The following is a 56,132-nucleotide window of genomic DNA, read 5'->3' as shown; positions in this document are numbered from 1 at the left end:
GGTGACAGCGGCGAAGTCGCCCTGGAAGCCGCCCATTGGGGTGCGGCATGCACTGACGATCACAATCGGATCGAGATTCATCGTTTCGAATTCCTTGTCGGGGTTAGCGCGCAGCCATGCGAACGGCGCCATCGAGGCGAATCACTTCGCCATTGAGCATCATGTTCTCTGCGATATGGCAGACCAATGCCGCGAACTCCTCCGGCTCACCGAAGCGAGGGGGGAACGGCACGTTCGATGCCAGGGATGCCTGGATTTCGGCGCTCATGCCGGACACCATCGGCGTGCGGAAAATACCGGGGGCAATCGTCATCACGCGAATGCCGAAGCGGGCCAGCTCACGCGCGATCGGCAGCGTCATGCCGGCGATGCCCGCCTTGGAGGCCGCGTAGGCCGCCTGTCCGATCTGTCCGTCGAAGGCCGCAATGGAAGCGGTGTTGATGATTACGCCGCGCTCGCCGCCCTCCAGCGGTTCCTGCTTCGACATCGCGTCGGCGGCCAGTCGGGTCATGTTGAACGAGCCGATCAGGTTGACGGCGATCGTGCGCGAGAACTTCTCGAGAGGGTGCGGGCCTTCGCGACCCACGACGCGGGCGCCCAGTTCGATGCCGGCGCAGTTAACGAGGGCATCGATGCGGCCGAACGCCGACGTGGCGGCCGCGATGGCGGCCTGGCATTGCGCGTCGTCCGTGACATCGGCCACGGCGAATGCGGCGTTGGCGCCCAGTTCGTCGGCAAATGCGGCGAGCGGCGCTTCACGGATGTCGAGCAGCATGACCTTGCCGCCCTTGGCGACGACCGTGCGCGCGAGCGCGGCACCCAGGCCCGAGGCGCCGCCGGAGATGACAAAAACGCGATTGGAAATTTGCATGATGCGTGTGTCGGGAAAACAGTGAGGGTGAAAAAAGGGGCGCACCGGACAGGCGTGCACCCCTCTGTAGCGCGATCAGTGCGGCGTGCCTTACTCAGGCTGGATGCCGGCGTCCTTCACGACCTTGCCCCACTTCGCGTACTCGGTACGGATGCCCTGTTCGAAGGCCTGCGGCGTCGGGCTCGGATTCGGTTCATAGCCCAGCGACTCGAGCTTCTTCGCGACTTCCGGTTGGGCCAGCACCTGTGCGAGTTGCTTGTTCAGGGTCGCCACGATGTTCGGGGGCGTGCCCTTCGGGGCGACCAGGCCGAGCCAGCCCACCGCTTCGTAGCCAGGCACGCCCGCCTCGGCCACGGTCGGCACATTCGGGAGCAGGTTGGAGCGCTTGCTGTCGAGTACGGCGACCGGCACCAGCTTGCCGCCCTGAATGCTGCCGAGCTGCGCGCCGATCGTGTCGACCATGAGCGTCACGCGGCCTGCCATCACGTCGATCGCCGCGGGCGCACCGCCGCGATATGACACGACGCCGATATCGGCGCCGGCCTTCGAGTTGAACAGGCGTTGTGCCAGTTCGAACGCCTTCGCCCCTTGTCCCGACTTGATCTGACCCGGGTGGGCCTTCGCTTGCGCGATGATGTTCTTGACGGTGGGGTCCTTGAACGACGGCGAGGCCAGCATGACCATCGGCGCCTTCGCAATCATGCCAATCGGGGCGAACGACTTGAGCGCGTCGTAGGGCACGTCCTTCAGCAGGTGCGGGCCGGTCACCATCGTGCCCGAGACCGAAATACCGATGACGTAGCCATCAGGGCTCGCATTGGCGACGTATGCCATTCCCAGCATGCCGCCAGCACCGGGCTTGTTTTCGACGATGAAGCTCTGCTTGTCGAGCCGGCTCAGGCCCGTGGCGATCAGGCGGCCGACGATGTCGGAGGCGCCGCCCGGCGTGTAGCCGACGATCACGCGCACCGGGCGCGTCGGATAATCATCTGCACGGGCGCTCGCGGAAAATGCGACGAGCGCGCCGAATGCCACGGCTGCTACTTTGGAAAAGGGCTTCATGTTTGTGCTCCTGGTTATTCTGGGTTTTGCCTGACCTGTCGTCGTCTTCGCCACGCCACGCCACGCCACGCAGCGAAGACAGGCTTCAACAGCGCGCACGCGACGCAGAGGCTTTTGGGATGGCGATTTTAAGGTGTCGTGCAGCGGGATTGCGGTGTCTTCATTCATTTCCTTACATGACGTTGCCTTTCACGCGTCGTGCGATGGCAGCCACCAGGACGCGATGTCGTTCGCGATCGCGGTGCCTTGTTCGTAGCCTGCCTGCGCGGCAGGCCCACGACGTGCGGGGTCGAGCACATTGCTGCCGAAGGCGGCAAGCGATGCGGCGTCGGGCACGATCAGTTGCGCACTGGCGCCGCGTGCCTCGATGGCGGCGGCTTCGGCGCGCAAATGGCCGCTGACGGGATTGCCGTCGGAGTAACCGAGCGGCGCGAGCACCAGCACTCGGCGCGCCGTGTCGGCCACCCAGGCGTTGGTCATCGAGACAATGCCGCCGTCCATGTAGTACACGCCGTCGATCGGCACCGGCGGCCACACCCCGGGCACGGCGCAGCTCGCGGCCACGGCGTCGACGAGCACACAGTCGCTGGCGGCGTCGAAGACGCGCGGCGCGCCGGTGTCGGTATCGACCGCGACCAGACGCAGCCGCCGGGCAGGCCATTCGGCGGTCGACAAGCGGGCGGCGATGATCGCGCGGCGGACTTCGAGGGCCGGCGTTTCGCTGCGTCTGGCGAATGCGCCGATGCGTTTGCGTGCGGCCACCAGGTCGCCGCCGACCTTTTCCACCAGTCGGCAATTGGCGGCATCGGCCGCTTCCTGCGAGTACGGCCGGAGCTGTTCGCTGGAGTCGTGTGCCGGATGCCGCTGTTCGGCAAACATGGCGGACACGTCGACGCCACATGCGAGTTGCGTGGCAATAACGGAACCCGCCGAGGTGCCGACCAGCTCGTCGGCATCCGCGATCCGGACGCCGGCGCAGGCGAGTCCATGGACGATGCCGGCCGACCATGCGATCCCCACGACGCCCCCGCCGCCGAAGACGGCCGCTCGTTCAACCGTGCCGATCATCAAATGATGCCCATCTGCTGGAGTTCCGCGCGCTGGCCATCGTTCATGCCGAGCAGCTCGCCGTACACATCGGCGTTGTGTTGGCCGATCGTGGGCGCCGGATCGATCGGCTTCTGCGGGGCTCCCGGAATCCGCGGCACGACGCCGGCCATGCGGACCGGGCCGATACGCGGATTCTCGACCGGCACGATGGTCTCTCGTGCCTGGTAGTGCGGGTCTTTCATGATGTCGTCGATGCTGAGGATGAACGCATACGCGCACTTCGCCGCATCGAGTTTCGCGGTGAGCTCGGGCACCGGCAGCGACTTGATCCAGTCGCCGACGAGGCCGTTCAGCGCGTCGATGTGCTGCCAACGCAGCGGGTGCGTCTTGAAGCGTGGATCCTCGAGCATGTCGGGGCGGCCCATCGCCGCACACAGCCGCTGGAATCCCGCCTCGGCGGAGCAGGTGAGAATCACGAAGCGGCCGTCGCTGGTCTCGAAGTGTTCGCCCGGCGCTGCAGCGAAGTGTTTGTTGCCGCGCGGTTTGCGCACCACGCCCAGGCGGTCGTACTCGGGCACCAGCACTTCAGTGAATCGAATCACCGATTCGTACATCGCGAGGTCGATTTCCTGGCCGGGGCCACCGAGAACGTCCCGGTTGTAGAGCGCCATCATCAGGCTGAACGCGCCCAGGATGGCGGTCTGATAGTCGGCTGTCGACGTACCGATGCGCACCGGCGGACGGTCCGGATAGCCGGTGATGCCCATCAGGCCGCCGAAGGCCAGCGCGATGCGGTCGTAGCCGGCTCGTTCCGAGTAGGGGCCGGTCTGGCCGAAGCCCGACACGCGCAGCATGATGAGCTTCGGGTTGTACTGCTTGAGCGTCTCGAAGTCGCAATTCCACTTCTCCAGCGTGCCGGGACGGAAGTTCTCGACCACTGCGTCGGCCTGCTCGACCAGGCGATAGAGGATTTCCTGGCCCGCTTTTTCACGCAGGTTGAGCGTGATCGAGCGCTTGTTGCGGTTCTCGACTTCCCAGTACAGGCATTCGCCGTCGACGAACGGACCGAGGTCGCGGACCGTGTCGCCACGCTCCGGCACCTCGACCTTGATGACGTCTGCGCCGAAGTCGCCGAACAGCGTGCAGGCCACCGGGCCCGCGACCATCGTGCCCAGGTCAAGGATACGCAGGCCGCTCAGCATGTAAGGCCCCGGCTGACGTTGTGCTGCTGCGGTCATTACGCGGCCTCCGTTTCGACGACCGCAGTCTTGAAGGTGTAGTCGGCGAAGTCGGCCCGGCGAGCCATGTGCCAGTAGTCGTCGTTGCGGAACGGCGTGGTGGCGATGATCGGGCCGTTCTTGCCGGTGCGATACCAGTTGGTCATGCCGGTGTGCGACCAGATCATGCGGCCATGGGCTTCCTGCACGCGCACGTTGAAGTCGTCGTGGGTTTGCTTGTCCACTTCGAATTCGAAGCGCTCGTCGGCGCCCGTGCGTTCCATGGCCTGTCGCAGGATGTTCATCACGTAGCTGACCTGTGTCTCGAGCAGGGCGACGACCGAACCGCCGTGGCCGAGTGCCGTGTTCGGGCCGGCCAGCATGAAGAAGTTCGGGAAGCCCGGTGCCGCGACGCCCAGGTAGGCCTGCGCGCCCTTGTCGGCCCACACTTCACGGATGCTGCGTCCGCCGCGGCCGACCAGGTTGAACGACGCGAGCATGTTCACGACGTCGAAGCCGGTGGCGATGACGAGGATGTCGATCTCGTGGGCGTCGCCGTTGCTGTCGATCACCTTGTTGCCCTGCACTTCGACCACGCCGCCCTGGACGAGCGAGACGTTCGGACGCGTCATGGTGCGGTACCAGCCGTTGTCCATCAGCATGCGCTTGCCGAACGGCGGATAGTCGGGCACACAGGCGTCGAGCAGGTCTTGACGGTCGCCGAGCTCGGCCTTGATGTAGTCGATGAAGTGAGTCCGGTGGCGTTCGTTCGTCTTGTTGATCGAACGTTCCGGGTGCGGCCATTGGGGATCGATCTGCAACGAGCTGTGGATGCGGTCGTTGAAGATGTAGGCCAGGCGCTGACGATACCACTCCTGGTAGAACGGCACATGCGCAAGCATGAAGCGCTTGTCGTGCGGGATATCCGTACGGAATTGCTCGAACGGTGCAGCCCACTGCTTGGAACGCTGGAATACGGTCAGGTGGCCGCAGCGCGGTGCGATCTCCGGCACGATCTGCATCGACGTCGCGCCGGTGCCGATCACGGCAACGCGCTTGCCTTCCAGGTCGAGGTTCTCCGGCCATTGCGTCGAGTGAAAGGCCAGGCCTTCGAAGGTGTCCAGACCAGGAATGTTCGGCGTCTTCGGCACATTCAACAGGCCGACGGCGCTGATGAGCACATCGGCATCGAGGCGGTAGGCGTTGCCCTTGCTCGAGACGTCGACGATCCAGCGCATCGTGGTTTCGTCGTAACGAGCGGCGTCGACGCGCGTTTCGAAGCGGATGTACTGGCGCAGGTTGAAGCGGTCGGCCACGCCCTCGAAGTACGTCTGGATCTCTTGTTGCAGTGCGAAGTATTTCGACCAGTCGCCCTTGGCGAACGAGTACGAGTAGATGTGATTCGGTGTGTCGACGCCGCAACCCGGGTAATGGTTCTCGTACCACGTGCCGCCGACTTCATCGTTCTTTTCAATCACGGTGAACGGAATGCCGGCACCCTGCAGGCGGATCGCGGCGCACAGGCCGGCGACGCCGGTGCCGATGATGACGACCTTGAAGTCCTCCGGTACCTTGAAGCGGCCCTTCTGGTCAATCACCATGTCGTCGTCGAGACCGAGCCACGCGCCGATCATCGGGCCGTAGGAGGCCGGAATCGCCTCGCCGACGCCGAGTTCCAGCATCTGGACCAAGGTATCCCAATCGGGGCCGGCAAGCTTGACCTGACCGTCGATCTTCCACTTGCACAGCGCATTCCATGCCGCTTCGCGAATTTCGGCCTGAACGACTTCGGGCAGGCCGCCCGAGTCGTTCTCGTCGAGGCCGCGAATACGCGAGCACTGATAGCGCTCGTCGAGCCACTTGCGGTCCCCCGTCAGATGGATGAGGACCATCAGGAGCGTCGGGATGTTGGCCGACGGCAGCGCTTGGCGAAGGCCTTCCGACCAGGCTTGATCCGAGAGTGCGGCCACTTGATTAGGATTGTGTGTCATGTGAAAGTCATACGGTGATCGAGTACGAAAACTATTCCACCGAAAACGAAAAACGTTCACAATGAGAAGCGTTAAAAACGTTCGTATTATGAACGCACATAGGGGAAACCATGGCAATTGAACCGATTGAAAAAGCAGCCCCGGTACAGGGAACGCAATCTGTTTCTCGTGCGCTGGATTTGCTTCGTCGCGTTGCAGGCCTGCATCCGGATGGCGCCACGGTCACGGATCTGGCCAAGGCCGCAGAGATCGACCGCATCACGGCAAATCGATTGTTGAAGACGCTGGAACTGGGGGGATTTGTCGAGCGGGGGGAGGGCAGCAAGCGGTATCGGCTCGGCATGCAGGCCATGCAGATCGGCCTGGCGTCGATGCGGCGGGCACCGCTGCTCGAAGCGTGCCGGCCGATGATGAAGCGCCTGGCACATGTCACCGGGGACACGGTGTTCCTTGTCGTGCGCAATGGCGACTACGCCCATTGCCTGCACTACGAGGAAGGGAGTTCACCGGTGCGCACGCTGGTGCTTCAGGTGGGCGGCATGCGTGTGCTGGGGGTGGGCTCCGCCGGCGTGACGCTGTTGGCGCGACAGGACGATGCCTCGATCGAGGCGATCTACCGACGCCATCAGGACGAATTCAAGCCCTCGGGCCTGACCTTGCCGCGACTGCGCGACCTGGTGGCGAAGACGCGCAAGCAGGGCTTCTCGGCCACGGACGGTCTCGTACACCAGGGCGTGTCGGGGGTGGGCGTGAGCTTCGAAGTGGGCGAGGACGGCTACGCGGCGATCTCGGTGGCCGCCGTGTCGAGCAAGATGAACCATGAGCACAAGATGTGGGTCACCCGGACCGTCGCCTCGGAACTGCAGGCCATTGGATTCACGCCGTCGGTCAAGTCGGTTGAAAATGCCTGAATTGGCCTTCCGCCGCCATGACCCGTCGCAACAATTGACCGAGATCGCGCGTCCATCGGAGTGATTTCGATGCAACACGCGATCCCTTCCGCGTCGGCGCGTCAGACGTTCTCTAACGCCAAACGCCTGACACGTAACGCCTACCGCTTGAACGCCAGCAACTGCGCGCCTTCCGGCACCTGATCGCCGACGGCGTAGAGCACTTCTTCGATCTCGCCGTCCGCCGGTGCGCTGATGGTGTGCTCCATCTTCATGGCTTCCATCACGAGCAGCGGCGTACCCTTCTCGACCTTCGTGCCGGGTTGCGCGAGCACGGCGATGACCTTGCCCGGCATCGGCGCCGTGAGACGCCCTTCGCCGCCCTCGTGGCCGCCAGCCTGCGCCAGCGGATCGTGCCAGCGCAGCGTCCACGAGTGGCCGTCGGCGAAGACGTGCGCCGTCTCCTGCTCGAAGTCGACATGTCCCTGCACGCGACGCTCGCCGAGCGTCACGCGGTACACGCCACCGTCGTGGGCATAGCGATACGGATACGCCTGCCCGTCCACGGTGAGCGTGCTCGCCTGCGCGTTGCTCGAGAGCACGACATCCAGGCGCGCTTCGCCATGATCGAACGACATCGTGCGCTGGTAATCGCCGTTCAGGCGCCAGCCGGTGGCGAGCTGCCACGGCGAGTGATGATCGATGCTGTCCTGGTACTTGCGACGGCCGACGACCGTCTCGCGCCCGAGCTGCGCGGCTACGGCCAGCGCCAGCGTGGTGGCGGGTACCGGCGCAGCGGCGGGGAACAGCGTGTCGCGATGGCGCTCGATCAGCCCGGTGTCGAGGTCGGCGCCGGCGAACGGTTCGCTCGCCACCAGACGACCGAGGAACGCGATGTTCGTCTGCACACCGACCACGCGATATTGGCCGAGCGCGCGACGCATGCGCGCGAGCGCCTCGTCGCGATCCTGCCCCCACACGATCAGCTTGGCGATCATCGGGTCGTAGAACGGCGAAATGGTGTCGCCCTCGCGCACCCCCGAATCGATACGCACGGCAGCCGGCGTGCCGGCGTTACCGATCTCGAACTGCACCGACGCGGGCGGACGCAGCGTAGACAGCGTGCCGGTCGACGGCAGGAAGTTGTTGTCCGGATTCTCTGCGTAGATACGCGCTTCGAGCGCATGACCATGAATGCGCAATTCTTCCTGCTTGCGCGGCAGGACTTCGCCGGCTGCGACACGCAGTTGCCACTCGACCAGATCGAGCCCGGTGATCATCTCGGTGACCGGGTGTTCGACCTGCAGGCGGGTGTTCATCTCCATGAAGTAGAACGAGCCGTCCTGATTGGCGATGAATTCGACGGTGCCCGCGCCCACGTAACCCACGGCACGTGCGGCGTTGCAGGCGGCGTCACCCATCGCGCGGCGGCGCTCGTCCGTCATGCCCGGCGCAGGCGCTTCTTCCAGCACCTTCTGGTGACGGCGCTGCACCGAGCAATCGCGCTCGAACAGATAGACGCAGTTGCCGTGCGTGTCGGCGAACACCTGGATTTCGATGTGACGCGGACGCGTCAGGTACTTCTCCACGAGCACGCGTTCGTCGCCGAAGCTGCTCGAGGCTTCGCGCTGGCACGAGGCGAGCGCGGCGCGGAACTCCTCGCTGCGCTCCACCACGCGCATGCCCTTGCCGCCACCGCCCGCGCTGGCCTTGAGCAGCACGGGGTAGCCGATGTCGTCGGCGCGCGCGTGCAGGAACGCGGCGTCCTGATTGTCGCCGTGATAGCCCGGTACCAGCGGCACGGCCGCACCTTCCATCAGCGTCTTGGCGGCGCTCTTGCTGCCCATCGCATGGATGGCGCCGACCGGCGGGCCGATGAAGACGATGCCCGCCTCGTGGCATGCCGCCGCGAAGGCTTCGTTCTCGGACAGGAAGCCGTAGCCCGGGTGGATCGCCTGCGCGCCCGTGGCCTTGGCGGCGTTGATGATGGCGTCGATGCGCAGATAGCTGTCGCGCGCGGCGGCACCGCCCACGTGGACGGCCTCGTCACACACGGCCACATGCTTGGCGTGTGCGTCGGCGTCGGAATAGACGGCGACCGTGCGGATACCCAGCCGTGCGGCCGTGGCCGCCACGCGGCAGGCGATCTCGCCACGGTTGGCGATGAGGATCTTGTCGAACATATTGCCTCCGGAAAATGATCGATTGGGGCGGCGCACCCGATGTCCTTTCGCTTGTGGCGCAAGGGCGACGCGGGTACGCCAATCTCTATTGCTATCCAGCTTCGCCGCGACGGCGGATCGTCTACTGCGATCTCATCGCCGTCGTGGCGCATGACCTGTCATCACATCCTCAACACACGGCGGTCTGCGCGATACGCAACGCGCAATCAGTGCGTGGCGCAAGCCGTCAGGCTGTCGCACTCGCCCGCGTGTTCAGGGCTCAACTTGTCTTCGGTCGACGTGCGCATGCCCAGGCGCGCGAGCAGCGCACGATCGTGCTCGGCTTGCGGGTTCTGCGTGACGAGCAGCTTCTCGCCGTAGAACATCGAGTTCGCACCGGCGAGGAAGCACAGCGATTGCATCGCGTCGTCCATCATCTCGCGCCCGGCCGACAGGCGCACCATCGCGCGCGGCATCGTAATGCGCGCCACCGCGATCATGCGCACGAAGTCGAACGGATCGACGCTCTCGTTGTGTTCGAGCGGCGTGCCTTCGATCTTCATCAGGTTGTTGATGGGCACCGACTCGGGGTACGGCGACATGTTGGCGAGCTGCGCGATCAGCCCGGCACGCTCGCGTTGCGTCTCGCCCAGACCGACGATGCCGCCGCAGCACACCTTGAGACCCGCGTCGCGCACGCGGGCGAGCGTGTCGAGACGATCCTGATACGTGCGCGTGGTGATGATCTGACCGTAGAACTCCGGCGACGTATCGAGGTTGTGGTTGTAGTAGTCGAGGCCCGCGTCGCGCAGCTGTTCGGCTTGCCCGTCACGCAGCATGCCGAGCGTTACGCACGTCTCCAGGCCGAGCGCCTTCACTTCGCGCACAAGCTCGCCCACGGCGTCGACCTGGTGCGGCTTCGGGCTGCGCCACGCGGCGCCCATGCAGAAGCGCGTCGCGCCGGCTTCCTTCGCGCGCTTGGCGGCGGCTACGACTTCGTCGACCGGCATGAGCTTCTCGGCTTCCACGCCCGTGTCGTATTTCGCCGATTGCGGGCAGTAGGAGCAATCCTCCGGGCAGCCGCCGGTCTTGATCGAGAGCAGCGTGGAGAGCTGCACGGCGTTGGCGTCGAAATGGTCGCGATGCACCTGCTGCGCACGGAAGATCAGGTCGTTGAACGGCAGCGCGAACAGCGCCTCGATATCGGCAACGGTCCAGGGTTTGTCGTTGCGACGCAGGGCTTCGTCGTGGCCGTGAGCGGCGGTGTGGGCGTGAACTTGCATGGTGAGATTCCTTGAATTCTGTATTGAGATGTCGTGGGACGTCGGTGACGTATCAGGGCGCGGTGTGCGGTCGCGCCGCAAGCGAGGCTTGCGCGGTGCGATGCAGCGCCGTGTCCACGAGCGGTGCGATGTCGAGATAGCCGGAGGCCGTGGCGGCATCGGGGTGCGGCAGGTGCGGCACACGCCCGAGCAGCGGGGCGCCGATGCGCGCGGCGATGGCGTCGATGTTGGCGTCGACATGGCGCATGTCGGGGTCGACATGGTTGGCGACCCAGCCCGCGAGCGTCAGGCCGCGCGAGGCGATCGCTTCGGCGGTGAGCAACGCATGGCTGATGCAGCCTAGGCGCAGTCCGACCACAAGCACGACCGGCAGGCCGAGCTGACGCGCGAGGTCCGCAGTATCCGGGGCGCTCGCGTCGGGGCCAAGCGGCACACGGAAGCCGCCCACGCCTTCGACGATCACCAGATCGGCACGCGCCGCAACGCGCGCGTAGCCGTCGCGGATCACGCCGCAATCGAGGGCGATGCCTTCGGCCGCCGCCGCGATGTGCGGCGCGGTGGCGTCCTTGAGCACATACGGGCAGTACCAGTCGTCGGGCAGCTTCAGGTTGCTCGCCTGATGCAGTTGCTCGACGTCTTCGTTGACGAAACGGCCGTTCTGCTCGGACGCACCGGCGGCCACCGACTTGAGTCCGGCACATACCAGCCCGCGACGACCGGCGGCTTGCAGCAGCGCCGACGACACGAGTGTCTTGCCGATCTCGGTGTCGGTGCCGGTGACGAAGAAGGCGTGGCGTGCGGGGGTCGCACGCGCAGGGGCGACAAGGGGTTGATCAGCCATGTGCGTGTGCCGTCCAGTCGTGGTCGAGTTGGTTGATGGCCGCCGACAGGCGGGCGATGTCGTCGTGCGTGTGCGCGGCGCTCAGCGTGACGCGCAGGCGCGCGGTGCCCGGCGCCACGGTCGGCGGACGAATCGCGGGCACCCACAGCCCCGCTTCGGCCAGCCCCGCCTGCGCGTGCAGCGCGGCAGCGTTCTCGCCGAGGATGATCGGCTGCACGCCTGTGGGCGAGGCCATGTGCTGCCAATGGCGCAACGTGAGCGAGTCGCGCAGTTGCGCAATACGCGCCTGCAATGCGGCGCGGCGCTCGCGTCCCTCGTCGCCGGCGATGATGGCGAGGCTCGTGAGCAACGCATGCGCCTGCGAGGGCGCGGCTGCCGTCGTGAAGATGTACGGACGCGCGCGGTTGGTGAGCCACTCGATCACGCGCCGGTTGGCGGCCACGTAGGCACCGCCCACGCCTGCGGCCTTGCCGAGCGTGCCGATGATCACGAGATTCGGCGAGCACATGTCGAAGTGCTCGAACACGCCACGTCCGTTCTCGCCCACGACGCCGAAGCCATGCGCGTCATCGACGATGAGCCAGGCGTTGTGGCGTTCGGCCAGCGCGAGCAGTTGCGGCAGCGGGGCGATGTCGCCGTCCATCGAGAACACGCCGTCGGTCACGATCAGCTTCGTCTCGGCGGTGCTGGCCGCGAGCATGGCGGCGAGCGCGTCGACGTCGCCGTGCGCATAGACCTGCGTGCGGGCGCGCGACAGGCGTGCCCCGTCGATCAGCGACGCGTGGTTGAGCGCTTCGGAGAAGATCTCGGCGTCCTTGCCTGCCAGCGCGGAAATCGTCGCCAGGTTGGCCATGTAGCCGGTACAGAAGTACAGCGCACGGGCGTCGATCAGGTGCGGCGACATGAACTGCGCGAGCGCGTCTTCAAGCTCGGCGTGTGCCTGAAAGTGGCCGCTGATCAGATGCGATGCGCCGCTGCCCGCACCGTAGCGCTGCGCGCCCTCGATGAGCGCGGCGACCACTTTCGGGTGTGCGGCCAGCCCGAGATAGTCGTTGCTGGTGAACGCGAGCACGTCGCGGCCGTCGGCTCGCACGTGCGGCTGGCAGGGTGTGGACACCACGCGATGACGGCGACGCAGGTGCGCGCGGTCGATCTCCGCGAGACCCGCATCGAGTCGGTCGAAGAGCGGCGGAAGCCGGGCGGGCGTCATGCGATCACCTCCCCGGCGTTTGCGTTGGAGCCAGTGCCACCGTGTCCGAAGTCGCGCATCGTGGCGTCGAACGCCGCGAGCGTGCGCGTGGCGAGCCAGTCGATGGTGCCGTCGTCGAGCACGTAGGGTGGCATCAGATAGACCGTATTGCCGATCGGGCGCAGCAGCACGCCGCGTGCGCGCGCTTCAGTATAGAAGCGCTTCGAGAATTCACGGGCGGCGCCCGGCGCGTCGGGCAGGGCGGCGTCGAATGCCCAGATCATGCCGCGATGGCGGAAGTGCTTCACGCGCGCATCGTCGGCGAGCGGTGCGAGGGCTTGCGTCAGACGCTGCGCGCGCCCGGCGTTGCGCGTGAGCACATCGTCGTCGGCAAAGATGTCGAGCGTGGCCAGCGCCGCGCGGCACGCGAGCGGATTGCCCGTGTACGAGTGCGAATGCAGGAAGCCGCGCGCGGTGTCGTCGTCGTAGAACGCATCGAAGATGGCGTCGCGCGAGAGCACCAGCGAGAGCGGCAGGTAGCCGCCGCTGATGCCCTTGGACAGCGTGAGCAGATCGGGCCAGATGCCGGCCTGCTCGCAGGCGAAGAACGTGCCTGTACGTCCGCAACCCACGGCGATTTCGTCGGCAATCAGATGCGCGCCGTACTGGTCGCACAGCGCGCGCACGCGTCGCAGATATTCGGGGTCGTGCATCGCCATACCGGCCGCACATTGCACGAGCGGCTCGACGATCACGGCGGCGATGCGTCCCTCGCGCTGCGCGAGCAACGTCTCGAGCTCGGCCGCGGCGCGGCAGGCGACGTCTGCGGGCGATTCGCCGTCGCGGGCTTCGCGTGCGTCGGGCGACGCCACCACGTGCGCATGGCGCAGCAGCGGATCGTAGGCGTCGCGAAACAGTGCGACGTCGGTCACGGCGAGCGCGCCGAGCGTTTCCCCGTGATAGCCGTGGCGCACGCAGACGAATTCGCGCTTGTCGCTGTGGCCCTGATTGCGCCACGCGTGAAAGCTCATCTTGAGGGCGATCTCGACGGCGGACGCGCCATCGGAGGCGAAGAAAGCATGACCGAGCACGCCGCCGGTCAGCGCCGACAGACGCTCGGCCAGCGCCACGACAGGCTCGTGCGTGAAGCCGGCCAGCATGGCGTGCTCGAGACGGCCGAGCTGGTCCACGAGCGCCGCGTTGATGCGCGGGTTCGCGTGACCGAAAAGGTTGACCCACCAGGAACTGATGGCGTCGAGGTAACGCTCGCCGTCGGTGTCGACGAGCCAGGGGCCTTCGCCGTGCGACAGCGCGACGAGTGGCAGCTTTGCCTGTTGCTTCATCTGCGTGCAGGGGTGCCAGACCTGTCGCAGACTTCGCGCGGCGAGATCGCCGGGGCCGGCGGGGGGGCGCGTGAAGGCGTCCATCATTGACTCCTTGGTTGGCCGTGACGGACGACGCTCGCGTGTCGGCGGCGGTCGTCTGTTCGGCTGGCCTGCAGCGGGCATCGCACAAGGCGTTGCTGCGTGGGGCCGGAGGTGGGGGATGGGCGCATGGTAGGCAAAGCGATTTGGCAGGGCAATAGGCGGAAATGGTGCGAAAACTCGCGGTTTTGCGATCCGTAGCCAGACGTTATCGATAAATTCTCAAAAACCGTCGATAACGTTGCGGCATCTCCGTCGTGCGTCCTCCCAAAAAAATTTTGTAACCGATGAAGCGGGATGTTTCCTGACCTGGCAAAGCGGCGGGCGTCACACGCCTCAACCCGCCTCGCGCCACGACGGTGAACGCTTCTCGAGGAACGAGCGCACGCCTTCACGGCCTTCGTCCGAGGCGCGAATCTTCGCAATGCGCTCGGCCGTATCGGCAATGGCGCTCTCGTCGATCGTACGGCTCGCGAAGTCCTGCACGAGGCGTTTGCATTCCTTCACGGCGTTGGGACTGTTGTCCGCCAGCGCCTTGGCGAGCGCCTGCACGGTGGTGTCGAGCGCGTCGGCGCCGACGACTTCGTGCACCAGCCCGTGGCGCTGCGCAGTCGCCGCCGTGAAGCGCTCGGCGGTGAGGAAGTACCGGCGCGACGCCTGCTCGCCCAGCGCACGAATGACATACGGCCCGATGGTGGCCGGAATCAGGCCGAGCTTCGCTTCCGACAGGCAGAAGTGCGCCGTGTCGACGGCCACGACGATGTCGGCAACCGCCGCAAGTCCCACGCCACCCGCGTAGGTGTCGCCCTGCACGCGGGCGATCACCGGCTTCGGGCAGCGATAGATCGTGTTGAGCATGACGGCGAGCGTCATGGCGTCGGCGCGGTTCTCGGCGTCCGAGTAGCCGGCCATCTTCTTCATCCAGTTCAAGTCGGCGCCGGCGCAGAACGCCACGCCTTCGGCGGCCAGCACGATCGCGCGCACGTCGTCATTCGTGGCGAGCGCGCGAAACGCGCCGGTCAGCTCTTCGATGACGGTTTCGTTGAAGGCATTGCGCACGTCGGGACGGTTGAGTGTGACCGTGGCAACGTGGGCGTCGACGCTGAGTTTGAGCGTGGCGAGATTCATGACGTGGAATTCCTTGAATGGCCAGTGGATCGATCCGTTTGGCTGCCGGGCGATATCGGCGCGGCAGCCGTACGGGGGGCGCGATCGCCTCGATTACATGCGGAACAGACCGAAGCGCGTTTCCGGGATCGGCGCGTTGAGCGCGGCCGACAGCCCGAGACCGAGCACGGTGCGCGTGTCCGCCGGATCGATCACGCCGTCGTCCCACAGGCGCGCGCTGGCGTAGTACGGATGCCCCTGGCGCTCGTACTGGTCGCGGATCGGTTGCTTGAAGGCGTCTTCTTCCTCGGCGGTCCATTGGCCGCCCTTGCCCTCGATACCGTCGCGCTTGACGGTGGCGAGCACCGACGCAGCCTGTTCGCCGCCCATCACCGAGATGCGGGCGTTCGGCCACATCCACAGGAAGCGGGGCGAGTAGGCGCGTCCGCACATACCGTAGTTACCGGCGCCGAACGAGCCACCGATGATCACGGTGAACTTCGGCACGTTGGCCGTGGCCACGGCCGTCACCATCTTCGCGCCATGTTTGGCGATGCCTTCGTTCTCGTACTTGCGCCCGACCATGAAGCCGGTGATGTTCTGCAGGAAGATCAGCGGAATCTTGCGCTGGCAGCACAGCTCGATGAAGTGCGCGCCCTTTTGCGCCGACTCGGAGAACAGAATGCCGTTGTTCGCCACGATGCCGACCGGGTAGCCCCACAGGTGCGCGAAGCCGCATACGAGCGTGGTGCCGTAGCGTGCCTTGAACTCGTCGAATTCGGAGCCGTCGACCAGGCGCGCGATCACTTCGCGCACATCGAACGGTTTCTTCGTATCGGCCGGAATCACGCCATACAGTTCGCGTGCGTCGTACTTCGGCTCGACCGGCGGCTTGACCGCCACCGTGGCGGGCTTGCGACGGTTGAGGTTCGCCGCGATGCTGCGCGCGATCGACAGCGCATGCGCGTCGTTCTGTGCGAAGTGATCGGCCACGCCCGAGAGGCGCGTGTGCACGTCGGCGCCGCCGAGATCTTCGGCGCTCACTTCCTCGCCCGTGGCCGCTTTCACCAGCGGCGGGCCGCCGAGGAAAATCGTGCCCTGTTCCTTGACGATGATCGACTCGTCGCTCATCGCGGGCACGTAGGCGCCACCGGCCGTACATGAGCCCATCACGACAGCGATTTGCGGAATACCCTGCGCCGACATCTGCGCCTGGTTGTAGAAGATGCGGCCGAAGTGGTCGCGGTCGGGAAACACGTCGTCCTGATTCGGCAGGTTCGCGCCGCCCGAGTCGACCAGATAGATGCACGGCAGATGGTTCTGCTCGGCGATTTCCTGTGCGCGCAGGTGCTTCTTGACCGTCATCGGGTAATAGGTGCCGCCCTTGACCGTGGCGTCGTTGCACACGATCACGCATTCCTGGCCCGACACGCGCCCGATACCGGTGATCACGCCGGCACCGGGGGCGTCGTCGTGATACATGCCGATGGCGGCGAGTTGCGAGAGTTCGAGAAACGGCGAGCCCGGATCGAGCAGTTGCTGCACGCGTTCGCGCGGCAGCAGCTTGCCGCGGGCGATGTGCTTCTTGCGAGCGGCCTCACCGCCGCCACCGGCCAGTTGCGCGATGCGCGCGCGCAGGTCGTCGACCAGGGTCTGCATCGTGGCCGCGTTGCGCGCAAAGTCTTCGCCGCGCGGGTTGAGTTTGCTGTCGAGAATCGGCATGTGACGAAATCCGGTGGAGAGTGAGTTGTCGTTGAAGTCTTGTCTTGCGCGCCGCGCATCGCGAGGGGCGCGTGCGATGGTCGTCAGTCGAAGAGGTCGCCGTCGATGTAACGCCAGCGACCGTCGTCGGTGCGCTCGAAGCGGCTGCGCTCGTGCAACCGGTGCGCCCGCCCGCCAACCTTGTAGCGGGCGATGAATTCGACTTCGGCGTGGGTCTCGTCGCGTTGCAGGTGCGCCTTGATCTGAAGGCCGAGCCACTGCGGCGCGTCGTCGAACTCGAGCGTGGCCGGACGCGTGCGCGCCGCCCATGTGTCGAGCAGATACGGCGCGTTGTGCCGCACGAATGCCGTGTAGCGCGAGCGCATCAGCGCCTCGGCCGTGGGCGGTATCTCGCCGTGATCCAGATAGCGCCCGCAGCAGTCCTCGAACGCGAGGCCGCCGCAGGGGCAGGCTTCGCGTTCGGTGTCCTGCGCGGTATGGCTGCGCGACGATGGGGGTCTTGCCATGATGTGTCTTGCCTTCTTGTCAGAACTTGCCGTGCTTCAGGCAGGCTTCGACCTGGGCGAAACGGTCGAAGCCCCAGAAGGGTTCGCCGTCCACGATGACGAACGGCGAACCGAATACGCCGCGCGCCATCGCCAGATCGATTTCCGCCTTGAGATGGTCCTTCGCCGCCGGGGAGTGCATGCCGGCGTCGAGTGCCGCGCCGTCGATACCGAGCGCCTCGCCGAGACGCACCAGTTCCTTCGGGTCGCCGATATTCACGTCGTCGACGTAAAGCGCGGTGAAGATCGCTTTCGCAAATTCCGCCGACAGGTCGCCGCCGCGATGGTCCTGCACCCACAGCACGGCGCGCTCGGCTGCCTGCGTGGGGATCGGAAAGTGCGTCGGGCGCTTGTACGGAATCTTGTGAAAGCGCGCGGTGCGTTCCACGTCATGCCGCAAGTACTCGGTTTTGATCGGATGCTGCACCGGGGCGCCCGAGCCGTTCACCTTGTAGACGATGTCGAGCAGAATCGGATGCCACGCGACACCACGCCCGCTTTTCGAAGCGATGTCGTCGATGCAGGTGCTCGCAAAATACCCATACGGGGATGCGAAGTCGAAATAAAAGTCGATGGCGGACGTCATGTTGGCTCCGTTTCCGAGTGACGTTTCTGGCCCGCGAATCAAAAGATACGGCGGTGTGGCAACAACTTGGTACAGCTTGTTATTCCGTCCTGCGCCGGGCGGGACTTGCCCGGGCGCTACCTATCGCTACCTATCGTTGTCTATCGCTTTCCATCGTTACCGATCGATGTCTGCCGGTGATCTCCTCCACAGACGTGTTGCCATGACCCTGCAATTACCAGGTGAGCGCGCTGCCGTCGTAGTTGAAGAAGCCGCCGTTGTGCGCTGCGCGTTCGCCCGGAGCGCGGGCCAGCACGCGGCGCATGCCGGCGACGCTCGTCTGCACGTCGATGTCGGCGTGCTCGCCACCCATGTCCGTGCGCACCCAACCCGGATGCATCGCCACGCACGTGGCGCGCTGTGCTTCGAGCGACGCCGCCTTGACGACCGAATTCACGGCCGCCTTGCTCGCGCGATACAGCCAGCTGCCGTTCGAGTCCATCAGCGACATGCTGCCCATGCGGCTCGACAGGAAACCGAATGCGCCGCCGGCGGCTTCGACGAACGGCAACACCAGCGGTGCGGCGTGCATGGCGCCGAGCACGTTCGTGTGGAACACGCGGTCGAATTCGGCCGGCGTGACCGGCGCGAGGCCGGTCGTGCGCTCCGAATTCACGCCCGCGTTGTAGACGGCCACGTCGAGTTCCACGCCGTCGAGTTGCCACGACAGGCCGGAGACCGATTCCACGCGCGTGACGTCGAGCTTGAGCGCCTCGGCGCCGACTTCACGCAGCGCCGACAGACCATCGTCGTTGCGCGCGGTGGCGATCACGCGCCAGCCGTCCGCACGATATTGCTTTACGAATTCCATGCCGATGCCGCGCGAGGCACCGATGATGAGCGCTGTTTTCATGTCTGGGTTGTCCGGAGTCTTGCGTTGCACCGGGGCAGCCGGTATCCGTGTCAGACGAGTTCGATGGCCATCGCCGTGGCTTCGCCGCCGCCGATACACAGGCTGGCAACGCCGCGCTTGCCGCCGGTCTTGCGCAGCGCGCCGATCAGCGTGACGAGAATGCGTGCGCCGGACGCGCCGATCGGGTGACCGAGTGCGCAGGCGCCGCCGTGAATGTTCACCTTCTCGTGCGGCAGGTTGAACTCGTGCATCGCGGCCATGCTGACGACGGCGAATGCTTCGTTGATTTCATAGAGGTCGACGTCGTTCGTCGACCAGCCGGTCTTCTCGAAGAGCTTGCGCATGGCGCCGACCGGTGCGGTGGTGAAGAGTCCCGGCTGCTGCGCGAACGTGCTGTGTCCGGCAATGCGGGCGAGCGGGGTGACGCCCAGCCGCTTGGCGGTCGATTCGCGCATCAGCACGAGCGCGGCGGCGCCGTCGGAAATCGACGACGAGTTCGCGGCGGTGACGGTGCCGTCCTTGCGGAACGCGGCCTTGAGCGTCGGAATCTTTTCGGGGTTCGCCTTGAACGGTTGCTCGTCCTGATCGACGACGGTGTCGCCCTTGCGGCCGGGCACGGTCACCGCCGCGATTTCCCACGAGAACGAGCCGTCCTTCGTGGCGTTCCGGGCGCGTTCGAGCGAGGCGATGGCGAAGGCGTCCTGCGCCTCGCGCGTGAATTGGTAACGGTCGGCACATTCCTCGGCGAACGTGCCCATCAGACGGCCCTTGTCGTAGGCGTCTTCCAGACCGTCGAAGAACATGTGGTCGATGACCTGGCCGTGGCCCATGCGCATGCCGGCACGGGCCTTGGGCAGTAGGTAGGGCGCGTTGCTCATGCTCTCCATGCCACCGGCGACGATCACGTCGGCACTGCCCGCAGCGAGCATGTCGTGCGCGAACATGGCGGCGCGCATGCCCGAGCCGCACATCTTGTTGACGGTGGTGGCGCCGGCGGCGAGCGGCAGACCGGCGCCGAGCGTGGCCTGACGCGCCGGGGCCTGGCCCTGGCCGGCGGGCAGCACGCAGCCCATCACGACTTCGTCGACCTGCTCCGGCTTGAGGCCGGCGCGCTCGACGGCAGCGCGAATGGCGGCGGCACCCAGTTGCGGGGCGGCGACGTCGCCGAACACGCCTTGCAGGCCACCCATCGGCGTGCGGGCGGCGGAAACGATAACGATCGGGTCTTGTTGCATGGCAGTCTCCTGTAATCGGTGGCGGGGCCGGCGATTCGCCCTGTCGGACGGTTCATCGGCACCGGAATATCCAATGCTTCAATCGTTCCGTCGTCCGCGCGCCCTCTCGAGGAGCTGCCGCAAGGGCGCCAGTCCGGCACTGCCGGACGGCGCGATCCCTGTCAGGCGCGCGGTTGACGCAATTCGGCCATCGCCGCCACGCAGCGGTCATAGATCCGCGGCAGGCTGTCGAGGCTGTTGACGGACATGCGCAAATCGCGCACCAGCCCGTCGCGCAGGCCATACACCCAGCCGTGCACCGTGACCGGCTGATTGCGGGTCCACGCGTCGCGCAGTACCGTCGTATGACAAATATTGACGACCTGTTCAATGGCATTGAGCTCGCACAGGCGGTCGTGACGGGCGTCGCGTGAGGGCAGCGCGTCGATCTGGTCGACGTGGCGCTCGTAGACATCGCGCACATGGCGCAGCCAGTTGTCGACGAGACCCATCTTTGCGCCGTCGAGCGCGGCGCCTACACCGCCGCAGCCGTAGTGGCCGACCACCATGATGTGGCGGACCTTGAGCACTTCGACGGCAAACTGCAATACCGACAGGCAGTTCAGATCGCTGTGCACCACCACGTTCGCGATATTGCGATGGACGAACACTTCGCCCGGTGCAAGGCCCGTGATCTGGTTCGCCGGCACGCGCGAGTCGGAGCAGCCGATCCAGAGATACTCGGGGGCCTGTTGCTTCGAAAGCCGCTCGAAAAAGGTGTCATCCTCCGCGTTCACGCTGGCAACCCAGGCGCGGTTGTTATCGAGCAGATGGATGAGAGGTTGGTCTTTGTCTTCAGTCATGATCGTGTCATCCGGCAGGCGTGGCTCGCTCGGGGATTCGCCTCACGCTCAGGCGGCCGCCGCGCGGGGCGGGGCACTGGTGGCACCGCTCGCGGTGCCGTAGCGATTGACGAAACGCAGCGAGACATCGTACGGATAGAAGTCGTGCATCTGTCCGGCTCGTACCCTGTCCTGAAAGCCCTGCCACAGGTCGGGGTCGAAGAAATCCGGATGATGCTGGCTCAGATAGCGCCGCACGCGTGTATCGCCCGTCAGAAACGTCTCGAACGTCTGCGGAAACACGTCGTGCGGGCCTACACGGTACCAGACTTCACCCGACATCGCCTCCTCTTCGTTACGCGGTTCCGGCACCCGACGGATGTGGCAATCCGTGAGGTATTCCAGTTCGTCGTAATCGTAGAAGACCACCCGGCCATGACGTGTCACACCGAAATTCTTGTACAGCATGTCGCCCGGGAAGATGTTCGCCGCCATCAGCTCCTTCACCGCGTTGCCGTACTCGCGCATGGCGAGATCGACCTCGCGATCGGACGCCTCGCGCAACCACAGATTGAGCGGCGTCATGCGCCGCTCGATATAACAGTGACGAATCACGAGCGCGTCGCCGTCGTATTCGAGCAGCGACGGCACTTCGGCCTGAAGCTCGGCGAGCAGGGCGTCGTCGAAGCGCGAGAGCGGAAAGGCCACGCTGGAGAATTCCAGCGTATCGGCCATGCGGCCCACGCGGTCATGCTGTTTGACCATCAGATATTTCGCCTTCACCTGCTCGCGGGTCGTCTCCTTGGGCGGCGCGAAGCGCTCGCGAATGAGTTTGAAGACGTACGGATACGAGGGCAGCGTGAAGACCAGCATCACCAGACCCGGAATGCCGGGCGCGCGCACGAACTTGTCGCTCGAGTGCTTCAGGTGATGCAGGAAATCGCGATAGAACAGGTTCTTGCCATGCTTTTGCAGGCCGACCGACGTGTAGATTTCCGCCTTCGGCTTGCCGGGCATGATCGTGCGCAGAAACTGCACGTAGGCCGACGGCACTTCCATGTCGACCATGAAGTACGCGTGCGTGAAGCTGAACACGACGCGCAGTGCGTCGCGACGTAGCAGGGCAGCATCGAGCGCGAGCCTGCCGTTCGCATCGTGCATGATCGAGACGGCGAACGGCGTGGTCGTGTCGCCGTTCACGATGCGCCCGACGATGTACGCGGCCTTGTTGCGAAAGAACAGCGACGAGAGCACGTGAATCTGGAAATTCGGCGCGGGCGTGAAGTCGGCGAGCGCTTCGTCGATGGCGCGCATCACGTAACCGATGTCGCGCGGCAGGTCCGCGAACGGGCGTGTGAGCTGGAAGTTCGTGACGATGCGCGTGAGCGTGGCGGCCATGCCGTCCTGCGCCGGATAGTAGACGCGGTACGTCGGCTTCGCGGCAGGCGCATCGTTCTCGATGTACTCCGTGGCCACTGCCGGGCGCACGAAGATGAATCGGTTGTTGAAGTACGAGCGATGCAGGATCTTGCAGCACACGGAGTTGAAGAACGTCTCGGCGAGTTCCGGCTGACGATGCTCGGTGAGCAGGCCGATGTAGTGCAGCTTGATCTGCTGCCAGACGTCATCGTCGAGCGACTGCGCGTCGAAGGCTTCCTCGAGCGTGACGATGCACTCGCGCACGCGTTCGTCGTAATAGGCGATCCGGTCGCGCTGCAACTTCTGGATGCCCATGAAGTCACCTGCCTCGAAACAGGCCTGCGCCGCGACACATACCTCGCGGAAAATGCGGTAATGCTTGTCGAAGCCGTCCAGCAGGGTGCGGGCGACGTCGAAAGCAAACTGCGACGACAGGAGTTTCGGGAAGTGATTCATACCGGTCGGGACAGGCGCAGGGGCGTTTTCCTTGCTGGCTCGGTGGATTGTAGCGCCGCTGCCTGCGCCTGAATGTCCGTGTTTTTCCGACGAATTACATCGTTTCCGCGAACAGTTCGCGGCCGATCAGCATGCGGCGAATCTCCGACGTGCCGGCGCCGATCTCATAGAGCTTGGCGTCGCGCCACAGGCGGCCGACCGGGTACTCGTTGATGTAGCCGTTGCCGCCCAGGATCTGGACTGCCTCGCCGGCCATCCAGGTCGCTTTCTCGGCCGTGTAGAGGATCACGCCGGCGCAGTCCTTGCGCACCTGACGCACGTGATCGCTGCCCAGCGAATCGAGCTGACGGCCCACGGCGTACAGATACGCACGGCTCGCCTGCAGGATCGTGTACATGTCGGCGACCTTGCCCTGAATCAGCTGGAATTCACCGATGGACTGGCCGAACTGCTTGCGGTCGTGGATGTACGGCACGACCACGTCCATGGCCGCCTGCATGATGCCCAGCGGGCCGCCGGCGAGCACGGCGCGCTCGTAATCGAGGCCGCTCATGAGCACCTTCACGCCGCCGCCCACCTGACCGAGCACGTTCTCTTCCGGCACTTCCACGTTCTCGAACACCAGCTCACCGGTGTGCGAGCCGCGCATGCCGAGCTTGTCGAGCTTTTGGGCGACCGAGAAGCCCTTCATGCCCTTTTCGACGAGGAAGGCGGTCATGCCGCGGGCACCGGCTTCCGGGTCCGTCTTGCCGTAGACGACGAGCGTGTCGCAATCCGGGCCGTTCGTGATCCACATCTTCGTGCCGTTGAGCACGTAACGGTCGCCCCGCTTCTCGGCGCGCAGCTTCATGCTCACGACGTCCGAGCCGGCGTTCGGCTCGCTCATCGCGAGGGCGCCGACGTGTTCGCCCGAGACCAGCTTGGGCAGGTACTTCGCCTTTTGGGCGGCCGTGCCGTTGCGGTGGATCTGGTTGACGCAGAGGTTCGAGTGCGCGCCGTAAGACAGGCCGACCGAGGCCGAGGCGCGCGAGATTTCTTCCATCGCGATCATGTGCGCCAGATAGCCCATGTTCGCGCCACCGTACTCTTCCGAGACGGTCATGCCGAGCACGCCGAGGTCGCCCATCTTGCGCCACAGATCCATCGGGAACTGGTCGGTGCGATCGACTTCGGCCGCGCGCGGCGCGATTTCCTTCGCGGCGAAGTTCGCCACCGATTCGCGCAGCATGTCGAGGTCTTCGCCGAGCATGAAGTTGAGGCCGGGCAGCAGGGTCATGACACAGTCTCCAGAGGTGGCGCGTGGCGGCTCGCCCGCGCGTATGTTCGAGATGTTTCGAAAGCGGTATCGATTCGGATGATTCGGCTTCGCGTGATCGTGAATGCGCGACCCGGGCAGCGCTCAGCGTTGCGTGGCAGACGACTTGCCCGACGGGTCGGCGGGCAGCGGGAACAGCGTTTGCTGCATCAGCGCGCACAACGTCCATTTGCCATCGTCGACGACGAACAACTCGGCCGTGGTGACGATCAACGAGCGTCCGGCTTTGACGACCTGACCGCGTCCGACCAGTGTATCTCCCTTGCCCGGCGCCAGAATGTTCAGTTTGTATTCGGCGGTGACCAGCTCCTGCGTCACGGCGAGACGGGTATAGCCCGCATAGCCGCCGGCCGAGTCGGCAATGGCGCCGATGACGCCGCCGTGGAAGAAACCGTGCTGCTGGTTCACCTTGTCCGAGAAGGGCAGCGTGATCTCGCAATGGCCATCCGCCAGATGCGAAATGCGGGCACCCCAGTGACTCATGACGCCCTGTTTGTCGAAACTCGCGCGGATCTTCGCGGCGACGGCGTCGTCGAGCGGTGCAGCGTGGGAGACAGGGACGTTTGCCATGATGGGTAGGAAGTGACCTGAAGAACCAATAGGAACCGTTAGAACGACTGCGCCCAAACCACCGGGTGCAAGCATACTACTTTACGTTTACGTAAACGTAAAGTAAGGGCTTTCCTGAGGCTGTCGAATCGTCTCCAAACGCCCGCCGGTATGGGCGGGCACGGTGGCCGGCGAGGGCGGGCGCCGTCGCGCTGTCCCGGCTTGCCGGCGCCCGTGGGCGCGCCTGATGGTGTCAGTGCGCGGCTGTGGCCTTCGTGCGCCGCGCGCCCAGGGCGGGGACGGTTTCGCCGGCGGCTTCGAGCAGCGCCAGGCATTGGGCTTCGTGCTGCGACACTTCGTCGAGCGTGGCATGCAGGTCTTCGAGCTGCTGCTCGAGTACCTCGCGATGTTGCGAGAGCGTGTCGAGGAAGACCTTGAGTTGCGGTACCGTGTCCTTGGGCGACTCGTAGAGATCGAGAATTGTCTTGATCTCCGAGAGCGTGAGGCCCAGGCGCTTGCCGCGCAGCGTGAGCTTCAGCCGCGTGCGATCCTGTCCGGTGTAGACGCGATGGCGTCCGCCCGGGCCCTCGCGTGCGGGCGTAAGCAGGCCCTGATCCTCGTAGAAACGGATCGCGCGGGGCGTGATGTCGAATTCGCGTGCGAGGTCAGTGATCGTGTATGTGAGCATCGGGTTAAGCGGGTGCTTACCATTGCAGATAGAATTGCCGTTTACGTTAGCGTCAACTTGCATCGTATGCAATCGGTGACGGCGTCAACCTGACAATAAGAGAACAAGCCCATCTGGAGCGTGGCCCCCGTGAATGCCCTTGAACAACAACTGAACTATCCCCTTGGTGATTTCCTGCCGGACGGCGGCACGGTGCGCGAAGTCGTGCCGGGCGTCTTCTGGGTGCGCATGCCGCTGCCGTTCGTGCTCGATCACATCAACCTGTGGTTGCTTCGCGACGAAGTGGGGGGCGTGAAAGGCTGGACGGTCGTCGACTGCGGCATTACGCATCCACAGATCAAGGCGTATTGGGAGCAGGTGTTCGACAACGCGCTCGGCGGCGAACCGGTGTTGCGCGTGGTCGTCACGCACTGCCACCCCGATCACCTCGGTCTCGCGCACTGGATCTGCAAGGGCGGCGACAAACAGCGCTGGGACGCGCGTCTGGCCATGTCGCTCGGCGATTACGCCTGGGGACGCCTCATGTCGGAGGGCGACAACAACAACGCCGCGAACGCCGGTGGCGAATTTGCCGTGGCGCACTTCATCGCGCACGGATTGGCCGACGAAGCGATGATCGAGCAACTGCGCAATCGCAAGAGCTATTTCAGCGACCTCGTACCGGAAGTGCCGTCGCGGTATTACCGGCTGCGCGACGGCGACACGCTGCGCATCGGTGGCAGCGACTGGCGTCTGATTGCCGGCTACGGGCACTCGCCCGAGCACATGGCCCTGTACTCCGAGCAGCACAACGTGCTGATCTCCGGTGACATGGTCCTGCCACGTATCTCGACGAACGTCAGCGTGTTCGACATCGAGCCCGAAGCGAACTCGCTGCAACTGTTCCTCGACTCGTTGGGTGTCTATCTCGAATTGCCGGCCGACTGCCTTGTGCTGCCCTCGCATGGACGCCCGTTCTCCGGGTTGCACACGCGGATTCATCAACTGCGCGATCACCACGCCGCACGCTTGCAGGAAGTGCGCGAAGCTTGTGCGCGCTCGCCGCAGAGCGCGGGCGACATCTTGCCGATCATGTTCCATCGCAAGCTCGACGCGCATCAGACCACCTTCGCGATGGGCGAGGCGCTGGCGCATCTGCACATGCTGTGGCGTGCGGGTGAACTCAAGCGCGAGCGCGACGAAAAGGGTGTCTGGCGCTTCAGCCCGGTCTGAGTGAGGGCGCCGGCGCCAGTCTGACCGGACGCCCGCAGTGCAAAGCAAAACGCCCCGGAGGCTGTCGTCTCCGGGGCGTTTTTTTGTTGCGGTGCTGTCGCTACACCGGTGTTGCAGCGAACGTTACGTTACGCATGCTGCGTCGACGTCGGCGCATGCCGGCCTTCGCGACCGAGCAGCCCGTAGGTCACCAGGCTGATCGCGACCGTGAGCAGAATGTAGTACGCGGGCGCGAGCGGGTTTTGCGTCGCCTTGATCATGTACGTGATCCAGAACGGTGCGAGGCCGCCGAACAGCATGACCGAGACGTTGTAGAGGATCGACACGCCCGTGGAGCGAACACCGACCGGGAACACTTCCGTGACGGCCGTCGGGAACGCACCCCACACGAAGCCCATGCAGACGGCCGGCAGGATCTGGGCGAGCAGCAGGTTGCCCATCGACGGCGCGCCGTGCAGGCGCGTGAACATCCAGAAGGACGTCAGGCCGTAGAGCAGCACGAACAGCAGGATCAACGGCTTGCGGCCCACACGATCCGAAATCCAGCCCGTGAGCGGGCACAGCGCGGCGATCAACATGGCGGCGATGAACGTCGACAGGCTCGCGACGCCTTGCGTCAGCCCCAGTTGCTTGACCGCGTAGATCGGCGTGTAGATCAGCGTGACGTAGAACGACGTGGTCGCTGCGACCGTCAGGCCGAAGCCCGCGATGAGCGCGCGGTAGTGTTCCGAGAAGACTTCGGCCAACGGCGTGCGGCGCGTCGGTTCACGCGCGGCGGCGTAGGCGAGGAATTCGGGCGACTCCGTCATGCGGCGCCGGATGTAGAAACCCACCGGCCCGATCAGAATCCCGAACAGGAACGGCAGACGCCAGCCCCACGATTCGAGCGCTTCCTTCGTCAGGCCCGTGTTGAGCACGTAGGCGCACAGCCCGGCCAGCGCCACGGCCAGCGCCTGCGAGCACATCTGGAAGCTGCCGTAGAAGCCGCGCAGATGCGGCGGCGAGAACTCGATGAGCATGGCCGTCGAGCCGCCGAATTCGCCGCCGGCCGAGAAGCCCTGGATCACCCGTGCAAGCAGGATCAGCAAAGGCGCCGCGAAACCGATGGTGGCGTAGGTCGGCGCGATACCGATCAGGCCGGTACCGAGTGCCATGAGCAGCACCATGACCGAGAGCGCGGCCTTGCGCCCGGCACGGTCGGCATAGAGGCCGAACGCCAGTCCGCCAATGGGGCGGAAGAAGAACGCCACGCCCAGCGACGCCACACTCGCGAGCAGCGAGTTCGTATCGTTTTCGGCGGGGAAGAAGAGCTTCGCGATGACGACGGCGAACAGACCGTAGACCGTGAAGTCGAACCACTCGAATGCATTGCCCAGCGTGGAACCGATCACGGCCTTTCGTCGCAGCGCCGGATCGATGACCGGCGTGCCGGTGGGGGTTGCCTGCATATGCCTCTCCTGCTCTTGGTTTGGGAGCACCGCAGTCGGATCGGTACGCGGCCATTGGCCGTCGACACGCGTCCGCTCTATGGCGGCAACTCCGGTTTAACGTCGTGTTTAACCTCTGTTCCAGTTACACGACCACTCTAGCGCAGGTTTGGAATGCACCACAACGGGTCAAAAATACCGCAGGATCTTGCGCCGGACGGCGGATTTTCTGCATGGTTCGCCATCGCAACGCCGCTTTCACGTCTTTTTCAGCGGCCCTTCCATCGGAAATCGCGCTGATCGACCCAATCCCACGCGCCCGTGGCACCGTTGAATTGATAGCCGTTGCGGTGTTCGGTCGTGTAGCACCCCCCTTTCTCCCGATAGCAGCGTTCCCGGATGAAGTGCGCCGTGTCACGCGTGGTGCGCACCGCCGGGGCGGGTACGACGACGTATGGCTGCGCGGGGGCGATCACGGTGGGCGGACGCGACAGGATTAGCGCCGGTGCCGGCACAGGGGCGGGCCGGAGCACCGGCGCCGGGGTGATGACGGCGGGACCGGGGGCAAGTATGGGCGCCGGTGTCAGGACGGACGGGCCAGGCACGACGATCGCGGGCGCAGGCGTGACGACCACGGGCGCGGGGACGACCATCGGTGCCGGGACGATGACCGGCGCGGGGCGCACGTAAGACTCGGGTGGGCCGAACACCTGCCAGTTGCCGGGATCCATCGCCGCGCAGCCGGAAAGCGTCAGCGCGGCGGCGAGTCCAAGGGTCAGGGAATGCGGCAAACGCCAGCGGCGGGGCGTGCCGCGCAGCTCGAAAGCGCGCGGTGCGTCGTGCAGGTGCAGGGACAAGGGCTTCATGGGGACATCGTGCATTGAGTAAGCGGGCCACTCTAACGCGCGATATCCGGTGCTTGCCGGGTTTGCTCGGCATTTTGGGGGAAATCCGAGTCACTACTGGGAGATGTCTGAAGCGAGGCCGGGAGGACCGGCCTGACGGGGCACAGCGCTGCGGGGGCGTCAGTCAGCGCCGATGAGGGGAGCCGTTCGGGTCGTGCTGGCGCCGTTATCCCTGCTTATCCGTCCTGGCGGCTTTGTCCGCCGCCGCACGGGCCTGTCGTTGCGACATCGTCGGTTTGCGCGGGGCGCGCGCGAAGAGCATGTCGTACAGCCAGCGCGGCAGGCGTCGCATGGCGCACGCCGCGACACCCATCTGCCACGGCAGCACGACGAATCGTTTGCGACGCGCAATCGCTGCGGCGGCCTTGCGCGCGAACTTGTCCGAATCCATCAGGAACGGCATGGGGAACGGATTGCCGTCGGTCATCGGCGTGCGGATGTAGCCGGGCGCAATCGTCACCACCGCAACCTTGTCCGCACGCAGCTCCACCCGGAGGCTTTCCAGATAGGTCATCGCGGCCGCCTTCGAGGCGCTGTAGGCGCCGTGTCCCGGCAGCCCTCGCACCCCCGCCACGCTACCGATGCCGACAAGCGTGCCGCGCTTGCGCTCGCGCATGGGCGCAACGAACGGGCTGAAGGTGGCGACCATGGCCATCCAGTTGGTGTCCATGACCGACGCGAAATGCGGCAGGTCGGCGGCGTCTTCCGTATTCACGCCGTGGCTGATGCCCGCGTTGGCGATCACGATGTCCGGGACACCGTGCCGTGCGATGAAGTCGCCCGCAGCAGCGCGCAACGCGAGGGCGTCGCGCACGTCGAGCGCGTAGCAATGCACGGCGTGCGGATGTGGCAACGTGGCCGCCAGATCGGCGAGCTTGTCGCCGCGCCGGCCGACCAGGCCGAGAATGGCGCCCTGTGCGGCGTAGTGACGTGCGAGTGCTTCGCCCAGACCGCTCGAGGCGCCCGTGATGAAAACCTTCGGGGATGTCGTATGTGTGGCCATAGAACGCAAAAGCCCGGCCGGGGCCGGGCTTCGTGAGCGGCGAAGCTTACAGCTTCTTCGCGCGGATCTGGTTGATGATCGAGTCGGCGGTCTTGAGCGCGGCATCGAACGTCTGCTGTTCGGACGTCGGCGTCTTGCCTGCCTTGTTCAGCGCGTCGCCCGAGATCGCCGGCGAGACGAGATACTTGCCCTGGATCGCGATCGTCGGCACGCCGTCGATCTTGTAATCCTGCCACGTCTTGTTGGCCGTCTTCACGCTGGCTTGCGTCGAGAAGCCGTTGTAGGCGTCCATGTACTTCTGCTTGTCGACGCCGAGCGTTGCGAGGAAGTCGGCTTGCGTCTGTGCCGTCAGCAGGTAGTTGTGCTTGACGTGGATTTCCTGGAAGACCTTCGGCGTGAGTTCGGCTTCCTTGCCCAGGGCCGTCAGCGCGTAGAACATGCGGGTATGCGGCTCGAAACGGTCCTGGAAGGCCACCGGCACGCGCTTGAACACGACGTCCTTGCCTTGCTTCTTGACCCACGCTTCGAGCGACGGCTCCAGTGCATTGCAGTGCGGGCAGCCATACCAGAAGAATTCAGTGACTTCGATCTTGCCCGGGCCAGCCGACGTGGGCTGTGCCTGCGGCAACACCAGATAGTCGGTCCCCGCGACGGGCGCTTCGGGCGACGCCGAAGCTGCACCGGAGAGGAAACCGAAAGAAATCAGAACGGCACCAAGAAGTTTTTTCATGATCGTTGTTGAGGAGTGAGGCGAACTTGCCGGACGCCAAAGGCTCGGCGATCCTGCAGAACCATAATCCAAATTCAGGCAGAGGAATCCGTGCGTATGACCGGCGGCGCGACGCCGGGTTCAACCTGCGCACGCTGCCGTATCCAACCGAATAATGCCGTGATTTGCGATTTCGCGCTGCGTGCTGCGACTCGCCGTTGCATGACGCCGCACGTCGGGCGGCGCGCGGCGCGGGAAGTCCGCATTCAGCGACCGAAGGAACAAAAGGCGTTGCCCGTGTGGTGCAACGCCTTTTGCGTTTATTGCTTCGTGAAACGGATCACCGCGGTGTCGTAACCGCCATCCTGCAGGCGCTGACGTACGTGATTCATCTCGTCGAGCTTGCCATACGGGCCGAGACGGACGCGATACAGCGTGAGACCGTTCGCGTCGCGTTGCGTGACCTTCGCCTCGAAGCCCGACAGGGCCAGCTTGGCGCGCAGTTGCTCCGCGTCGCCCTGCGACTTGAACGCACCCACTTGCAGGTAATAACCGGTGCTGGCGTTATCGGTGGCGCTCGCGGGCGGCGTGGTCGGCGGCGCGACCGGCACGGTCGATTTGCCGCTCAGGATGTCGGCCGGCGACGGCTTCGTCTGGGCGGGCGGCGTGGCCGGTGCCGTCGGTGCTGACGCAACCGGCGGCGTGGCGGGCGAGACAGGCGTACCCAGCACGAGCGGCGACGTCACCTCCGGTGCGGCAGCCCCCGACGCGGCACCCGGCAGCGGCGTGCGCGGCTGCAACGACTTGTTCGGATCCGGCGCCTGAGCGGCCGGCGAATTCTCGGCCGGACGCGGCGGCGTCTTTTCGACGAATGGGGTTGGCGTCTTCGTGATGTAGAGCGCGACGACGACGGCAACGGCCAGCCCAACGATCAGGCCGAGCACGATGCCCAGGAAAGTACCGCCCCGCTGGCGGGGTGGTCGACGTGTGTTTGCCATCGAGTCGATTCCGTCCTTACAGAGTTCCGATGCGTTTGCCGTTCGGAGTGGTTGGAAAACTTACATCTTCGCCGGGGCCGACACGCCCAGCACGGCAAGGCCGTTGCGCAGCACCTGACGCGTGGCCGCGAGCAGCGCCAGACGCGCATGCTTGACGGTCTCGTCGTCGACCAGCACGCGATCGGCGTTGTAGAAGGAGTGGAACGCGCCGGCGAGATCCCGCAGATAGAACGCCACCGCGTGCGGCGCGAGTTCCTCGGCGGCACGCGTGAGCATGTCCGGGTACTCGGCCAGCAGTTGCAGCAGGGCGAGTGCGCGCTCGCTGTCGAGCGGCGCGAGATCCGAGTTCACGAGTTGCGCTTCGTCGCCGCCCCATTGCGTGAGGATCGAGCAGATGCGCGCATGCGCGTACTGCACGTAATACACGGGGTTTTCGTCGTTCTGCTTGAGCGCGAGATCCACGTCGAACACGAATTCGGTGTCCGCCTTACGCGAAATTAGGAAGAATCGCACGGCGTCGCGACCCCGGCGCAGTGCGTCTTCGCGCTCGACCGGATCCGTCACGGGCGTCTCGGCCGTGATGCCACCCGACCATTCGATCAGGTCGCGCACCGTCACGTAGCTGCCTGCGCGCTTGGAGATCTTCACCTCTTCGCCGTTGCGCATGACGGTGACCATCTTGTGCAGCACGTAGTCGGGGTAGCCCTTCGGAATGCCGATGCCCAGCGCCTGCAGGCCGGCGCGCACGCGCGCGATGGTGCCGTGGTGATCCGAGCCCTGCACGTTGATGACCTGATGGAAGCCGCGATCCCACTTGCGCGTGTGATACGCCACGTCCGGCACGAAATACGTGTAGGTGCCGTCGGACTTGCGCATCACGCGGTCCTTGTCGTCGCCGTAGTCGGTCGTGCGCAGCCACAGCGCGCCTTCCTGTTCGTAAGTGACGCCCGCGTCGATGAGCGCCTGCACGGTGCGCTCGACGCTGCCATCGGCGTACAGCGACGATTCGAGGTAGTACTGATCGAAGATGACGCCGAACGTCTGGAGATCGATGTCTTGCTCGCGACGCAGATAGGCCACGGCAAAGGCGCGGATCGAATCGATGTCCTCGATGTCGCCGCTGCCCGTGACGGGTGCGCCATCGGACGCCTGCACGGTCTTGCCCGCGAGGAAGTCCTGGGCGATATCGCCGATGTAATCGCCGTTGTAGGCCGACTCCGGCCACGTGGCGTCGCCCGGCTTCAGGCCGCGTGCGCGCGCCTGCACCGACGTGGCGAGCGTCTGGATCTGCACGCCGGCGTCGTTGTAATAGAACTCGCGATGCACCGGGCGGCCCTGCGTGCCGAGCAATGCGGAGATGGTGTCGCCGAGCGCGGCCTGGCGGCCGTGACCCACGTGCAGCGGGCCGGTCGGGTTGGCCGACACGAACTCGACGAGTACCGGGGCCGCTTCGTTGCTGGCGGCACGGCGGCCGAAGGCAGCGCCTTCGGTCAGGATTGCGTGCGCCACCGATTGCTTGGCGGCATTGGCCAGACGCAGGTTGATGAAGCCCGGGCCGGCGATTTCGACGGCGTCGATGAGTCCCTTGGCGCGGGTGTCTGCCAGGATCGCGTCGGCAATCTTCTGCGCCAGTTCGCGCGGGTTGGCGCGCAGGGGCTTGGCGAGCTGCATGGCCACGTTGCAGGACAGATCGCCGTGCGCGGCGACCTTCGGACGTTCGAGCAGGATGGCGGGCGCGGCAGGCGCGGTACCGTCCGCAGGCATCAGGCCGGCGACGACGTCGCCGATCAGCGCGACGAGAGCATTCTTTTGTGCGGGTAGCATTGGCGGGTGTTTCGGGTGCGTCCGGACACGTCCGGACAGGCAGTTGAATCGTCAGCACCGGATTTTAACAGGTGTATGATGAAGTCACGGTGCCCGCCGGTCCCTCTCGTTGCGTGACACGCCTGGGACGGCGGCGCTGAGAACCTGCGGTGAGAACTCGAAAAGGGAGCCCAACCATGATGGTCACGTTTAAGGCGCACGCCTCGCCCAATATCACCATGCTGGAAAACCTCGCTCAGTATTTGCTGGGTATCGTCGGAAAACAGCTTGGCACCATGGGCGCTATCGGCGAAGACGAGACGGGGCTGGCCATCCAGAAACTGGAAGCCGCCATCGCCGAGGACAAGGCTGCGGAACAGAAGGAAAACGAAGGGAAGAAGGCCGACGAGCGCGACGAAAACGATCGGGTCCGTCTCGCACAACGCGCGTATCCCTTGCTCAACATGCTGCGCGAAGCCAACAAGGAAGGCGGGTCGGTGCTCTGGGAGACCAGCAACCGGTAAGCCGGGGTACCTGGGCGAGCGCCGTCGCCGCGCAAGCCCTCCGACGCATGTCAGACAAAAAAGCAGGCCGCAATCGCGGGCCTGCTTTTTTGTTGCCGTTTCGGGAACGGGCCGCCCCAGGGCGAGGGGTGGATGCTGACCGGAGGGGGAGCAGTGGCGGCACCGTGTCCCGTGACACAGCGTGCCGGATGTCGGCACGTCAGCGTTATTGCGCCTTGCCCGGGGCGTTGTCCGGCGTATTGGTCGCACCGTTTCCGGTGTTCCCGTTATTCGGGGTCTTCTTGGTGCTGTGGCGCGGCTTCTGCGTCTTGGACGTCGGATGCGGGTCCGACGGCGTCATCGTCTGCGCACCCGGCGTCGGGGTTTGCGGAGAAGTCGGCGAAGCCTGGCTAGGCATCGGGGTCGACGGATCCGTCGTGGTGCCGCCGCCCGGGCCTGCGGCGCCGCCGCCAGCCGAGCCCTGGGCGAAACTCAGTGCCGAAGCGCCGGCGAGGGTGAGGGCAGCAACCGAAATGATCAGCTTCTTCATCAGATGGACTCCTTTGCTTTGCGCTGCACATCGAAGGAATTACTGTCGTGCAGGCATCACTTGCGTTAGTGAGATTCCAGTCTAAGAAACCGCAACCTGCGGTGCTGTAAGGCTTTGTAATCGATTGTAATTCGGCTTTTTCCCTTAGTCATCCGAACGACTCGACCAGAACACCTGATTCACGCCGGGCAATGTTTCGAGATGGTCGGTCAATGCGTCGAGCTCGCCCGCCTTGACGGCGGTCGGGAGCAGCAGCGCCTCGATTTCCACTTCCGCTTCGCCGAAGGGGTGGATATCGAGGGCGCGCACCGGATAGTTCGACGCTTCGAGCCACGCCTCGACCTTGTCGAGCACGTCGCGCTGCACGGTGCGCGCGCAGATGACCGAAAGGGCGTAGGTCGCTTCCGAAGTCGCCTCGTTGATCGGCGCGCGGTTGATGCTGTTCACGATCGGTCGCAGCAGCGTGTTCGCCGCGAGCACGAAGGCCGCCACGACGATGGCTTCCACGATGAGGCTCGCGCCCGCCGCGGCGCCCACGGCCGCCGATCCCCACAAGGTGGCGGCCGTGTTCAGGCCGCGCACCGAGGCACCGTCTTTCATGATCGCGCCCGCGCCGAGGAAGCCGACCCCCGATACGACATACGCAATCACGCGGGTATCGCCGGGCATGAGCCGCATCGACAGGTCGACGAACGCGGCGGCACCGACCGCCACCAGCACGTTGGTGCGAAGGCCCGCCGTACGCTGGCGAACCTGACGCTCCACGCCGATGATCGTGCCGAGCACAAAGGCGACGAAGAGCGAAATCAGCGTGTTGAGCAGCGGGAGGACCTGAAAATTCTGAATGCTGTGCAGTGCGTGCATGGAACGTCTCGAAGTGAGCCGGCTGACAGGCGAATTGACGGACAGGGGAGAACGGAGCAAACGGGGCAAAGAGCAGGCGATGCGCGCGAAACGCGAACAAGGCGCGAACAAGGCGCGAACAAGGCGCGAGCAAGGCGCGAGCAAGGCGCGAGCAAAGCGCAGGCAGAAAAACGGCGGCCGAGGGGGCCGCCGCAATTATGCATCGAGATCGTGACGAATTGCGTTACGACAGTTGCGGGGCCAGCAGGCGGCGGGCCGTGGCTTCATCGACGCCGGCGCGTTCCATGAAATCCTCGACCTGATCGGGGCCGATCTTGCCGACGCTGAAGTACGTGCTGTCCGGATGCGACAGATAGAAGCCGGAGACGCTCGCTGCAGGCAGCATGGCGAGCGATTCCGTCACGCTCATGCCGATTTCATGCGCCTGCAGGAAGTGGAACATCGGTCCTTTGACCGAGTGCTCCGGGCAGGCCGGATAGCCCGGTGCCGGGCGAATGCCGACGTACTTTTCCTTGATGAGCGCGTCGTTGTCGAGTTGCTCGTCGTTCGCATAACCCCAGAAGTCGCGACGCACGCGTGCGTGCATGCATTCGGCGAAGGCCTCGGCCAGACGGTCCGCGAGCGCCTTGAGCATGATCGCGCTGTAGTCGTCGTGGGTGGCGAGGAAGCCGGCTTCCCTGGCGTCGACCCCAAGCCCTGCCGTGACCGCAAACACGCCGATGTAGTCGGCCACGCCGCTGTCCTTGGGCGCGACAAAGTCGGTGAGCGATCGGTTCGGGCGACGCACGCCGTCCACGACCGGACGCTCGCTCTGCTGGCGCAGGTTGTGCCACGTAAATGCCACCTCCGAGCGCGATTCGTCGGTGTAGATCTCGATGTCGTCGTCGTTCACCACGTTGGCGGGCAGCATCGCGATCACGCCGTTGGCGGTCAGCCAGCGGCCCTTGATCAGCTTGTTCAGCATGTCCTTGCCGTCGGCAAACACGCGCTGCGCCGATTCGCCGACGATCTCGTCGGTCAGGATCGCCGGGTACGGGCCGGCCAGATCCCACGTCTGGAAGAACGGACCCCAGTCGATGAAATCGGCAAGTTCGGCCAGGTCGTAGTTCTTGAACACGCGCCGGCCGATGAACTTCGGCTTCGGCGGCACGTACGTCGACCAGTCGACCTTGAACTTGTTCTCGCGCGCCGTGGCGAGCGACACCATCGGCGTGGCCTTGCGGTTCGCGTGTTGCTGGCGTACGCGTTCGTAATCGGTCTTCACCTCCTCGAGATACCGTTCGGCGGCGTCGTCGGAGAGCAGGTTCGAGGCGACCGAGACCGAGCGCGAGGCGTCCGGCACGTAGATCACCGGGCCTTCGTAGTTCGGTGCGATCTTCACGGCGGTATGCACGCGCGAGGTCGTGGCGCCACCGATGAGCAGCGGAATGTTACGCAGACGGAAGTAGTCGTCGCGCTGCATTTCCGAAGCGACATAGGCCATCTCTTCGAGGCTCGGCGTGATGAGGCCCGACAGGCCGATGATGTCCGCGCCTTCTTCCTTCGCCTTCGCGAGAATTTCGGCGCACGGCACCATCACGCCCATGTTCACGACTTCGAAGTTGTTGCACTGGAGCACCACGGTCACGATGTTCTTGCCGATGTCGTGCACGTCGCCCTTGACCGTGGCCATCACGATCTTGCCCTTCGAGCGCACGTCCTCGCCAGCGGCGGCCATGCGCGCCTTCTCTTCCTCGATGAACGGCACCAGATGCGCCACGGCCTGCTTCATTACGCGCGCGCTCTTCACGACCTGCGGCAGGAACATCTTGCCCGCACCGAACAGGTCGCCGACGACATTCATGCCGTCCATGAGCGGGCCCTCGATGACCTGGATCGGACGGCCGCCCGCAGCGTGGATCTTCTGACGCACTTCTTCCGTGTCTTCCACGATGAACGTGGTGATCCCGTGCACCAGCGCGTGCGCGAGACGCGCCTCGACGGGCTGGTTGCGCCATTCCAGGTTTTCTTCGCGCTTCTGCGCGCCGCCCTTGAACTTGTCGGCGATCTCCAGCAGACGTTCGGTGCTGTCGTCGCGACGGTTGAGCACCACGTCTTCCACGCGTTCGCGCAGCTCGGGGTCGAGGTTTTCGTACACGCCGAGCTGCCCGGCGTTGACGATCCCCATGTCCATGCCGGCCTGAATCGCGTGATACAGGAACACGGTGTGAATCGCTTCGCGCACGAGGTCGTTGCCGCGGAACGAGAACGAGACGTTCGACACACCGCCGCTGATCTTCGCGCCGGGCAGATGCTGCTTGATCCAGCGCGTGGCGTTGATGAAGTCGACCGCGTAGTTGTTGTGCTCCTCGATGCCGGTGGCCACCGCGAAGATGTTCGGATCGAAGATGATGTCTTCCGGCGGGAAGCCGACTTCGTCGACCAGCACCCGATAGCTGCGCTCGCAGATCTCGGTCTTGCGCTGGTACGTGTCGGCCTGGCCCTGCTCGTCGAAGGCCATCACCACGGCGGCGGCGCCATAGCGGCGAATGCGCTTCGCGTGATGCACGAACGCTTCCTTGCCTTCCTTGAGCGAGATCGAGTTGACGATCGCCTTGCCCTGCACGCATTTCAGGCCCGCCTCGATCACTTCCCACTTCGACGAGTCGATCATGATCGGCACGCGCGCGATGTCCGGCTCGGAGGCGATCAGGTTCATGAAGCGCACCATCGCCGCCTTGGAGTCGAGCATGGCCTCGTCCATGTTGATGTCGATGACCTGCGCGCCGTTCTCGACCTGCTGGCGGGCGACCGCGAGCGCTTCGTCGAACTGGCCGTTCAGGATCATGCGCGCGAACGCTTTCGAACCCGTGACGTTGGTTCGCTCGCCGACGTTCACGAAGAGCGTGCCTTCGCCGATGTTGAAGGGCTCGAGGCCGGACAGGCGCATCGGCGGGACGAGGGACGTTTGGCTCATGGGGCGGATCCGTTCAGTGGGTGGGGCGCCGCGGGTTCGGGCGGCGCGCCGGGCGTCTTGCTGTCAGTCTTGCCGTCAGGCGGCGTTATCCATCTCGCTATCGCTGCCGCGATACTGCGACGGCCAGCGGCGCGGCTTCACATCGGCCAGCGCCTTGGCGATCTCTGCGATGTGGTCCGGGGTGGTGCCGCAGCAGCCACCGGCCAGATTCACCAACCCCGCTTGCGCGAACTCCCGGAGCAGGCCGGACGTCACGTCGGGGGTCTCGTCGAAGCCGGTATCGCTCATCGGGTTGGGCAGCCCGGCGTTCGGGTAGACCGACACATAGGTGTTGCACAGCTTGGCCAGCTCGGCGATGTACGGGCGCATGAGCGTTGCACCCAGCGCGCAGTTCAGGCCGAACGTGAGCGGACGGGCGTGACGCAGCGAGTTCCAGAACGCCTCGACGGTCTGGCCCGACAGAATGCGTCCGGAGGCGTCGGTCACCGTGCCCGAAATCATGATCGGCAGCACTTCGCCCGTGTCTTCGAACAGCTCGTCGATGGCGAAAAGCGCGGCCTTGGCGTTGAGCGTGTCGAAGATCGTCTCGACGAGGAACAGGTCCACGCCGCCTTCGAGCAGCGACTTGGCTTGCGCGTAGTAGGCGTCGCGCAACTGGTCGAAGTCGACGTTGCGCGCGCCCGGATCGTTTACGTCCGGGCTGATGCTGGCGGTCTTGGGCGTCGGGCCGACGGCGCCGGCAGCGAAGCGCGGCTTGTCCGACGTGCTGAACGCATCGCAGGCCTCGCGCGCCAGGCGCGCCGACTCGCGGTTCATTTCGTCGGCCAGATCCTCCATGTGATAGTCGCTCTGGGCGATCGTCGTGGCGCCGAAGGTGTTCGTCTCGATGATGTCGGCGCCCGCCGCCAGGTACTTGCGGTGGATCTCGCTGATGACATCGGGGCGCGTGAGCGAGAGCAACTCGTTGTTGCCCTTGACGTCGTGCGCGAAGTCGGCGAAACGCTCGCCACGGTACTGCGCTTCGCCCAGCTTGTACTGCTGGATCATCGTCCCCATGGCGCCGTCCAGAATCAGGATGCGCGATTCGAGCAGCGCAGGCAGCGCCTGTCCGCGCGTGTAAGGCGTGGCTTTCTTGGCGGGTGGGGTTGCGGTGGTCATGAGGGACGTCGCCTTGGCGTGGCCGGAAAACCTATAATTGTAATGGTTTTGGCGCTTTCCGCCCGCGCGGCGCCGTTCTCAACCTCTTTCGTTCACGATATGGAATTCCTGCTCCCGAGCGCTGCCCACAAGTTTCTGCAAGCCAACGCCAACGCGCTGTTCGTCGATTGCCGCAGCGAGATGGAATACCTGTTCGTGGGCCATCCGGCCGGCGCGATCCACGTGGCATGGAACGACGGCCCGGATTGGGAGATCAACCCGCATTTCGTGCAGAGCGTGCGCAAGCTCGCCGGGGCCGGGGGCGACCGGCCCGTGTTGCTCATTTGCCGCAGCGGCAATCGGAGCACGGCGGCCGGTGAAGCGCTGGAGGCGGCGGGGTTCCTGAATGTCTACGGCGTGCTGCACGGCTTCGAGGGCGATCTGGACGCCACACATCATCGCAATGCCGTGAATGGCTGGCGCTTCGACGGCCTGCCGTGGGAGCAGTGCTGACCCTTCGCCGTGGCTTGACCGGCAGGCAAGGTTCGAAGGGGCCGGCCGGGGTCGGACGGAATATCGGGCTGGCGCGCATGAAAAAACCCTCGCCGTGGCGAGGGTTTTTCGTGTGGTGCTACCGCGTTGGCGAGGGTTTCAGTGGAGCACGACCGGGTTCGTCATGAAGGTGTCGAACTGACCGAGGAATTCGTCGACTTCGTCCTCTGACGGCTCGGAAGCAATCAATTTCTGCACTTCTTCACGGAATTGCCGGGCAAGCGAGCCGTCGAGGAAGATCTCACGGCCAGCGGTCTTGTCCACGATTTCATAGCCACCGGCAGACAGCGAGTGATTGCCGTTATCGGCGGCAAACTCAACGACACAGTAGTTCGGGCTGTTGTAAATCATGAGCATGGCAACTCTCCTGGTGTTCCTGCATGGTCCTTGATACCCCAAATCGGGGCGACGCGGCGCGATTTCAAGAGGCGATGCCCCATGATTCGCTTATCGGCACACCGGCTGACGAATTCAATGGCGAATTCAAAGGTTTCTGCCCTCCTTTGTCAAAGGTCCCGCTCCAGGTCCCGCTTTTTGCAGGGTTCAAACGTTAGATACGTGCCCCTGCAGAAATGTTGCAAGGGCATTGGTTACCAACTGTTTCTGTTCGACGATGGACAGGTGCGCGGCGTCCGGAATGACGGTCAGGCGGGCATTCGGGATACCGCTGGCAATGCGCTGCGCGACCGCCGGCGGGGTCGAGGGATCGTTTTCCCCTACCAGCACCAGGGTCGGCGCCTCGATCTCCGGCAATCTCGTTCGCACATCGAACGTCGCCAGGGCCTCGCACGACGCGGCGAACCCCTCGGGGTGCGCACCCGCCACCAGCGCGCGAATGCGCTCGGCCTGCGCCGGATGCCGCTTGCGAAAGTCCTCGCCGAGCCAGCGCCCGAGCGTGCCGTCGGCCAGTGCCTTCATGCCCTTTTCCCGCGCTTGCACGGCACGTTCGAGGAACAGCTTCGCATCGGCCTCGTCGTAGCCTGCCGTCGTGTCGATCAGCGCGAGGCTGGCGATGCGCTCCGGCGCGTCGAGTGCGACCTGTTGCGCGACGGCGCCGCCCATCGAAATGCCGACGAAGTGGGTGGTCGTGATTTCCAGCGAACTGAGCAGGGCGGTGGCGTCGGCAGCCAACTGTTCGACGGTGTAGGGGCCGCGTGGCACGTCGCTCTGACCGTGGCCACGGCTGTCGTACCGAAGGACACGAAAATGGGCAGCCAGGTCCGGCACGATGTCGTCCCAGACCGTGAGGTCCGCACCCAATGGGTGAGCGAGCGTCAGCCACGGACCGTGGCCGTCTACCGCGTAGTGAATCGATGCACCGTTGGCACTGACTTTCATGATGTGCTGTCCCTGAGTTTCGTCGATACGTTGGCGAAGTGGCGTCGATCCAGTGGGATGAATCTGATTATGTCAGGAAGCGTGGGCTTGTGCAGGGCGATTCGTCGTAGTGGGGCAACACTTCGCTTGCACGCCGCATGGCCTGTGGATCGCTCGAAAATCTAAGGATTTCAGGACGGCGATTTTTCGGTGAAGATCAGTTCGAATTCGTTGCCCGACGGTTCGATCTGCTTGACACGCACGGGCAGCCAATTGAGCGACGGTGCGAGCCAGATGTCGACGCGCCGCTCATCGCCGGCCTTGCGCGGCAGTCGCGTGAAATGACGGGTTTCGACGTAACCCTGGGGCGTGGACAGCGTCTCGCTGCCGACGTACTGCACCGGCCACACTTCGCTGCTGTCCGTGTCGACGACCGTGAACTCGTGCGTCACCCCGACCTGCGTGTAGCGCTCGGGATTCCCTCTCGCGTAGCCCGCCAGTTGCATCATCACGCTGAATCGGTCCTGTGCGCCGGGGGCGAGCGGCACCGACTGGCCGGAGCGGGAGAAGCTCAGCATGGGCGGCGTGGCGTCGCGATGGAAGTCGGTGACATATTCCGCGCGCCGCCCGCGTTTTTCCACATAACGGGACGGCGCGATGCCGTTCACGTCGAAGCCCCCTTCGCTGATGAATTCGAACGTGCCGAAAAAGATGATCGGCACCGCGATTCGCATTCGGTAATGGCCGTTCTCGTTCACCCATTGCAGTTGGCCGGTCTGGTTGCGCACGCCGTTCATGAGCGCGTCATACGTCAGCGTGGCGGATGGCGGGGGATCGAACTTGTCGCCGTTCGCGGCGGCGGCGGTCAGCGGCGGCCCGGCGGCCGCAGGTGCGCTGCTGGCACCGGGCGTGTCGCCGCTGCCCGCGACCGTCTCGGAGGCCGCCTGCGGCCCGGGCGCGTCGGACGTGGCCGGTGCGGCCAGCGTGTCGGGGGGCGCGGCTGCGGCAGGCGCCTTCGGCTTCACGACGGGTTTGGGCGGCACAGGGGGTGCCGGCGGCGCTGGCGGGGCAACGGGTTTGAGCGGAATCAGCGTGATCGGAATTTCGGGGATCGGCGTGTCGTCGAGGGTCTTGCGATGCACCGCCACCCAGAACGCGATGAGCACGTGTGCGACGAACACCGCCAACAACACGCTCGCCCAGACGAGCCAGCGCCGACGCTTGCCCCCGGCCGGTGTACGGCCACCGGGTGTCGCCAGGGCGTTGCCGGGACGGTCGGGGTGTGCGGTCACTTCGGAGGCGTTCGAGGCGTTGGGCGTGGAGGGAGGAAGGCGCGATGACACGAGATCAGTCAGCTCGATGGGATCGATGGGCTGGAACGTCAGGTCGTCAGCATCTCACATTGCGGGCAAACCGGTTCGACAGTTCCTGCCGGTGGCCGTTCAGCAGGCCAGCGCGAGACGGCGGTCGAGGCGACCGCGATGCCTCGCGCGCCCTCGCTTCACGCCGTCTCGCTGTTCCGGTGAGGCTTGCCTGTCGTCCGGCCGCCGGATCAGGGCTTGGGTCCCGGCGCGTGCGCGTGTCCGAGGTCCGCCGAGAGCTTCTGGGCGAGGGTGCGCAGCGCCACGTCGATCGGGCCGCCCCAGCGCGCGTCGAAGCGGCTCTCCGGGCCGAGGGCCATCAACCCCATGACGAGTTGTCCCGTGGCGTCGAACACCGGCATGCAGAACGCGTTGACCGATGGCAGCACCGTGCCTTCGACCCGGGACGCCCGGTGCGCGCGCACGTCGTCGAGTACCGCATCGTATTGCTCGCGTGTGGCAGGCAGATGATGACGCGACGCGTGTTGCAGGGCGGCGAGCGCGGCGTCGATGAGTGGTGCCGTCTGGCGTTCGGGCAGATAGGCGGCGAACAGGCGTCCGGCGGCCGACTCCAGCATGGGCATGACGTCGCCCAGGCGCAGGGGTACGCGCATCGGGAAGGTCGATTCGAGCCAATGCACCACGGTCGGCCCGGAATTGCCCCAGACCGCGAGACCGACGGTCTGGTCGATGGCGTCGCGCAGCTCCGACAACGCGAAGCGCGCGGCCTTGAAGGCGTCGATGCGCGCGAGGTGTGCGAGACCCATGCGCAACGTGAACGGGCCGAGGTCGTAGCGTCCGCTCACGGGGTCCTGCACGATGAGGCCGAGCCGCTGGAAGCTCACGAGGTAACGGTGCGCCTTGGCGGGATTCATGCCGGCGGCGTGCGCGAGGTCGCGCAACATCATCGCGTTCGACGCTTCGGTGAGCACCTCGATGAGCCGGAAGCCCACCTCGATGGACTGGATGCCGGATCGGGTCTTCTCTTCGTCCGGCGTGGCTGCCGATGTCTCGGGGGCGGCGTGATCATCATGATCGCGCTGTGCCGCCTTGTCCGGCTTGCCTTGCGGGTCGTGCTTGCGTTGATTCTCAGGCGCTGTCATGTGTCTCGATCTTCCTTGTCTTTTCATCGCGGGGGCGCTCGCGCTCAAGGCGCACGCCACCGGTGCTGCCGCGTGATCTGCCACCTGCCTGCACGGCGCGTGGCGTGCCCGCTGCACCCCCATGCCCTCAGGTAGAATCTTCGGCTTCAAGCGCCATTCTATCGGGCCTGAGACAGCCCGCAGACTCTCACATATGAAACTCGCTACCCGCAAGGACGGCACCCGCGACGGTCAACTGATCGTCGTCTCGCGTGACCTCTCGATCGCCTGCATCGCCGACGCCATCGCCCCCACGCTGCAACGCGTGCTCGACGACTGGACCTTCTACGCCCCGCAGTTGCAGACCCTGTACACGGAACTCAACCACCATCGCGCGCGCAACAGCTTCGCGTTCGATCCGGCCGAGTGCATGGCGCCGCTGCCGCGTGCGTATCAGTGGGCCGACGGCTCCGCTTACGTGAACCACGTTGAACTGGTGCGCAAGGCGCGCGGTGCGGAAATGCCGCCCGAATTCTGGACCGACCCGCTGATGTACCAGGGCGGCAGCGACGACTTCATCGGCGCGACGGACGACATCGTATGCGCGTCGGAAGACTTCGGCATCGACTTCGAGGCGGAGGTCGCGGTGGTCACGTCGGACGTGCCGATGGGGGCAAGCCCGGCGCGTGCGCTCGAAGGCGTGCGTTTGCTGATGCTGGTCAACGACGTGAGCCTGCGCAACCTGATTCCCGCCGAACTGGCCAAGGGCTTCGGCTTCTTCCAGAGCAAGCCTGCGAGCAGCTTCTCGCCGGTGGCCATCACGCCGGACGAACTGGGCGACGCCTGGCGCGACGGCCGTGTGCACCGTCCGCTCACCGTGAAGTGGAACGACAAGAAGTTCGGCGCGCCGGAGTGCGGCGAGGACATGGTGTTCGACTTTGGCCAACTGGTGGCGCACGTGTGCAAGACGCGCAACGTGCGTGCAGGCACCATCGTGGGCTCGGGCACGATCTCGAACAAGGACCGCAGCCGTGGCAGCGCGTGCATTGCCGAGAAGCGCATGCTCGAGACGATCGACAAGGGCGCGCCGGAGACGGCCTTCATGCGCTACGGCGATCGCGTTCGCATCGAAATGTTCGACGCGCAGGGCAAGTCGATTTTCGGCGCTATCGATCAGGCTGTCTCGCCGCTCGACGAGTAAGCCGCCCGGGCGCCCAAAAACGTGTGCGATCCCTGAAACGCCGCGCCTGGCGGGCGTTTTCAGGGCGCGCACTGTCACGTTCATAGGGTGAACCCGGATATGGCGGGCAATTCTGGCTCCGCTATTCTTTGTCTCCTTGAGTCGGTTCGCACCCCTACGGGGCGAGCGAGCCGGCCCTAACTTTCGCCGGCGCGGCGCGAGGTGTCCGTCCCGGGGCGCCCGTGTATAGAAAAACCGAGCGCAGGCCAGACCAGGAGATTTTCCATGCGAAACCCCGTGCGCACTGCCCTGCTGGGTGCGATGTTGCTGGCATTGGCCGGCGGCGCTGCCGCCCAGGTCAAGATCGGCGTAAGCATCTCGCTCACCGGCCCTGCCGCTTCGCTCGGCCTTCCCGCGCGCGACACCATTGCCATGCTGCCGACCGAGATCGGCGGCCAGAAGGTCGACTACGTGGTGCTCGACGACGCGTCGGACACCACGACCGCCGTTCAGAACACCAAGAAGCTCATCTCCGAGAACCACGTCGACGCCATCATCGGCTCGTCGATCACGCCGAACACGCTGGCCATGCTCGACGTGATCGCCAGCGGCACCACGCCGACGATCTCGCTTGCATCGTCCGCACGCATCATCGAACCGGTCGACGCCAAGCGCTACTGGATGTTCAAGACGCCGCAGACCGACGCGCAGATGGCATCGGCCATTGCCGAGCACGCGAGCCGTCACGGCGTGAAGACGATGGCGTTCATCGGTCAGGGCGATGCCTTGGGCGAAGCGTTCTACGAAGAAGTGGCGAAGTTCGCCGCCCTGCACAAGATCAAGATGGTGGCGAGCGAGCGCTTCGCGCGCACCGACCCGAGCGTGACCGGCCAGATTCTGAAAATCATGGCAACGAACCCGGACGCCGTCGTGGTCGGGGCCGCCGGCACGCCTGCGGCACTGCCGCCGAAGGCACTCGCAGAGCGCGGTTACAAGGGCCTCGTGTATCACAACCACGGCGTGGGCAATAACGACTTCCTGCGCGTGTGCGGCAAGGACTGCAACAACACGTACCTGCCGGCCAGCCCGGTGCTCGTGGCCTCGCAGTTGCCGAACGACCATCCGGCCAAGGCGGTTGCGCTCGACTACATCAAGAAGTTCGACGCCAAGTATGGTCCGGGCAAGGTGGCGGCCTTCGGCTCGTACGCCTGGGACGCCGGCATTCTGCTCCAGCGCGCGATCCCGATCGCGCTGAAGACGGCCAAGCCGGGCACCCCGGAGTTCCGCAAGGCGCTGCGCGACGCGATCGAGAGCAGCAAGGACGTTCACGTCTCGAACGGCGTCATCAACATGAGCCCGACCGATCACCTTGGCCTCGACCAGCGTGCTCGCGTGATGGTGAAGATCGACAACGGCAAGTGGGTGATCGCACAGTAAGTGCGTTGGCGCGGTGGCCGTGCAGCGCTGGCGTGCCATCCGTGCGCGGCCAGTGCGCCGTTCACTCGCAGGTGTTGAAGGATGCGAGCGAGCCGACGGCACTCGCATCGAACAGTTGACCGTCGGCGGTGCCGGCTTTGTCCGGTGCCGCTGTTTCCCATCCCCGCTCCTGCGGGGATATTTTTTTGGAGCGGTAAGCCATGTCGCAAGACCCGTATCAACACTATCAGTCGCTGCAATTCAAGCGGCATCCGAATGGCGTGCTCGAACTCATCATGGGCGCCGGGGCGAACAAGAGCGGCCTGTCGACGGCGGACCATCGCATGCACCAGGAACTGGCCGACGTGTGGCGCGACATCGACCGCGATCCCGAAACGCGCGCCGTGGTGATTCGCGGTGAGGGCAAGGGCTTCTCGGGCGGCGGCGACCTGTCGCTCGTCGAAGACATGGCCGACGACTTTGCTGTGCGTGCCCGTGTGTGGCGCGAGGCGCGCGACCTGGTCTACAACGTGATCAATTGCAGCAAGCCGATCGTCTCCGCCATGCATGGCCCGGCGGTGGGGGCAGGGCTGGTCGCAGGCCTGCTGGCCGACATCTCGATCGCTGCGAAGAACGCCCGCATCATCGACGGTCACACGCGACTTGGCGTGGCAGCCGGCGATCACGCGGCCATCGTGTGGCCGCTGCTGTGCGGCATGGCGAAGGCGAAGTACTACCTGCTGCTGTGCGAGCCGGTCTCGGGCGAAGAGGCCGAGCGCATCGGACTCGTGTCGCTTACGGTGGACGAAGCGGACCTGCTGCCCAAGGCGTTCGAGGTGGCCGACAAGCTCGCGAGCGGCTCGACCACGGCGATTCGCTGGACCAAGTACGCGCTCAACAACTGGCTGCGCAGTGCCGGGCCGTCGTTCGATGCGTCGCTGGCCCTCGAATTCATGGGCTTTGCCGGGCCGGACGTGCGCGAAGGTATTGCGTCGCTACGCGAGCGCCGGGCGCCGGACTACAGCGGCGACGCGCCGTTCTGAGCGCCGCGTCATACGCCCGTAATCGGCCATTAAGGCGCTATCAAGGCGCCATCAAGCCGCCCGTAATCCGCCGGTAATCCGCGCTAACAGGCGCTGACACACCAATCGCACGGGCTGGGCGTATGATCGGTAAAAATGCCCCTGAGCCTTGACGTGCGCGGTCTGCCGGGAAGTGAGACCCCGCAGGCCGTCCGTCCCGGACCCTGACTGGAGACTGCAATGAGCGATTCGACGAGTGCCATGCCCAACGGCTTCGACATTCTCAAGAAGATGTGGGAGGCGTTCAGCCCGCCCGCGACCTTCACTTCACCGCTCACGCAACTGATGCAGAGCGCCGCACCGTTGCTCGATCCGAACGAAATCGAGAATCGCATTGCCGAGATGCGGGCCGTGGAGCAATGGCTCACGCTCAATCTGAACGTGCTGCGCTCGACCATTCAGGCGTTCGAAGTGCAGCGCGCCACTTACGCGACGCTGCGCGCGTTCGGCTCGGGCGGCTTCGGCGCATCGAGCGCATCCGCCGACACCGGTGCCGCGTCGGGTACGTCGGAAGGCAGCGAAGCGCCGTCGTTCGGCCAGGCCTCCGGTTTCTGGCGTTCCCCGTTCGGTGCGACGGAACCGGCGCAGGACGTCGAGGCGTCGCAGGGCGAGCCCGAGCCTGAACCCGCGGCGGAGGCGTCTGCCGGAGCGCAGGAGGCACCGTCGGAAGCGGGCGACACGTCGTCGCCGTTTGCGCAAGCGGGGCAGGCGTATGCCGCGCTCGACCCGTCGATGTGGTTCAACGCCATGCGGGCCCAATTCGATCAGATCGCGGCCGCGGCGCAGGCTGCCGGCATGTCGGCAGCGCAGATGACGGAAGCCGCCGCCGCGCAGATGTCCGACGCGGCAGCGAAGGCGACACACACGACGTCGACGAAACCGTCGGGAGCGGGCGCAGCGAAGACCTCGAAGGCATCGAAGACGGCGGGCAAGACCGGCGCGGCGGGAAAAGCGGCGTCGGGCGCGACCAAGGCGGCGGGTAAAACCGCCGCCGCGAAGCGAGCGCCTGCGAGCAAGAAGCCGCCGGCGAAGTCGGCCGCCGCCAAGACGTCCGCGAAGACATCAACCAAGGCGGCAGCGAAGACGGCGCGTACGGCTGCCGGATCGGACGATACGGCTTCGAGCGCTCCGGCGGCAGGCAAGACGTCCGGGAAGCAAGGCTCGTGGAAGTGGTGAGGCCGTGAGGCGTTGACGGTGTGACAGGTGGCCACGCCACGCCACGCAGAGTGAGGCACTCAACGACAGCGAAGTCAGGAGGAGGCACCCCATGATTTCAGGCGAACGTACCGGTCTCGTCCTGATGGGCGGAGGTGCACGCGCCGCGTATCAGGTGGGCGTGCTCGCGGCGATTGCCGCGATCCAGCGCGAAGTCTTGCCGTCGCGTCGTGCGATTCCGTTTCCGATTGTCTGCGGCACGTCGGCCGGTGCGATCAATGCGGCGGCGCTCGCGTCGCACGCGGATGACTTCCAGCACGGTGTGATGAAGCTCGACGCCGTCTGGCGTCAGTTCCACGCAGGGCAGGTCTTTCGCGCCGACTCGCTCGGCATGGCGGGCACCGGGGCGCGCTGGCTCGCGGCACTCTCGCTCGGTTGGGCGCTGCGCCGCTCGCCGCGCTCGCTGTTCGACTGGTCGCCGCTCACCGACATGCTGCGCAGTGCCATCCGGCTCGACCGGCTGCCGGAGGTCTTCGCTTCCGGCGCGCTCGAAGCGCTCTCCGTCACCGCGCTCTCGTACTCGTCCGGCAAACATGTCACGTTCTATCAGAGCGCGTCGCCGATCCAGCCGTGGAAGCGTTCCCTGCGCCTCGCGCGCGCCGTGCCGCTGACCGTCGAGCATTTGCTCGCGTCCAGTGCGATTCCATTTCTGTTCCCGGCCATCGAACTCGATCTCGACGGGCAGCCCGAGTACTTCGGGGACGGGTCGATGCGTCAGATCGCGCCGCTCAGTCCGCCGATTCATCTCGGCGCGACCCGTATCCTGATCATCGGGGCGTCGCACGGACAGTACGGACTGGACAGCAGCGGCGAGCGTATCGGGGGCTATCCGAGTCTCGCGCAGATCGGCGGACAGGCGCTCGCGAGTGTATTCATCGACGGATTGTCGGCGGATCTCGAGCGTCTTCAGCACATCAACAACGTGTTGCGTCATGTGCCCGAGGCACAGCGTGAGTCCAGCGGCTGGCGGCCCATCGAGACGCTGCTGATCTCGCCGAGCCAGCGCATCGAGCCGATTGCGTCGCGTCATCTGCAGCAACTGCCGCGTGCCGTGCGCACGATGCTCGGCGCCATCGGTGCCGACGAGGCGCGCGGTGCGGCGTTTGCGAGCTATCTGCTGTTCGAGTCGTCTTACACACAGGAACTCATTGCGCTCGGCGAGGCCGATGCCTACGCGCAACGCGACGCCATCGCTGCGTGGCTCGTGGCCGAAGCCGACGGCACGAGCCCGCTCGATCAGGTGGAAGCCGGCGCGGTTGGCGGTGCGGGCGTGCCTGCGAACTCGCCGCTGTCGCGCGACGCGAGTGCCGAAGTTGCGGATACGGGCAAACCGGCGGCATGATGTGACGTCGCTGAACGATCAATCCTCCTGAACGCGTCGAACGAGCCACCGTCCATGTCGAAAGCTGCCGTCCCCTGTCCCTACCCGTCGACGTTCTGGCGCGACCCGGCATTGCCATTCATCGAAGCGCGCGAAGTGCTCGACGGTCGGCGTGTGTGCTACGCACTGCACAGTCACGAGACCTTTTCCATCGGCGCGGTGACGGGCGGGCGCAGCACCTATCTGAATGGCAGGGCCAGCGAGACGGTAGGCAAGGGCAGCGTTGTCGTCATGAACCCCGATGCGGTACACGCGTGCAATCCGATCGGCGACGAGGCGTGGGCGTATCGCATGCTGTTCGTCGACACGACGTGGTTGCGCGATCTGCAGCGCGAGTTGGGGTTCGGGCACGGGCAGGATCTGCATCTGTTCGACCCGATGTCCTCGACCGATTCCACGCTGTACGACGGTCTGAATCGGCTGTATGACGTCTGCACCGACGCGTCGCGCGATCGGCTGGAGCGCGAGAGCGTGGTGCAGCAGTTCTTCATCGACGCGCACGAAAGGCTGAACCCTGCACCGCAGCCGATGCGTGACGACTCGCACAAGCTGCGCGACGCCGCCGATTTCATCCGCGCGCATTGCCGCGAAGCACTCACGCTGGCACAGATCTGTGCGGCGGCAGGGTTGTCGGCGTCGTATCTGACGCGGGCATTCCGGGCGCAATACGGACTCACGCCGCACGCCTATCTCATGAACCAGCGGATTCAGTACGCGCGTGCACGTCTGCGGCGCGGTCACGCTATCGCCGAAGTGGCGCTCGACGCGGGTTTTGCCGATCAGGCGCACTTTCAGCGAACGTTCAAGCAACTGCTTGCGGCTACGCCCGGGCATTACCGCGAGACGCGCGTCGCCTGACGTCACCGCACGACACTCCCGCGACGCTCTGGGCGTTCGGAATCTTCACTGCACACGCGCCCGGAATGGGGGCGCCGCCTAGCCGGCCGCCACGAGATACACGGCGCTGCCCGCGAGTAGCGCGGCCATCACGCGGTTCAGGCGCCGTACACGTCGCGCGTCGCGCATGTGATGACTGAGCATTGCGCCCGCCGCAGCCCAGCAGCCCACCGACAGCCAGCACACCACGAAATAGATCGCCGCGAATTGCCAGATGCGTGTGGCATCGCCCGCAGCGTACGCACCCATCCCCGCCAGTGCTGCCAGCCACGCCTTCGGATTGAGCCATTGCATGACCGCACCGTGCGTCATCGTTGGCCCGCGACGAGGGTCGGCGTCGCCCAGTTCGCCGTTGTCCACGGCCAGCTTGTAGGCCATGTACAGCAAAAAGGCCACGCCGAACCACTGGATCGCGTGCATCAGCACGGGTACGCGCCGCAGCAGCTCGTAGACACCGAAGCCGACGGCAACGAGCAGTACGACGAAACCGACCGTCGCGCCGGTGACATGTCGCAGGCTGGGCCCAAGACCGTAGCGTGCGCCGGAACCCAGCGCGACGACATTGACGGGGCCCGGGGTTATGGAGGCGGCCAGCGCGAAGGTGGCCATCGAATAGAACAGCGTCATGGGGAAACCTCGATGCGCAATAGCGCGAGTCATGCGAGGTTCCGAATGTAGAGGGCTACGCACGCGACGTATTGAACAAAACTGCCCTCCGACCTGCCCGCCGACGACGTGCGGGAGGTCGCGTCAGCCCAGCAGACGCTGACGCAGCCAGCGCAGCAGGCGTCCCATGACGGGAAGCTTGAGATACAGGTCTTCGGTGGCGTCCCAGTAGTCGCGCTGGTAGGCCACGCGGCCGTCCACGGCCAGGCGCAGGTGCGACGCGCCGTGGATGACCTGTTCGTCGTCGAGCCAGCGTTTGGCGTGAAAGTGGAGATTCCAGACGAGCATTGCCTGGTTGTGGGACAGGAGCGAGGCCGTGACTTCGAAGCGCGGCACTTCGACGCGCTCGAACAGATGCGTGAGCAGCCCGGCGACTTCGGCGGCGCTGCGGACTTCGTTCAGCGGGGTTTTGAGGTAGACGTTAGGCGCGTAGAACTCGCCCAGATTGGCGACACTCTGGCGGGTGAGGGTCTCGAAGTAGCGCGTCAGGCGCGTGAGCGCCGCAGCATGATCGATATCCATGGGCACGCTCGCGTGGGCGCTGTGAAAGCGCGATTCGATGGGCTATCCGTGCATCCGTGCGTTCGTTCGGCGGCCGGTCTCGCGAGGCGGTGCGTCGCTGCAGGGGCCCGCAAGTGGCTATCCCGTAAGGTACCAGTCGCCACGCGGGTGCGCACCGTGACGGTGCGTCGTCATGCCCGCGCGTGGCGTCGATGAGACACTGCCCGCCGCTTCAACGGGCGTCGCTGATCAGTTCCGCGCGAAGGTCCGGTGCGCTCGTGCGCGGATCGAGCCAGATGGCGAAGAACGCACGGCCGAAGGCGTCGCCCGCGATCTGGCCGATGAGCTTGCCGTCCGAGAAGAACCGCGTGCCGTCGCCGGGGCGGAAGACGCCCGTCAGGTGTTGACCGGCAGATACATCGGGCAGGATGCGTGCGAGTTCCTCCGCCCAGCGCTGGCGTTCGACGTCGGTCGCGACTTGCAGCTTGGTCATCTCGATCAGGCTGCGCTGCACGAGCGTATGCGACTTGAAGCTGCGTGCGTAACGCAGGTCGAGTACCAGTGGGTGCGCACTCCAGTTCGAACTGACGCGATCGGCGCTGGAGAACAGTTCGGCATCGTAAAGATGGAAGCCCATGCGCGAGAACGAGCCGTGGCCGACCAGATGGACGGCGGGCGTCTCCTGCGAGGCGAGTTGCCCGGCGTCGAAGGCGAGGGCGCGAGGGGCGATGACGACTGCCGTCAGCAAGCAGGCAGTGCGCAGCCATGCGGCGAATGCGGGACGAGTTGCCATGCTCGGCTCCTTATCGGTCAAGGATTCTGTCGAGTAGGTAGGCCCTGGTCGATCCGTCGAGGTCTCGGCCTGCGACTTGTTGCGTAATTGCGACTGAGAACTATCCTCAAAGCAGGGCGCCGATACCGCACATGCGATGCCGAACGTGCTTGCTTTCCCGGGATGCGTCCACAACTACGGAACGACTGATTTCAGCGTAGACCATCCAGCGCCGTCCGCGCAGGCCCGTGGCACAAGGAAATACCCTGACCTATCGCCGCTATCGGCGCTTTCGGGCGGGCAAGCCGGCCGTTGGCCTCCGATGGGCGAGCCTCTGACGGCGATGTGCAAACCGGCGTGGATACGTAAGCGTGTCGCCCTTTGAGCTTAGGCGGTTTGCGTGACAAATTGACCGGCGTCAAAATTACGACGCATTACCGTCATGTGGGTGTCAAACGCCACGGAGATGAAAGGGATTTATGTTATGATTCAAGAGTTTGCCCATATTTTAGTAGGCTCGCTCTAAGCCATATCGCCAGGATGCGGCCACGTAACAGGCGTGAAAAACAGGCGTGAAATCGCCGTCCTTCTGCGACGGCAGGGTTCAAGACGTGAAGTTGGACGGCGGGGGCCGCCCGCGACACGCTCACCGTTTTGTCTGTCGAAATTCGGCGTAAACTTTCACAATACTATCTTGAGTCCTGGTGTAAGGTCTCGCGACCTTGGGGGTAATTGAAATGAACGAAATGCTGTATCCCGAACTGTACAAGTCGCTGGAGGCAGTGCGTTGGAACATGGAGAAGGACATTCCGTGGGACAAGTTCGACGCGAGCCAGCTGACCGACGATCAGGCGCGCACCATCAAGATGAATGCCATCACGGAATGGGCGGCGCTGCCGGCGACCGAGATGTTCCTGCGCGACAACCGTGACGACAGCGATTTTTCCGCGTTCATGAGCGTGTGGTTCTTCGAAGAGCAGAAGCACTCGCTGGTGCTCATGGAATACCTGCGCCGCTTCCGCCCGGATCTCGTGCCGACCGAGGCAGAACTGCACGCCGTGCGTTTCCCGTTCGATCCGGCCCCGCCGCTCGAAACGCTGATGCTGCACTTCTGCGGTGAAATCCGCCTGAACCACTGGTATCGCCGTGCTGCCGAGTGGCACACCGAGCCGGTCATCAAGGCTATCTACGAAATCATCTCGCGTGACGAAGCCCGTCATGGCGGCGCGTACCTGCGCTACATGAAGAAGGCGCTCACGAGCTTCGGCGACAACGCGCGTGCCGCGTTCGCGAAGATCGGCGTGCTGATGGCGTCGGCGCGTCGCACCGAAAAGCCGCTGCACCCGACCAACCTGCATGTGAACAAGGATCTGTTCCCGAACGATACGGTGCAGTCGCGTTTGCCGGAACCGGAGTGGCTCGAACACTGGCTCGACGAGCAGATCAAGTTCGACGACAGCTGGGAAAAGAAGGTGGTCGAGCGCATTTTGCACAACATGTCGCTGCTGTTCGAGCGCACGTTTGCTACGGCAACGGACCTGAACCGCTACCGAAAGGAAATCGCGAGCCGCCTGGCGGCCGTGACGGCACCGGCGCCGGCAGTGGCCACGCCGTCGTAAGTCAAAAACGGACGTACCGACATACCGGACTTGCCGCTCACGCGTGCGACCTCCGGTGCATCGACAAAAAAGGGGCTTCGGCCCCTTTTTTGTTGTCCCGCTGACGGCGTGGGACAATAGCGCGTCCACTTCGATCCATCGTCATGTCATCTTCCCAAGTCATTCCGCCGGCCGATTTCGAGGCCAAGATTCTCTCGCGCGACGCCCTCGCCGCGCTGGCGCCGACACTGCCGCGCCCGCTCGTGTTCACCAACGGCGTGTTCGACATCCTGCATCGTGGCCATGTGACGTATCTCGCACAGGCACGGGCCCTGGGCGCCTGCCTCGTTGTCGGCGTGAACACGGACGCTTCCGTGCGCACGCTCGGTAAGGGCGACGATCGTCCGATCAACAACGAGAACGACCGCGCCGCGTTGCTGGCGGCGCTGCAAAGTGTCGATTACGTGGTGACGTTCGGGGAAACGACGCCGGAGGCCCTGATTGCCGCCGTGCGACCGGACATTCTCGTCAAGGGCGGCGACTACGACATGGACAAGCTGCCGGAGTCCGCGCTGGTGCGTGGCTGGGGCGGCAAGGCACTGGCGATTCCGTTCGAACACCAGCGCTCGACGACATCGCTGCTCAAGAAAGTGCGGGCGCAGTCATGAGCCTGGCGCCTCTCGTTGAAGTCACGCGCGGCGCGAACGGCGTCGATACCGTCGAGTGCGTGCACTACGGTTCCGTGGCAGTCGTCGACGCGCAAGGGCGGCTGCGTTACGCCGCAGGCGATCCGTCATTCCTGACGTTCTCGCGCTCCACGCTCAAGCCGTTCCAGGCGCTCCCGTTCGTCGAGGCCGATGGCGTTGCGCATTTCGGCCTGACGCAGCCGGAGCTCGCGTTGCTATGTGCGAGCCACTCGGGGGAAAGCTTTCACGTCGACGGCGTAAGAAGTCTGCTGAACAAGGCGGGCTGTGACGAGCACCATCTTCAGTGCGGTTGCCACACGCCGACGTTTTATTCGGCGACGGGCAAGCGGGCGCCGGCCGATCTGAAGGCGACGCCGCTGCATCACAACTGCTCGGGCAAGCACGCGGGCTTCCTCGCGTATTGCGCACAGCACAACCTGCCTCTCGATACCTATCTCGATCCGGCGCATCCGTTGCAAACGGCGATTCGTGCGCGCGTGGGCGACGTGGTCGGGGTGAGCGGCGACGCCCTCCCGCTCGGCATTGACGGCTGTTCCGCACCGAACTACGCGTTGCCGCTGGAGAAGCTGGCTGCCGCGTATGCGCGTCTGGCCGCCAGCGACGACACGGCGCTGGCGACGCTTTTCGCCGCCATGACGCAGCAGCCGGAGATGGTGTCCGGCACTGCACGCAACGATCTGGCGTTCATGCGCATGGCACCGGGTGACTGGGTGGCGAAGATCGGTGCGGACGGCGTACAGACGATCGGCGTGCGTTCGGCCGGTTTGGGCATTGCGATCAAAGTGGTCGACGGCAACATGCGAGCGCTTTATACGGCGGCGGTTGCTGTGCTGAAGGCGCTCGGGTTGGTCGACGCGCCGGAGACCACGGGCCTGGCCCCCTGGGTATCACCGGTGGTGAAGAACGCTCGCGGTCTTCACACGGGCGTGGTGCGACCGGTCGTGGAACTCAAGCGCGTCGGCTGACGCCCGACCTCTCCGACCTCTCCGACCTCTCCGACCTCTCCGACCTCTCCGACCTCTC

53 protein-coding genes (1 of these 53 running past the window's edge) are annotated in these 56,132 nt (G+C 65.2%); 13 read left to right on the top strand and 40 right to left on the bottom strand.

The window, feature by feature from the left end; genetic code table 11:
- The 6 genes from ABWO90_RS21910 to ABWO90_RS21885 all read right to left on the bottom strand — a co-directional run.
- A protein-coding gene (locus ABWO90_RS21910; protein WP_353193334.1) for an acetyl-CoA C-acyltransferase crosses the window boundary here: on the bottom strand, positions 1–81 show its beginning. The gene continues 1,104 nt to the left of window position 1, outside the view; the window shows 81 of its 1,185 coding nt (coding positions 1–81); it begins with the start codon at positions 79–81; its stop codon lies off the left edge, out of view.
- 22 nt (positions 82–103) lie between these two features.
- Positions 104–871 (bottom strand): SDR family NAD(P)-dependent oxidoreductase, encoded by a 768-nt coding sequence (locus tag ABWO90_RS21905; RefSeq protein WP_353193333.1) that lies wholly within the window; start codon positions 869–871, stop codon positions 104–106.
- A 90-nt stretch (positions 872–961) separates the two neighbouring features.
- Entirely contained in the window at positions 962–1,933 is a 972-nt protein-coding gene (locus tag ABWO90_RS21900; protein ID WP_353193332.1) for a Bug family tripartite tricarboxylate transporter substrate binding protein, read from the bottom strand.
- 189 nt (positions 1,934–2,122) lie between these two features.
- Positions 2,123–3,001 carry a patatin-like phospholipase family protein gene (locus ABWO90_RS21895; RefSeq protein WP_353193331.1) on the bottom strand — a complete coding sequence of 293 codons (879 nt, stop codon included), beginning with the start codon at positions 2,999–3,001 and terminating at the stop codon, positions 2,123–2,125.
- Positions 3,001–4,221, bottom strand: coding sequence for a CaiB/BaiF CoA transferase family protein (locus tag ABWO90_RS21890; RefSeq protein ID WP_353193330.1), 1,221 nt, complete (start codon positions 4,219–4,221; stop codon positions 3,001–3,003). The genes ABWO90_RS21895 and ABWO90_RS21890 overlap by 1 nt, the downstream gene beginning before the upstream one ends.
- Positions 4,221–6,191, bottom strand: coding sequence for a flavin-containing monooxygenase (locus ABWO90_RS21885; RefSeq protein WP_353193329.1), 1,971 nt, complete (start codon positions 6,189–6,191; stop codon positions 4,221–4,223). The genes ABWO90_RS21890 and ABWO90_RS21885 overlap by 1 nt, the downstream gene beginning before the upstream one ends.
- Before the next feature lie 110 nt (positions 6,192–6,301).
- Here ABWO90_RS21885 and ABWO90_RS21880 point away from each other — a divergent pair, with 110 nt between their 5' ends.
- Positions 6,302–7,102, top strand: coding sequence for an IclR family transcriptional regulator (locus ABWO90_RS21880; protein ID WP_353193328.1), 801 nt, complete (start codon positions 6,302–6,304; stop codon positions 7,100–7,102).
- A 140-nt stretch (positions 7,103–7,242) separates the two neighbouring features.
- Here the strand turns inward: ABWO90_RS21880 and ABWO90_RS21875 are convergent, their stop codons facing one another.
- The 16 genes from ABWO90_RS21875 to ABWO90_RS21800 all read right to left on the bottom strand — a co-directional run bounded on the left by ABWO90_RS21875 (position 7,243) and on the right by ABWO90_RS21800 (position 25,315).
- Positions 7,243–9,264 carry an acetyl/propionyl/methylcrotonyl-CoA carboxylase subunit alpha gene (locus ABWO90_RS21875; RefSeq protein ID WP_353193327.1) on the bottom strand — a complete coding sequence of 674 codons (2,022 nt, stop codon included), beginning with the start codon at positions 9,262–9,264 and terminating at the stop codon, positions 7,243–7,245.
- A 206-nt stretch (positions 9,265–9,470) separates the two neighbouring features.
- On the bottom strand, positions 9,471–10,526 hold the full coding sequence (gene bioB, locus ABWO90_RS21870; RefSeq protein ID WP_502922676.1) for a biotin synthase BioB: 1,056 nt from the start codon (positions 10,524–10,526) through the stop codon (positions 9,471–9,473).
- Between the two features lie 52 nt (positions 10,527–10,578).
- On the bottom strand, positions 10,579–11,367 hold the full coding sequence (bioD, locus tag ABWO90_RS21865) for a dethiobiotin synthase (RefSeq protein ID WP_353193326.1): 789 nt from the start codon (positions 11,365–11,367) through the stop codon (positions 10,579–10,581).
- Complete coding sequence (gene bioF / locus ABWO90_RS21860) at positions 11,360–12,577, bottom strand: 8-amino-7-oxononanoate synthase (protein WP_353193325.1); 1,218 nt, start codon at positions 12,575–12,577, stop codon at positions 11,360–11,362. The genes bioD and bioF overlap by 8 nt, the downstream gene beginning before the upstream one ends.
- Positions 12,574–13,983, bottom strand: coding sequence for an adenosylmethionine--8-amino-7-oxononanoate transaminase (bioA, locus tag ABWO90_RS21855; RefSeq protein WP_353193324.1), 1,410 nt, complete (start codon positions 13,981–13,983; stop codon positions 12,574–12,576). The genes bioF and bioA overlap by 4 nt, the downstream gene beginning before the upstream one ends.
- Before the next feature lie 333 nt (positions 13,984–14,316).
- Complete coding sequence (locus tag ABWO90_RS21850) at positions 14,317–15,108, bottom strand: enoyl-CoA hydratase/isomerase family protein (protein WP_353193323.1); 792 nt, start codon at positions 15,106–15,108, stop codon at positions 14,317–14,319.
- 93 nt (positions 15,109–15,201) lie between these two features.
- Positions 15,202–16,809, bottom strand: coding sequence for a carboxyl transferase domain-containing protein (locus ABWO90_RS21845; RefSeq protein ID WP_353193322.1), 1,608 nt, complete (start codon positions 16,807–16,809; stop codon positions 15,202–15,204).
- 83 nt (positions 16,810–16,892) lie between these two features.
- Positions 16,893–17,315 carry a YchJ family protein gene (locus ABWO90_RS21840; RefSeq protein ID WP_353193321.1) on the bottom strand — a complete coding sequence of 141 codons (423 nt, stop codon included), beginning with the start codon at positions 17,313–17,315 and terminating at the stop codon, positions 16,893–16,895.
- Between the two features lie 19 nt (positions 17,316–17,334).
- Positions 17,335–17,940, bottom strand: a complete 606-nt coding sequence (locus ABWO90_RS21835; RefSeq protein WP_353193320.1) for a 2-hydroxychromene-2-carboxylate isomerase — start codon at positions 17,938–17,940, stop codon at positions 17,335–17,337.
- 214 nt (positions 17,941–18,154) lie between these two features.
- Positions 18,155–18,832, bottom strand: coding sequence for an SDR family oxidoreductase (locus tag ABWO90_RS21830; RefSeq protein ID WP_353193319.1), 678 nt, complete (start codon positions 18,830–18,832; stop codon positions 18,155–18,157).
- Positions 18,833–18,882: 50 nt separating this feature from the next.
- Complete coding sequence (locus ABWO90_RS21825; protein ID WP_353193318.1) at positions 18,883–20,067, bottom strand: acetyl-CoA C-acetyltransferase; 1,185 nt, start codon at positions 20,065–20,067, stop codon at positions 18,883–18,885.
- A 161-nt stretch (positions 20,068–20,228) separates the two neighbouring features.
- A complete protein-coding gene (can, locus tag ABWO90_RS21820; protein ID WP_353193317.1) occupies positions 20,229–20,909 on the bottom strand; it encodes a carbonate dehydratase in 681 nt (226 codons plus the stop codon).
- Between the two features lie 48 nt (positions 20,910–20,957).
- Complete coding sequence (gene aceK, locus ABWO90_RS21815; RefSeq protein WP_353193316.1) at positions 20,958–22,763, bottom strand: bifunctional isocitrate dehydrogenase kinase/phosphatase; 1,806 nt, start codon at positions 22,761–22,763, stop codon at positions 20,958–20,960.
- A gap of 94 nt (positions 22,764–22,857) precedes the next feature.
- Positions 22,858–24,039, bottom strand: coding sequence for an isovaleryl-CoA dehydrogenase (locus tag ABWO90_RS21810; RefSeq protein ID WP_353193315.1), 1,182 nt, complete (start codon positions 24,037–24,039; stop codon positions 22,858–22,860).
- A 123-nt stretch (positions 24,040–24,162) separates the two neighbouring features.
- Positions 24,163–24,648: a PaaI family thioesterase gene (locus tag ABWO90_RS21805; protein WP_353193314.1), complete on the bottom strand. Its 486-nt coding sequence runs from the start codon at positions 24,646–24,648 to the stop codon at positions 24,163–24,165.
- Between the two features lie 232 nt (positions 24,649–24,880).
- The gene (locus tag ABWO90_RS21800) at positions 24,881–25,315 is read right to left on the bottom strand and encodes a MerR family transcriptional regulator (protein WP_353193313.1); all 435 of its coding nucleotides are present in this window, start codon (positions 25,313–25,315) and stop codon (positions 24,881–24,883) included.
- A gap of 129 nt (positions 25,316–25,444) precedes the next feature.
- Here ABWO90_RS21800 and ABWO90_RS21795 point away from each other — a divergent pair, with 129 nt between their 5' ends.
- Entirely contained in the window at positions 25,445–26,527 is a 1,083-nt protein-coding gene (locus ABWO90_RS21795; protein ID WP_353193312.1) for an MBL fold metallo-hydrolase, read from the top strand.
- A 128-nt stretch (positions 26,528–26,655) separates the two neighbouring features.
- On the opposite strand, the gene ABWO90_RS21790 is transcribed toward ABWO90_RS21795, so the two are convergent.
- The 6 genes from ABWO90_RS21790 to argS form a co-directional block, all read right to left on the bottom strand.
- On the bottom strand, positions 26,656–27,975 hold the full coding sequence (locus ABWO90_RS21790; protein ID WP_353193311.1) for an MFS transporter: 1,320 nt from the start codon (positions 27,973–27,975) through the stop codon (positions 26,656–26,658).
- 248 nt (positions 27,976–28,223) lie between these two features.
- Positions 28,224–28,820, bottom strand: coding sequence for a hypothetical protein (locus tag ABWO90_RS21785; RefSeq protein WP_353193310.1), 597 nt, complete (start codon positions 28,818–28,820; stop codon positions 28,224–28,226).
- Positions 28,821–29,025: 205 nt separating this feature from the next.
- Positions 29,026–29,862, bottom strand: a complete 837-nt coding sequence (locus tag ABWO90_RS21780; RefSeq protein WP_353193309.1) for an SDR family oxidoreductase — start codon at positions 29,860–29,862, stop codon at positions 29,026–29,028.
- A 46-nt stretch (positions 29,863–29,908) separates the two neighbouring features.
- Positions 29,909–30,592, bottom strand: a complete 684-nt coding sequence (locus ABWO90_RS21775; RefSeq protein ID WP_353193308.1) for a thiol:disulfide interchange protein DsbA/DsbL — start codon at positions 30,590–30,592, stop codon at positions 29,909–29,911.
- A gap of 299 nt (positions 30,593–30,891) precedes the next feature.
- Positions 30,892–31,569, bottom strand: a complete 678-nt coding sequence (locus tag ABWO90_RS21770) for an SPOR domain-containing protein (protein WP_353193307.1) — start codon at positions 31,567–31,569, stop codon at positions 30,892–30,894.
- Positions 31,570–31,629: 60 nt separating this feature from the next.
- The gene (gene argS / locus ABWO90_RS21765; protein ID WP_353193306.1) at positions 31,630–33,393 is read right to left on the bottom strand and encodes an arginine--tRNA ligase; all 1,764 of its coding nucleotides are present in this window, start codon (positions 33,391–33,393) and stop codon (positions 31,630–31,632) included.
- Positions 33,394–33,569: 176 nt separating this feature from the next.
- Here argS and ABWO90_RS21760 point away from each other — a divergent pair, with 176 nt between their 5' ends.
- On the top strand, positions 33,570–33,896 hold the full coding sequence (locus tag ABWO90_RS21760; protein ID WP_353193305.1) for a DUF1840 domain-containing protein: 327 nt from the start codon (positions 33,570–33,572) through the stop codon (positions 33,894–33,896).
- A gap of 205 nt (positions 33,897–34,101) precedes the next feature.
- Here the strand turns inward: ABWO90_RS21760 and ABWO90_RS21755 are convergent, their stop codons facing one another.
- The 4 genes from ABWO90_RS21755 to ABWO90_RS21740 form a co-directional block, all read right to left on the bottom strand.
- Positions 34,102–34,425, bottom strand: coding sequence for a hypothetical protein (locus tag ABWO90_RS21755; protein ID WP_353193304.1), 324 nt, complete (start codon positions 34,423–34,425; stop codon positions 34,102–34,104).
- A gap of 144 nt (positions 34,426–34,569) precedes the next feature.
- Entirely contained in the window at positions 34,570–35,280 is a 711-nt protein-coding gene (locus ABWO90_RS21750) for an MgtC/SapB family protein (protein WP_353193338.1), read from the bottom strand.
- Between the two features lie 232 nt (positions 35,281–35,512).
- Positions 35,513–38,245 carry a methionine synthase gene (metH, locus tag ABWO90_RS21745; RefSeq protein WP_353193303.1) on the bottom strand — a complete coding sequence of 911 codons (2,733 nt, stop codon included), beginning with the start codon at positions 38,243–38,245 and terminating at the stop codon, positions 35,513–35,515.
- 75 nt (positions 38,246–38,320) lie between these two features.
- Positions 38,321–39,403, bottom strand: coding sequence for a homocysteine S-methyltransferase family protein (locus ABWO90_RS21740; protein ID WP_353193302.1), 1,083 nt, complete (start codon positions 39,401–39,403; stop codon positions 38,321–38,323).
- A gap of 99 nt (positions 39,404–39,502) precedes the next feature.
- Between ABWO90_RS21740 and ABWO90_RS21735 the strand changes: the two genes are divergently transcribed.
- Complete coding sequence (locus tag ABWO90_RS21735) at positions 39,503–39,895, top strand: rhodanese-like domain-containing protein (RefSeq protein ID WP_353193301.1); 393 nt, start codon at positions 39,503–39,505, stop codon at positions 39,893–39,895.
- 138 nt (positions 39,896–40,033) lie between these two features.
- Here ABWO90_RS21735 and ABWO90_RS21730 read toward each other — a convergent pair whose 3' ends face one another.
- The 4 genes from ABWO90_RS21730 to ABWO90_RS21715 all read right to left on the bottom strand — a co-directional run bounded on the left by ABWO90_RS21730 (position 40,034) and on the right by ABWO90_RS21715 (position 43,715).
- Positions 40,034–40,291 (bottom strand): BTH_I0359 family protein, encoded by a 258-nt coding sequence (locus ABWO90_RS21730; protein WP_150679837.1) that lies wholly within the window; start codon positions 40,289–40,291, stop codon positions 40,034–40,036.
- Positions 40,292–40,477: 186 nt separating this feature from the next.
- Positions 40,478–41,272, bottom strand: a complete 795-nt coding sequence (pcaD, locus tag ABWO90_RS21725; RefSeq protein ID WP_353193300.1) for a 3-oxoadipate enol-lactonase — start codon at positions 41,270–41,272, stop codon at positions 40,478–40,480.
- A gap of 170 nt (positions 41,273–41,442) precedes the next feature.
- Entirely contained in the window at positions 41,443–42,594 is a 1,152-nt protein-coding gene (locus ABWO90_RS21720) for a DUF3108 domain-containing protein (RefSeq protein ID WP_353193299.1), read from the bottom strand.
- A 209-nt stretch (positions 42,595–42,803) separates the two neighbouring features.
- Complete coding sequence (locus ABWO90_RS21715) at positions 42,804–43,715, bottom strand: IclR family transcriptional regulator (protein ID WP_353193298.1); 912 nt, start codon at positions 43,713–43,715, stop codon at positions 42,804–42,806.
- 193 nt (positions 43,716–43,908) lie between these two features.
- Between ABWO90_RS21715 and ABWO90_RS21710 the strand changes: the two genes are divergently transcribed.
- Both ABWO90_RS21710 and ABWO90_RS21705 read left to right on the top strand, forming a co-directional pair.
- Positions 43,909–44,895: a fumarylacetoacetate hydrolase family protein gene (locus ABWO90_RS21710; protein WP_353193297.1), complete on the top strand. Its 987-nt coding sequence runs from the start codon at positions 43,909–43,911 to the stop codon at positions 44,893–44,895.
- Between the two features lie 264 nt (positions 44,896–45,159).
- On the top strand, positions 45,160–46,311 hold the full coding sequence (locus ABWO90_RS21705; RefSeq protein WP_353193296.1) for an ABC transporter substrate-binding protein: 1,152 nt from the start codon (positions 45,160–45,162) through the stop codon (positions 46,309–46,311).
- Positions 46,312–46,372: 61 nt separating this feature from the next.
- Here the strand turns inward: ABWO90_RS21705 and ABWO90_RS21700 are convergent, their stop codons facing one another.
- Positions 46,373–46,513 carry a hypothetical protein gene (locus ABWO90_RS21700; protein WP_353193295.1) on the bottom strand — a complete coding sequence of 47 codons (141 nt, stop codon included), beginning with the start codon at positions 46,511–46,513 and terminating at the stop codon, positions 46,373–46,375.
- On the opposite strand from ABWO90_RS21700, the gene ABWO90_RS21695 reads away from it, so the two are divergent.
- From ABWO90_RS21695 to ABWO90_RS21680, 4 genes are all read left to right on the top strand, one after another.
- Positions 46,512–47,333: an enoyl-CoA hydratase/isomerase family protein gene (locus tag ABWO90_RS21695; protein WP_353193294.1), complete on the top strand. Its 822-nt coding sequence runs from the start codon at positions 46,512–46,514 to the stop codon at positions 47,331–47,333. The genes ABWO90_RS21700 and ABWO90_RS21695 overlap by 2 nt on opposite strands.
- Before the next feature lie 219 nt (positions 47,334–47,552).
- Positions 47,553–48,548, top strand: a complete 996-nt coding sequence (locus tag ABWO90_RS21690) for a PhaM family polyhydroxyalkanoate granule multifunctional regulatory protein (protein WP_353193293.1) — start codon at positions 47,553–47,555, stop codon at positions 48,546–48,548.
- A gap of 91 nt (positions 48,549–48,639) precedes the next feature.
- Positions 48,640–49,929, top strand: a complete 1,290-nt coding sequence (locus ABWO90_RS21685) for a patatin-like phospholipase family protein (protein ID WP_353193292.1) — start codon at positions 48,640–48,642, stop codon at positions 49,927–49,929.
- A 54-nt stretch (positions 49,930–49,983) separates the two neighbouring features.
- The gene (locus ABWO90_RS21680; RefSeq protein WP_353193291.1) at positions 49,984–50,826 is read left to right on the top strand and encodes an AraC family transcriptional regulator; all 843 of its coding nucleotides are present in this window, start codon (positions 49,984–49,986) and stop codon (positions 50,824–50,826) included.
- A 78-nt stretch (positions 50,827–50,904) separates the two neighbouring features.
- Here the strand turns inward: ABWO90_RS21680 and ABWO90_RS21675 are convergent, their stop codons facing one another.
- The 3 genes from ABWO90_RS21675 to ABWO90_RS21665 all read right to left on the bottom strand — a co-directional run bounded on the left by ABWO90_RS21675 (position 50,905) and on the right by ABWO90_RS21665 (position 52,825).
- Positions 50,905–51,492, bottom strand: a complete 588-nt coding sequence (locus ABWO90_RS21675; RefSeq protein ID WP_353193337.1) for a LysE family translocator — start codon at positions 51,490–51,492, stop codon at positions 50,905–50,907.
- A gap of 123 nt (positions 51,493–51,615) precedes the next feature.
- The gene (locus ABWO90_RS21670) at positions 51,616–52,053 is read right to left on the bottom strand and encodes a nuclear transport factor 2 family protein (RefSeq protein WP_353193290.1); all 438 of its coding nucleotides are present in this window, start codon (positions 52,051–52,053) and stop codon (positions 51,616–51,618) included.
- A gap of 211 nt (positions 52,054–52,264) precedes the next feature.
- On the bottom strand, positions 52,265–52,825 hold the full coding sequence (locus ABWO90_RS21665; protein ID WP_353193289.1) for a chalcone isomerase family protein: 561 nt from the start codon (positions 52,823–52,825) through the stop codon (positions 52,265–52,267).
- Positions 52,826–53,541: 716 nt separating this feature from the next.
- Here ABWO90_RS21665 and ABWO90_RS21660 point away from each other — a divergent pair.
- The 3 genes from ABWO90_RS21660 (at position 53,542) to ABWO90_RS21650 (ending at position 56,074) form a co-directional block, all read left to right on the top strand.
- Entirely contained in the window at positions 53,542–54,423 is an 882-nt protein-coding gene (locus ABWO90_RS21660; protein WP_353193288.1) for a ferritin family protein, read from the top strand.
- 143 nt (positions 54,424–54,566) lie between these two features.
- Positions 54,567–55,070: a D-glycero-beta-D-manno-heptose 1-phosphate adenylyltransferase gene (rfaE2, locus tag ABWO90_RS21655; protein WP_353193287.1), complete on the top strand. Its 504-nt coding sequence runs from the start codon at positions 54,567–54,569 to the stop codon at positions 55,068–55,070.
- Positions 55,067–56,074, top strand: coding sequence for an asparaginase (locus tag ABWO90_RS21650; protein WP_353193286.1), 1,008 nt, complete (start codon positions 55,067–55,069; stop codon positions 56,072–56,074). Before rfaE2 ends, ABWO90_RS21650 begins: the two co-directional genes overlap by 4 nt.
- Positions 56,075–56,132 lie beyond the last annotated feature (58 nt).

The organism is Pandoraea pnomenusa, assembly GCF_040391475.1.
GTDB lineage: Bacteria > Pseudomonadota > Gammaproteobacteria > Burkholderiales > Burkholderiaceae > Pandoraea > Pandoraea pnomenusa_C.
Note: the sequence above shows the minus strand (reverse complement) of the source record. Positions and strands in the feature narration are given on the sequence as shown.

Excerpts from the sequence above, each read along its gene's own strand:
- can (WP_353193317.1), bottom strand. The coding sequence starts at position 20,909 with ATGACTGAAGACAAAGACCAACCTCTCATCCATCTGCTCGATAACAAC.
- bioD (WP_353193326.1), bottom strand. The coding sequence starts at position 11,367 with ATGGCTGATCAACCCCTTGTCGCCCCTGCGCGTGCGACCCCCGCACGC.
- ABWO90_RS21875 (WP_353193327.1), bottom strand. The coding sequence starts at position 9,264 with ATGTTCGACAAGATCCTCATCGCCAACCGTGGCGAGATCGCCTGCCGC.
- ABWO90_RS21890 (WP_353193330.1), bottom strand. The coding sequence starts at position 4,221 with ATGACCGCAGCAGCACAACGTCAGCCGGGGCCTTACATGCTGAGCGGC.
- ABWO90_RS21785 (WP_353193310.1), bottom strand. The coding sequence starts at position 28,820 with ATGAAGCCCTTGTCCCTGCACCTGCACGACGCACCGCGCGCTTTCGAG.
- ABWO90_RS21760 (WP_353193305.1), top strand. The coding sequence starts at position 33,570 with ATGATGGTCACGTTTAAGGCGCACGCCTCGCCCAATATCACCATGCTG.
- ABWO90_RS21770 (WP_353193307.1), bottom strand. The coding sequence starts at position 31,569 with ATGGCAAACACACGTCGACCACCCCGCCAGCGGGGCGGTACTTTCCTG.
- ABWO90_RS21670 (WP_353193290.1), bottom strand. The coding sequence starts at position 52,053 with ATGGATATCGATCATGCTGCGGCGCTCACGCGCCTGACGCGCTACTTC.
- ABWO90_RS21695 (WP_353193294.1), top strand. The coding sequence starts at position 46,512 with ATGTCGCAAGACCCGTATCAACACTATCAGTCGCTGCAATTCAAGCGG.
- pcaD (WP_353193300.1), bottom strand. The coding sequence starts at position 41,272 with ATGAAAGTCAGTGCCAACGGTGCATCGATTCACTACGCGGTAGACGGC.
- metH (WP_353193303.1), bottom strand. The coding sequence starts at position 38,245 with ATGAGCCAAACGTCCCTCGTCCCGCCGATGCGCCTGTCCGGCCTCGAG.
- ABWO90_RS21900 (WP_353193332.1), bottom strand. The coding sequence starts at position 1,933 with ATGAAGCCCTTTTCCAAAGTAGCAGCCGTGGCATTCGGCGCGCTCGTC.
- ABWO90_RS21845 (WP_353193322.1), bottom strand. The coding sequence starts at position 16,809 with ATGCCGATTCTCGACAGCAAACTCAACCCGCGCGGCGAAGACTTTGCG.
- rfaE2 (WP_353193287.1), top strand. The coding sequence starts at position 54,567 with ATGTCATCTTCCCAAGTCATTCCGCCGGCCGATTTCGAGGCCAAGATT.
- ABWO90_RS21690 (WP_353193293.1), top strand. The coding sequence starts at position 47,553 with ATGAGCGATTCGACGAGTGCCATGCCCAACGGCTTCGACATTCTCAAG.
- ABWO90_RS21665 (WP_353193289.1), bottom strand. The coding sequence starts at position 52,825 with ATGGCAACTCGTCCCGCATTCGCCGCATGGCTGCGCACTGCCTGCTTG.
- ABWO90_RS21675 (WP_353193337.1), bottom strand. The coding sequence starts at position 51,492 with ATGACGCTGTTCTATTCGATGGCCACCTTCGCGCTGGCCGCCTCCATA.
- ABWO90_RS21735 (WP_353193301.1), top strand. The coding sequence starts at position 39,503 with ATGGAATTCCTGCTCCCGAGCGCTGCCCACAAGTTTCTGCAAGCCAAC.
- ABWO90_RS21805 (WP_353193314.1), bottom strand. The coding sequence starts at position 24,648 with ATGGCAAACGTCCCTGTCTCCCACGCTGCACCGCTCGACGACGCCGTC.
- ABWO90_RS21880 (WP_353193328.1), top strand. The coding sequence starts at position 6,302 with ATGGCAATTGAACCGATTGAAAAAGCAGCCCCGGTACAGGGAACGCAA.
- bioB (WP_502922676.1), bottom strand. The coding sequence starts at position 10,526 with ATGCAAGTTCACGCCCACACCGCCGCTCACGGCCACGACGAAGCCCTG.
- ABWO90_RS21885 (WP_353193329.1), bottom strand. The coding sequence starts at position 6,191 with ATGACACACAATCCTAATCAAGTGGCCGCACTCTCGGATCAAGCCTGG.
- ABWO90_RS21650 (WP_353193286.1), top strand. The coding sequence starts at position 55,067 with ATGAGCCTGGCGCCTCTCGTTGAAGTCACGCGCGGCGCGAACGGCGTC.
- ABWO90_RS21835 (WP_353193320.1), bottom strand. The coding sequence starts at position 17,940 with ATGACGTCCGCCATCGACTTTTATTTCGACTTCGCATCCCCGTATGGG.
- ABWO90_RS21780 (WP_353193309.1), bottom strand. The coding sequence starts at position 29,862 with ATGGCCACACATACGACATCCCCGAAGGTTTTCATCACGGGCGCCTCG.
- ABWO90_RS21790 (WP_353193311.1), bottom strand. The coding sequence starts at position 27,975 with ATGCAGGCAACCCCCACCGGCACGCCGGTCATCGATCCGGCGCTGCGA.
- ABWO90_RS21660 (WP_353193288.1), top strand. The coding sequence starts at position 53,542 with ATGAACGAAATGCTGTATCCCGAACTGTACAAGTCGCTGGAGGCAGTG.
- ABWO90_RS21755 (WP_353193304.1), bottom strand. The coding sequence starts at position 34,425 with ATGAAGAAGCTGATCATTTCGGTTGCTGCCCTCACCCTCGCCGGCGCT.
- ABWO90_RS21830 (WP_353193319.1), bottom strand. The coding sequence starts at position 18,832 with ATGAAAACAGCGCTCATCATCGGTGCCTCGCGCGGCATCGGCATGGAA.
- ABWO90_RS21825 (WP_353193318.1), bottom strand. The coding sequence starts at position 20,067 with ATGCAACAAGACCCGATCGTTATCGTTTCCGCCGCCCGCACGCCGATG.
- ABWO90_RS21710 (WP_353193297.1), top strand. The coding sequence starts at position 43,909 with ATGAAACTCGCTACCCGCAAGGACGGCACCCGCGACGGTCAACTGATC.
- ABWO90_RS21700 (WP_353193295.1), bottom strand. The coding sequence starts at position 46,513 with ATGGCTTACCGCTCCAAAAAAATATCCCCGCAGGAGCGGGGATGGGAA.
- ABWO90_RS21895 (WP_353193331.1), bottom strand. The coding sequence starts at position 3,001 with ATGATCGGCACGGTTGAACGAGCGGCCGTCTTCGGCGGCGGGGGCGTC.
- ABWO90_RS21905 (WP_353193333.1), bottom strand. The coding sequence starts at position 871 with ATGCAAATTTCCAATCGCGTTTTTGTCATCTCCGGCGGCGCCTCGGGC.
- aceK (WP_353193316.1), bottom strand. The coding sequence starts at position 22,763 with ATGAATCACTTCCCGAAACTCCTGTCGTCGCAGTTTGCTTTCGACGTC.
- ABWO90_RS21810 (WP_353193315.1), bottom strand. The coding sequence starts at position 24,039 with ATGACCCTGCTGCCCGGCCTCAACTTCATGCTCGGCGAAGACCTCGAC.
- ABWO90_RS21840 (WP_353193321.1), bottom strand. The coding sequence starts at position 17,315 with ATGGCAAGACCCCCATCGTCGCGCAGCCATACCGCGCAGGACACCGAA.
- ABWO90_RS21730 (WP_150679837.1), bottom strand. The coding sequence starts at position 40,291 with ATGCTCATGATTTACAACAGCCCGAACTACTGTGTCGTTGAGTTTGCC.
- ABWO90_RS21705 (WP_353193296.1), top strand. The coding sequence starts at position 45,160 with ATGCGAAACCCCGTGCGCACTGCCCTGCTGGGTGCGATGTTGCTGGCA.
- ABWO90_RS21715 (WP_353193298.1), bottom strand. The coding sequence starts at position 43,715 with ATGACAGCGCCTGAGAATCAACGCAAGCACGACCCGCAAGGCAAGCCG.
- bioA (WP_353193324.1), bottom strand. The coding sequence starts at position 13,983 with ATGGACGCCTTCACGCGCCCCCCCGCCGGCCCCGGCGATCTCGCCGCG.
- bioF (WP_353193325.1), bottom strand. The coding sequence starts at position 12,577 with ATGACGCCCGCCCGGCTTCCGCCGCTCTTCGACCGACTCGATGCGGGT.
- ABWO90_RS21775 (WP_353193308.1), bottom strand. The coding sequence starts at position 30,592 with ATGAAAAAACTTCTTGGTGCCGTTCTGATTTCTTTCGGTTTCCTCTCC.
- ABWO90_RS21850 (WP_353193323.1), bottom strand. The coding sequence starts at position 15,108 with ATGAATCTCGCCACGCTCAAACTCAGCGTCGACGCCCACGTTGCCACG.
- ABWO90_RS21680 (WP_353193291.1), top strand. The coding sequence starts at position 49,984 with ATGTCGAAAGCTGCCGTCCCCTGTCCCTACCCGTCGACGTTCTGGCGC.
- ABWO90_RS21685 (WP_353193292.1), top strand. The coding sequence starts at position 48,640 with ATGATTTCAGGCGAACGTACCGGTCTCGTCCTGATGGGCGGAGGTGCA.
- argS (WP_353193306.1), bottom strand. The coding sequence starts at position 33,393 with ATGCTACCCGCACAAAAGAATGCTCTCGTCGCGCTGATCGGCGACGTC.
- ABWO90_RS21800 (WP_353193313.1), bottom strand. The coding sequence starts at position 25,315 with ATGCTCACATACACGATCACTGACCTCGCACGCGAATTCGACATCACG.
- ABWO90_RS21740 (WP_353193302.1), bottom strand. The coding sequence starts at position 39,403 with ATGACCACCGCAACCCCACCCGCCAAGAAAGCCACGCCTTACACGCGC.